Here is a 55,988-nt window from a genome sequence, read left to right as displayed (position 1 = left end):
GATGAAGGTGCGCCCGACGTAGCGGTTTTTTACGAAGCCTTCGCGAAACGGAATGCCTAAAGCATGGGCCAGTTCCATCGCCGATGGACGGCTGGAATCGGGGATGGGAATGACCACATCGATTTCCTCGATCGGAATCGAGCGCTTGACTTTCTCGGCGAGCAATTCCCCCATCGCCAGACGTGCTTCATACACCGGCACACCATCGATCACGGTATCCGGGCGGGCGAGATAGACATACTCGAACAGGCAGGGCGCGTACATCGGCTGTTGCGCGCATTGGCGGCTGTGCAGCTGGTGCTGAAAATCGATGAAAATGGCTTCGCCCGGCTCGATATCACGCACCACCTTGAAACCTAGGGTATCGAGCGCCACCGATTCGGAGGCCACCAGATACTCCATACCCTGCGCCGTTTCGTTCTGACCGTAAATCAGCGGCCGAATGCCGTGCGGATCGCGAAACGCCAGCAATCCATAACCGGCAATCAGCGCGACCACGGCATAGGCTCCCCGACAGCGGCGATGTACCCCCGCTACCGCCTGGAAAATGCTCTCCACATCGAGCTCGTAACCATGCGCTGCCGTTTGCAGTTCATGGGCGAGCACGTTGAGCAGCACTTCGGAATCCGAATTGGTATTGATGTGCCGCCGATCCATGCGGAACATCTCGTCTTTCAACTGCTCGGCATTGGTCAGGTTGCCGTTGTGGCCGAGCACGATGCCAAAAGGCGAATTGACGTAAAAAGGTTGCGCTTCGGCAAAATTAAACGCCGAACCAGCGGTCGGATAACGCACATGGCCGATGCCGCAATTACCCGGCAAAGCACGCATATTGCGGGTGCGGAACACATCGCGCACCAGGCCTGGACCTTTATGCAGGTGGAAATTATTGCCCGCCGCAGTCGCAATCCCTGCCGAATCCTGCCCACGGTGTTGCAACACCATCAAACCATCGTAGAGCAGTTGATTGACTGGGGTCGTTGCCAATACGCCGAGTATCCCGCACATGATTTTTTCCTGAGCTCTGAGTTAACTGAAACGAATTCGTTTGGCCAAATCGGCCGGCAGTAAGGGCTTGATTGCCAGCACTGCGGTTTCCAGGGGAGGCGCAAGCACCGCATCGCGCCACCAGGGCTGGCTGGGGGCCTGCGTCAAACCGCCCAAACCGACCAGCAATAAAACGATCAATGCGCCGCGCGCCAAACCAAAGAGCATCCCCAACAGGCGATCCGAGGTGGTCAATTTAAGCACCCGCACCATTTTCAAAACCAGCAGGCGAATCAAAGCCATGAGGATGAGGATGCCCAAAAACACAAGCAGACCGCCCAAGAGCACGCGCAATACGGGCTCACCCACCATGCCGGCGAACAGTCCGCTGGCTTTCGGGCCGAACAAAAAGGCGGCATAAACGCCCAAACCCCAGGCAACCAGGGCAAGAATTTCGCTGATCATGCCGCGCCACAAGCCAAAACCCAGCGACAGCACCACGATGGTGAGGGCAATGTAATCAAACAGCGTCATAGGGAAGGATCAGGGTTTGGCTGCAACGACGCCGGAGACGCCAATTTTCTGCATTTTTTGCAGCGCTTTTTCTGCCGCATCGCGGCTCGGAAAAGGACCGGCGCGCACGCGGGTTTTTTTGCCCTGCGGCGAATCGAGCGCCTCGGTGTACACCTTGATGCCCTGTTCCGCCAATTTTTTGCGCAAGGTGTTAACGTTGGCTTCATTACTGAAAGCGCCAATCAAAATCACGTGCGCGCCCCCCGCTGCGGCAGCCGGCGTATCGGCTGGCTTGCCAGACAAAATGGCCGCCGCGCGGCTGGCCTCATCGGCGGCCGAGGCGGCGGGTTTATCGAGCGCCGCAGCTTTGCTCACTTCCTTGGTGACTTCTTTTATTTCTTTGGGCGGCGCCGGCAGCGGTTTTTTGTCCGCTTTGACTTCAGCCCTGGGCTCGGGTTTTGCTTCGGGTTTTGCCTCGGGCTTTGCTTCAACACGCGGCGCAGGCTTGGGTTCCAGCTTGGGTTCCGCTTTTTTATCCCGGTTCACGGGCGGCAGGAGGGCTGGTTCAGGTTCCGGCGCGGCGGCTACTTTTTCTGCCGCTTTCGATGCCGGCAACGGCTCTGCCGGCGGGATCAAAGCCGGTGCAAAACTTTTTTCGTCCTGACCCGGAATGCGAATATCGATATCTTGCACCGGCGGGCGCGGTTCGCTGTCCATTAATGTGGGCAAGAGCACGGCCACCAGAGAGACGAAAAAAACCGCCCCCACCAAGCGGCGGCGGGCGCGTTTCTTGAGTTGTTGCTGGAGGTCGTTGTCTTCCATCTTAGGCGGTTCGGCCGAGCACTTCGAGAGCCCCGGCAACAGTGTAAAACGATCCGAAGGCGAGGATTCTATCACTTTCACCCGCCTGCTCCCGGGCCGCCTGCATCGCTTCTTGCGGCGAGGCATGGCAGATCAGCGCAGCGCTGACGCCCTGGGCGCGCAAAATTTCCGCCAGCTGCTCAGCGGAACTACCGCGCGGCCCGGGCAGGCTCGCCAGATGCCAAACATCAATTTTGTCGCGTAACGGCAAGAGCGCGCCGGCGATATCTTTATCCGACAACATCCCGAGCACGGCGTAAGTGCGATTGAAAAAACCCATATTGCCGAGATTATCAGCCAGCACGGCAATCGCCTGCGGATTGTGGCCGACGTCGAGCACGATACTGGGTTTGCCCGGCACCACCTGAAAACGCCCGCTCAATTCGGTTTCGATCAAGCCGGGACGAATCGCCTGCATGGTCACCGGCAAGCGCTCGCCCAAAGCATCCAGCGCCGCCAGGGCCAGGCTGGCATTGAATAACTGGACTGAACCGCGCAAACCCGGATAAGCAAGCGGCCGGCGTACGATCTGCCCATCTGGATGACGGCACCACCAGCGCCATTGCCAGCGGTTTTCCGGAGCGGCGGCGGCCGGTTTTTCAAAACCAAAATCGCGGCCCAGAAGGCGTAAATCGGCACCGATTTTTTCGGCGTGCGCAAGCAAACTTTGCGGCGGCTGCGGATCGGCGCACAGGGCGGGCTTGCCGGCGCGAAAAATACCCGCTTTTTCAAAACCGATGCTTTCCCGATCTTCCCCCAGCCAGGCGGTATGATCGAGCGCAATCGCAGTCACCACGGCAACATCGGGTTCATACACATTGACCGCGTCGAGCCGCCCACCCAGACCCACTTCCAGAATCGCCGCCTCAACGCCGGCCGCCGCAAACACTTCCCAAGCAGCCAGGGTGCCGAATTCAAAGTAAGTCAGCGTCACACCGCAGGCCAAACGCGCCGCCTCGACCTTGGCAAACGCGGCGCACAGCGCAGCATCTTCAACCGGCTGGCCGTTGATGCGCACCCGCTCGTTGTAGCGCAAGAGATGCGGCGAGGTGTAGCAGCCCACCTTGTAGCCGGCGCGCAGCAAAATATTTTGCAGATAGGCGCAGGTCGAACCCTTGCCGTTGGTGCCGCCAACCATCATCAGCGGGCAGTGCTGCGTTTGTTGCAGCGCCACTTTTACCGCGCGCACTCGCGTCAAACCCAGCTCGATACCCGCCTGCCCAAGCGGGTGCAGGCTCTCGAGATGGACCAGCCAATCCGGTAAGGTTTTCACGCGGCGTCGTGGCGATTAAGTAAAAGCGACAGGGTGGCGGCGAGTTTGTCGCGCATTTCGCGGCGATCCACGATCAAATCGATGGCGCCTTTATCGAGCAAAAACTCGGCACGCTGGAAGCCTTCCGGCAATTTTTCGCGCACCGTTTGCTCGATCACGCGCGGCCCAGCAAAACCGATCAGCGCATTGGGTTCGGCCATGACCACGTCACCAACGAAAGCAAAGGAAGCCGACACGCCGCCCATGGTCGGGTCGGTCAGAATCGAGATGAAGGGCTGGCCGACTTCTGTCAGCCGAGTCAATGCCGCCGTCGTTTTCGCCATTTGCATCAGGGAAAACAAACCCTCCTGCATGCGCGCACCACCTGAGGCGGTGACGCAGACAAAGGGGATTTTTTGCTCGATCGCCGCATTGACACCGCGCACGAAGCGCTCGCCCAGCACGGAACCCATCGATCCCCCCATGAAACCGAATTCGAACACGCTGACAACCAGCGGCATAGCTTTGAGCATACCCTGCACGCAGATCAGGGAATCGCTCTCGCCGCTTTCCTGGTGCGCGGCCATCAGGCGCTCCGGGTATTTTTTCGAATCCTTGAATTTCAGGCTATCGACCGGTAACACCTGCGCCCCGATTTCGCTGCGCCCCTCCGGGTCGAGCAAGAGATCGATGCGCGCCCGCGCACTCAAGCGGTTATGGTGATTGCATTTGGGGCAAACCTGTAGATTGCTTTCCAAATCAGTGGCATAGAGCACTGCTTCGCAAGCCGGACATTTACTCCACAAACCTTCTGGCAGGCTTGCGCGGCGCGGTGCCTGGCCATTTTCACGCTTGATTTTGGGGGGAAGGAGTTTGTTCAACCAAGTCATTTGTTCACCTCATCCATGGCCCGGCGCATGTCGGCCAAAACGGCCGCCACGCGGGCGCAGCAATCTTCTTCGGAAGATTGTTCTATCGTTTCGATCAAGCGGCTGCCGACGATCACGGCATCGGCAAAAGCGGCAATACGTGCGGCAGCTGCGGCATCGCGGATGCCGAACCCAACCCCCACCGGCAAGCCGGTAAGCTGGCGAATCTGCGGCAGTTTTTGCGCCACGGATTCGATGTTGAGCGCCGCCGAACCCGTCACCCCGGCCAGCGAGACGTAATACACATAGCCGCTGGCAATCGCCGCCGTGCGGGCGATGCGTTCGCGCGAGGAGGTCGGCGCGATGAGAAAAATCGGATCCATGCCCGCCGCGCGCATCGCCGCCGCAAATTCATCTGCTTCTTCCGGCGGGTAATCGACCACCAGCACACCGTCGACACCGGCCGCTGCCGCTTCTGCCGTAAATTTCGCCACCCCCATGGCTTCAATCGGATTGGCGTAGCCCATCAAAACCACCGGCGTCTGCCCATCTTGCTGACGGAATTCGGCCACCTGCGCCAGCACGGTCAATAAGCGCATACCTTGCGCCAAGGCGGCTTCGGAAGCGCGCTGTATGGCCGGACCATCGGCCATTGGATCGGAAAACGGCACCCCGAGCTCGATCACATCCGCCCCGGCGGCAACCATGGCGTGCATCAGGGGAACGGTTGTCGCTGGTGTCGGAAAACCGGCAGTAACGAAGGGGATGAGCGCGGCTCGCCGATCCTTGGCGAGGCGGCTGAAAGTCGATTGAATACGGGACATGAGCGTGTGCCTGGCAAAAAAATCAAAAAACGATGCCGGATTGTTCGGCCACCGTGTGCATGTCTTTGTCGCCGCGCCCGGAAAGATTGACCAGCAAAATTTTGTCGCTGGCCAGTGTGGGCGCAAGTTTCATGGCATAGGCCAGGGCATGGCTGGATTCCAGCGCCGGAATGATGCCTTCCAAACGGCACAGATCGTGAAACGCCTGGAGCGCTTCGACATCGCTCACCGGCTGATATTCGGCCCGCCCGCTATCTTTCAGCCAGGCATGTTCCGGACCGACGCCGGGATAGTCGAGGCCGGCCGAAATCGAATGGGTATCGATGATCTGCCCATCCTCGTCTTGCAGCAGGTAAGTACGGTTGCCGTGCAAAACGCCCGGCACGCCTGCCGTCAGCGAAGCCGCATGACGGCCGCTGGCGACACCTTCGCCGGCCGCTTCGACACCGATCAAACGCACTGCCGGGTTATCCAGATAAGGATAAAAAATCCCCATCGCATTCGAACCGCCGCCCACTGCAGCAATCACGGCATCGGGCTGACGCCCGGTCATGGCCGGCATTTGTTGCCGACATTCTTCGCCGATGATTTTCTGAAAGTCGCGCACCAGCATAGGATAAGGATGCGGCCCGGCAACCGTGCCGATGATGTAAAAAGTATTGTGGATGTTTGCCACCCAATCGCGCATCGCTTCATTCAGCGCGTCTTTTAGCGTGCGCGAACCGGATTCCACCGGCACCACCGTCGCCCCAAGCAGTTTCATGCGATACACGTTGGCCGCTTGGCGTTTGACGTCTTCCGCGCCCATATAGACTACGCACTCAAAACCGTAGCGCGCCGCCACCGTCGCGCTTGCCACGCCATGCTGGCCGGCTCCGGTTTCAGCAATGACACGAGGTTTGCCCATGCGCTTGGCGAGCAAGGCCTGGCCGATACAGTTATTCACCTTGTGCGCACCGGTGTGGTTCAAATCTTCGCGTTTCAAATAAATTTGCGCCCCGCCCAACTGCTGCGACAAACGCTGCGCGTGGTAAATGGGCGAAGGGCGGCCGACGAAATGTGCCAATTCATAGGCGTATTCCGCCTGAAACGCCGGATCATTTTTGGCGGCGGCGTAGGCGGCACCGAGCTCGTCGAGTGCGCCAAACAAGGTTTCGGCAACGAAAACTCCGCCGTAGGGGCCAAAATGTCCGCGTGCATCGGGATAGTTATAGTGTGCCATCTGCTTTCCGTACTGCAGCCACGAAGGCTGCGATTTTTGCATGATCCTTGATGCCCTTGCCCGCCGGGCCGTCGATTTCGACCCCGGAGGAAACATCGACCGCCGCCGGGCGTAAATTCTCCAGCGCTGCCGCAACGTTTCCGGCATGCAGACCGCCCGACAAAATCCAATGTCCCGACAGATCCGGCGGAATCAGCCGCCAGTCAAAGACATGCCCGCCGCCGCCATAACCTTCGACAAACGCATCGAGCAAAAGCGCACGCGCTTGCCCGAAAGAAGCGGCGAATTCTACCAGATCGAGCCCCGGCCTCACCCGCGCCGCACGAATCCAGGGGCGGGCAAAACGGGCGCATTCTGCCGGCGTTTCGTCACCATGAAACTGCAACAGATTCAAGGGCACCTGCCGGCACACAGCCTCCACCTCAGCCGGCGCGGCATTCACGAACAAGCCGACCAATTCAACGAAAGGCGGCACACGGCGCGCCAGTTCTGCTGCCTTTTCCGGCGCGACATAGCGCGGGCTCTGCGGATAAAACACGAAACCGAGCGCATCCGCTCCGGCAGCCACGGCCGCATCGACATCTTGTGCGCGCGTCAAACCGCAAATTTTTATGCGCGTAGCGGCCATGCACTCTCTCCTGTTTCATCGTCGACAAAGGCGTCCACCGCTTCCGGAAAACCCCAGCTTGGCGCATAGACTGGACCGCGAAAATACAATCCGGCGGCCGAAAACGTGGGCGCGGCCTGCGTTCGGTCGCGCGCCTGCAGCAAATGTTCGATCCAGGCCGGGGGCTGCGCGCCTTTGCCGACATAGACCAAGGCCCCCACCAGGTTACGCACCATATGGTGCAAAAAGGCGGAAGCCATGAAATCAAAGACAAACAACTCGCCCCGACGCACGATCCGCGCCTCGTGCATCAACTTGACCGGCGATTTGGCCTGACATTGCGCGGCACGAAATGCCGAAAAATCATGCTCGCCGAGCAAACGCTGCGCCGCATCCTGCATGTTTTCCAAAGACAGCGGCTGATGGGCCCAACCCACCCGCCCCTGCCACAGTCCCGGACGCTGCGCCCGGTTCAAAAGCAAATAACGGTAACGCCGCGCCTGCGCCGAAAAACGCGCATGAAAATGCGGATCGACCACGCGCGCCCAGCGCACGGCCACCCCCTCCGGAAGATGGCTATTCACCCCGCGCACCCAGGCGTCCAGGGGGCGCTCTACCTCGGTATCAAAATGCACCACCTGCTGAATGGCATGCACACCGGCATCGGTGCGCCCGGCACACAGGGTTGCCGTCGGGCTGCCGGCAATCGCTGCCAGCGCGGTTTCCAGCGCGTCTTGCACCGTCACGCCGCAGCGCTGGCTTTGCCAGCCGCGAAAAGGCAGGCCAAAATATTCAACGCCGAGCGCAATGCGTAGAGACATAAATTGGCATAGTGTTTTTGCAAAAAAGGTCAACAACAAACGGCCCGCTAGGGCCGTTTGCCAAGTCTGAGGCGGGGATTTTACCGCATCCCTGCGATCGAGGCGCTTATCCGCCGATCTGTGCGAGGAGGGTGCGCGCCTCTTCGACCAAATCGATACTGCCTTCAGCAAGCACTTCCTGCAGCAATTCGCGCGCCCCTTCGAGATCACCCATTTCCTGATAGGCCTTGGCCAGATCGAGTTTGGTATTGACCTCTTCCCAGCGGGCATCGCGCGCCGGAGCAGGTGCTTCAAATGAAACCTCCGGCGCTTTGGTCGGTGCCGCTACGGGCTCCGGCATCGCCGCAGGTTCTGCCGCCAGATCGAGATTGATCGAGCCGATATCGAAATCGGAGGCCATGGGCTGGCCAAGGAAAACAGAATCGCTCAGCTTCATATCAAAATCGATATCGTCTGCAGCCTCCTCCAACCCGCTCACCGGATTGACGACGGTATTGGTCAAATCCGGCATATTCACCACGGTATTGGTGAAGCTTGGCGAGGTGACTACCGTTTGCGCGAGCGCTGCCAGATTGCGCTCGGCTTCAGTGTCGACTGCAGCGCTCAGGAAAGCCGAAACGTCTGCGGGGACCTGGGTTGCCACCAGAGCTTCAGGCATCGTCTGCTCTGATTCCGGTGCTGGTGCCGGCGTCACCGGCGCAGCCTGCGGAAAATCAAGGCCGTCCAGACTCAGATCGTCTTCGGCAATTTCTGCGGAAAAATCATTGTTTGGCGTAACGACCAAGGTGCCTTCCGGAGAAAAACGAGGCATTCCATCGCTCGCAGCCCTTGGTGCTGCTTCCTGTACAGCCGGCAGCTCTTCAGCAAAGGAAGGAATTTCCGCTGTTTTTTCTGCCGTATCGTCAAGGTCGAAATCCAGACTGATGTCGCTCGCCACGAAGGGATCATCGGTTTTTTCTTCAAACGCAGGTTGCGATGCGGCCAAAGGCAGGGGTTGCGTTTTCTCGGCGGAAAATTCCAGCACCGTAGCCTCGACCGATGCCGGTGCTGCGGACGGCGCAAGCGCTGCTGCGGGTGCCGCTGCTGGCGTGAAAGCAAAAGAAAAATCGGGTTCAGCTTCGGGTTCTGCGGCGGACTCTGCTTCGGGTTCTGTTTGGGCGGACGCTTGCGATTGTTGCGTAGCACCAGAGGCAGCCTCAGCGCTTGCCGGAAAATCAAAGCTGAGTGCATTCGTCGGCGACTCTGCCGCTGCTTCAGAGGCGAGCGCCACGCCGGCAAATGCTTGTGGGGCGGCCACCGGTAATTCAATCTGCGGCGCAGCAGAGGGTGCCTTTTCAGGCTCGGCAAACTCCGCCGGCAAAACGGGGGCCGCTGCCGGCGCAGCGACCGTGGACGTTGCCGCTTTCTGCGCACCGTACAAGGGATTACTCGGATCGATCTGGCGACCTAATTCGGCCACCTTGTTCCATTCCTGACCATTGCCACCCGATTGCGCATAGAGCTCGCCCGCCAAGGTTTCGAACTGCTTGACGCTGCGGCGATTGGCATAAATCTCCAGCAACTTGGCATGAATCGCCAAACGCGATGGGTCTTTGTGCATGGCTTCGAGCAGAATTTCTTCTGCTTGCGAATCACGCCCGTAAGCCATGTAAACATCGGCTTCCGCCACAGGGTCGACCTCGTCGGTATCGATCGTACCCGGGCCGGCCTGGCTGAATTCACCGGTGTGCGGCGGGGCGGTTCCGGTATCGATGGTCTGCCCACCTTGCGTACCGAATACCGAATTTGGCCCAAGCGAGGCTGGCGGCAGGGTTTCCGTGAGGGCAATTTCGGTGGCCGTATTTTGCTGGCGGCGACGATACAGGAACAAGCCGCCCAGCAAAGCCAAGGCAGCCGCACCGCCAGCCAAGGGCAGCGGGTCTTCGAGCAGGCTATCGAGGAAATTCGGTTCAGGCAAAGGTGCCGGAGTCGGTGGCGGCAGCGGCGTTTTTTCGACGACGGGTGCCGGCTCGGGTGCCGGCGGCGCTGGTGTTTCGGCCGGCGTTTCGACCGGCGTTTCGGTCGGCGCAGCAGTCTGTTCGGCAGCACTTTCCGAAGCCGGAGCTTGCGCTGCGGGAGTTTCCGGGGCAGCGGCAGGCGCTTCCTTGACTGGCGCTGCAACTGGCGCGGGTGCGGGTGCAGCAACTTCAGGCGCAGCTGCCGGCGGCGGGCTTATGGCGGGAGCAGCTGCCGTCGTTTTTTCCAGTTCTGCCAGACGCAGATTTTTCATCTCCAGCAACTTCTGCAACTCGCTCAGATTCTTTTCCAGCAAAGCAACCCGTGCCTGCGATTCTTGCAGGGATTTTTCGGCAGTCAGATGCTCCAGCGCATTCGCCTTGCCATCCTTGCCCCCCCCAGCGGCCTTGTCGGCGCGCCCAACCTTGACCTGATCTTTGCTCGCATCGAGGGCCGGGGTTTTTTCTTCGACGCGGGCGGTAATCTTGCCGCCGGCAGCCTGTTCCGCAGCCACCGTATCCTGGCGACTCTGCGCAGTTTCTGCGGCGGCCGCCAGTTTTTTGCGATACGCCGTAAAGTCGCCGGCCGAGACATAAATCTGCCGCGCTTCCTTGGGGCTGATCGCCGCCACGCTCGCCGCATCGGGAATGGCAAGAATCACCCCCGTCTTCAAGCGGTGGATGTCATTTTCGATGAAGGCTTTACGGTTATTACGATAAATACCCGCCAGCATCTGCTCCAAAGTGACGCCGGCATGCTGGTGCGCAGCGGCAATTTTGCGTAAGTTCTCGCCACGCTCGACGGTATGCTCGCCGGCGGCATCTGTGGCCTTTGGCGTAGTTTCCGGCGCTGCCCCCGGTACAGATTCGGCACGCCCCGGCAGCGCCGGTTTGGCGGTTGCGGGCGCAGCAGGGGCGGCGGACTTGGCCGCTTCATGGCGATTGTCACGCACGGTTTCAACCACGCGCGCATCGACGGTGCTGCGCGTTTTTGCCGCCGGGGCGAATTCCGGCGGATCGAGCAAAAAGGTGTATTCACGCACCAAGCGTCCGGTCGGCCAATTCAGTTCGACGAGAAAATCGAGGAAGGGGTCATTCACCGGCCGTGCTGACGAAATCTTGAGCACCGCCTTGCCGCCTTTACGTTTTTCGACGCTGAAATTCAAGTCGCTCAAACCATTGGCGTATTCGACGCCAGCCTGACTAAAAACGTCCGGCGAGGCCAGACGAGCGGTCATGCCATTTAACTCTTCTGGTGTTGCCGCAAGCGTCACCTCCGCGCGCAAGGGCTGCCCCAAACCAGACAAGACCGTCAATTTACCCAGACCGGCCGCCTGGGCCGAAATGCTGCTCAAAGACAGACTGGAGGCGACGGCAAGCGCCAGAGCGCACTGCTTGAAACTGACGGATTTGGAAATTTTATTTTGATTCACGGCCATATGCCTTGCGCGTGTTACTTGGAATAATCAAATTAACATCATGGGGTTAGCATTGCAAGCTAATCCCGCTTATGAACTCGGGGTTTTTGCATATCGCCAACAATGAAAAACGGGGCTTGCGCCCCGCTTTTCACCGATCTCGATCAATCAGGCATCGAGCAGGATACGCAGCATGCGGCGCAAGGGCTCTGCCGCGCCCCACAAAAGTTGATCGCCACAGGTGAAGGCCGCGAGGTACTCCGGGCCCATCGCCATTTTATGCAAACGGCCCACCGGCACCGTCAGCGTGCCCGTAACGGCTGCCGGGGTGAGTTCGCGCTCGGAGATTTCACGCTCGTTCGGCACCACTTTGGCCCAGGGGTTGGCCTTGGCCAGCATGTCGGAGATTTCATCGAGTGGCACATCTTTTTTCAATTTGATGGTGAGCGCCTGCGAATGGCAGCGCATGGCGCCGATGCGCACGCACAGGCCGTCGATGGGAATCGAACCGGCCGTGCGGAAAGCCGGTTTGCCAAGAATCTTGTTGCACTCGGCACCGCCCTTCCATTCTTCTTTCGATTGCCCGCCGTCGACCGGCACGTCGATCCAGGGAATGAGCGAACCGGCCAGCGGCGTGTTGCGAAAATTCTTCTTCGGCAGCGCATCCGAACGGATGGTTGCGGCCACCTTACGGTCGATATCGAGGATGGCGGATGACGGATCAGCCAAAAGATCTTTGACCGAATCGTGAATCACGCCCATCTGAGAAATCAACTCGCGCATGTTCTGCGCCCCGGCACCGGAGGCCGCCTGATAGGTCATGGAGCTTGCCCATTCGACCAGATCATTCTGAAACAGGCCGCCCAGGCCCATCAGCATGAGCGAGACGGTACAGTTGCCGCCCACCCAGTTTTTGCCGCCCACGCCCAGCGCTTTCTTGATCACGTTCATATTGACCGGATCGAGCACGATCACCGCATCATCGGCCATGCGCAAAGCACTGGCCGCATCGATCCAATGACCGTTCCAGCCGGTGGCGCGCAAGGGGCCGAAGACTTCCTTGGTGTAATCGCCGCCCTGGCAGGTAATGATGATTTCACAGGCTTTCAGCGCCTCGATATTACTGGCGTCCTGCAAGGGCAGGGACGCCTCCTTGCCACCGAACGTCGGGGCCTTGCCGCCCGCGTTGGAGGTAGAAAAATACACCGGCTCGATATGGGCGAAATCGCCTTCTTCGACCATCCGCTGCATGAGCACCGAGCCCACCATGCCGCGCCAACCCACCAGACCTACTTTTTTCATCATCTTTCCTTTGTGTGTGAAACCTGAAACCGGGCAAGGGGAAGCTGGCGCAAAACGACGGCCAAAACCGCTTCCCTCCTGTCTTGTTTCATAAATTCTGCAAAACCGCCTCGCCCATTTCGCGCGTACCGACCTTGGTGGTGCCGCGCTCATAGATGTCGCCGGTGCGATACCCCTGAGACAGCACTTTTTTCACGGCGTTCTCGATACGCTGCGCTTCTTCTTCACGATTAAAGGTGTAACGCAGCATCATCGCAGCGGAAAGAATGGTCGCCAGCGGGTTGGCCAGGTTCTTGCCGGCGATGTCCGGGGCCGAGCCGTGCGAGGGTTCGTACAGGCCCTTGTTTTTCTCATCGAGCGAGGCCGAAGGCAACATACCGATCGAGCCGGTGAGCATGGACGCTTCGTCCGACAAAATATCGCCGAACATATTGCCGGTGACCATCACATCGAACTGCTTGGGCGCACGCACCAGCTGCATGGCGGCGTTGTCGACGAGCATGTGGGAAAGCTCAACCTCCGGGTAGTCGTGGGCGACTTCGATCATCACGTCGCGCCACAGCTGGGTGCATTCGAGCACGTTCATCTTGTCCACCGAGCACAATTTTTTGTTGCGCTTTTGCGCCGCCTGAAAGGCGACATGGCCGATGCGGCGGATTTCCGATTCGCTATACACCATGGTGTTGAAACCGACACGCTCGCCATTTTCTTCGCGCACGCCGCGCGGCTGGCCAAAGTAAATGTCACCGGTCAGTTCGCGCACGATCAGGATATCCAAACCGGACACCACTTCAGCCTTGAGCGTGGAGGCATTGGCCAGCTCCGGGTACAAAATGGCCGGGCGCAAATTGGCGAACAGATTCAAATCCTTACGAATACCGAGCAAGCCGCGCTCCGGACGTTTTTCGCGCGGCAGGCTATCCCACTGCGGGCCGCCGACCGCACCCAAAAGCACGGCATCGGCAGCGCGCGCCAGTTTTTGCGTGGCTTCCGGATAGGGATCCCCCGTGGCATCCACCGCCGCGCCGCCCAAGAGGGCTTCTTCCATTTCAAATTTCAGATCCAGCGCGGAGAGCACGCGCAGCGCTTGTTCCATGATCTCCGGACCAATGCCGTCACCCGGCAAAACGCAGATTTTCATTGGTGATTCCTCAAAATTAATTCAAATAAAACAGGCTCAGGCAAACAGCCAAGGCTGCACAATGCGGCGCCTGTCTTCGAAAGCCTTGATTTTTTCTGCATGACGCAGCGTTAGGCCAATGTCGTCCCAACCGTTCAAGAGACACTCTTTGCGGAAAGCATCGACCGCAAACGAGAGGACATGTCCGTCCGGGCGCGTCACGCTTTGCGCTGCCAGGTCCACCCGCAAGCGATAGCCGGGCGTCGCTGCCATTTGGGCAAGCAAAACATTAATTTCGGCCGCCGGCAAAACGATGGGCAAAATGCCGTTCTTGAAACAGTTGTTAAAGAAAATATCGGCAAACGACTCGGCAATAATGGCCTTGAAACCATAATCGAGCAGCGCCCAGGGGGCATGTTCGCGGGAGCTGCCGCAACCAAAATTGGCCCGCGTCACGAGAATTTCCGCCCCTTGATAACGCTGCTGATTGAGAACGAAATCCGGGTTGATCGGACGCTGCGAGCAATCCTGACCGGGCTCGCCGACATCGAGATAGCGCCACTCATCGAAAGCGTTGGGGCCAAAACCGGAGCGCTTGATCGATTTTAAAAACTGCTTCGGGATGATGGCATCGGTATCGACGTTATTGCGATCGAGCGGTGCCGCCAGCGCATCGAGTTGAACGAATTTTTCCATTTATTCCACCGCTTTCTGGACGGCCTCACCGCCTCTTTTCATGGCATCACCGACGACTTCGCCACCTTTCTTGATGACTTCGCCGGTTTTTTCTGCACCAATCTGAACATCCTTTTTCACCCCTGCCGCCGTATTGCAGGCCGTCAGGCAGATCAACAAGGCAAGACAAACGCTATTTTTCATAGCGCACTCAAGCAAAATCACGCACGTCGGCAAAATGCCCCGCAATCGCCGCTGCCGCCGCCATGGCCGGGCTCAACAAATGGGTGCGGCCGCCAGCACCTTGGCGCCCTTCGAAATTACGGTTCGAAGTCGAGGCACAGCGCTCGCCCGGCTCCAGACGGTCGGCATTCATGGCCAGACACATCGAACAACCCGGCTCGCGCCATTCAAAACCGGCCGCCGTGAAAATCTTGTCCAGCCCTTCGCGCTCGGCCTGGCGTTTGACCAGGCCAGAACCCGGAACGGCCAGCGCCAGCTTGACATTGGCGGCGATGTGTTTGCCGTGCAAAACGGCGGCTGCCTCGCGCAAATCTTCGATACGCGAATTGGTGCAGGAGCCAATGAAGACCTTATCGATGGCAATCGCCGTGATCGGCGTATTCGGCTGCAGATCCATGTATTTCAGGGCACGCGTCATGCCTTCGCGCTTGACCGGATCATTTTCCAGCGCCGGATCGGGCACCCGCCCATCCACCGGCACCACCATTTCCGGCGAAGTACCCCAGGTCACCTGCGGTTTGATGTCGGAAGCCAGCAGGGTAATCGTGCGGTCAAACACCGCGCCGGGGTCGGAATGCAGGGTGCGCCAATAGGCTACGGCCTGCGTCCAGGTTTCGCCTTGCGGCGAGAAAGGACGGCCTTTCAGATAATCGATCGTCACCTCATCGACCGCGACAAACCCCATGCGCGCGCCGCCTTCGATGGCCATGTTGCACAGGGTCATGCGCCCTTCCATCGTCAGGCTGCGAATGGCGCTGCCGCCAAATTCGATGGCATAGCCGGTGCCGCCCGCCGTGCCAATCACTCCGATGATCGCCAAGGCCACATCCTTGGCCGTCACACCGGGGCCGAGCTCGCCTTCCACCGCAATCAACATGGTTTTTGATTTTTTCTGCACCAGACACTGGGTGGCCAGCACGTGCTCTACTTCGGAGGTGCCGATACCGTGCGCCAGGCAGGCAAAGGCACCGTGCGTCGAGGTATGCGAATCACCGCACACCACGGTCATACCCGGCAGGGTCGCGCCATTTTCCGGGCCAACCACGTGCAAAATCCCCATCCGCTCGTCCTTGAACGGAAAATAGGCCAGCGCGCCGACTTCACGGATGTTGGCATCCAGCGTGTCCACCTGCAGACGGGAAACCGGGTCCTTGATGCCTTCTTCCCAATGGTCGGTCGGCGTATTGTGGTCCGGCGTGGCGACGATGGAGGAGATGCGCCAGGGTTTGCGCCCGGCCAGCTTCAGGCCTTCGAACGCCTGCGGGCTGGTGACTTCGTGCACCAGATGGCGATCGATGTACAACAGTGCCGTGCCGTCCGCCTCCTGGTGGACGACATGGTTTTCCCACAATTTATCGTAAAGTGTCTTCGGCATGGCTCAACCTAAAAAATCGGCAAAACGCTGGATTATTGCACAGGCGGGCAGGCTTTTTGGGAAGATTTTCAGCCTTCACGCGGCTGGCACAGCCGGCGCAAACCAGCGCCAGATCAAGAAAAATCCGAGTAGTCCGAAAACGGCAGCGAGCGCAAACACCCAACCCGCTCCCCAGGCATCCCAAAACAAGCCGCTCAGCAAAGCCCCGAACAAGCCGCCAGCCCCGAAAGACAGGCTGGAGTACAAGGCCTGCCCACGGCCGCGCAAAGCCTGTGGAAAATACTGATTCACCGCCGCAATCGCCGCCGCGTGGTAAGCACCAAAGGTCAAACCGTGCAGGCTTTGCACGAAAATCATGGTCGCCAAAGATTCCACCGCCCAGCCCATCAGCAAGAAGCGCGGCACGGTAGCGGCAAAGCTGAGCAACAAGATCCAGCGCAAGGAAAAGCGGCGCAAAAGACGCGGCATCAACAAAAACACAATGATTTCAGCCAAAACGCCCAGAGACCACAGCAGACCGATCAGCGTTTTACCGTAACCGTGCTCGCTCAAATGAATGGAAAAAAACACATAAAACCCGCCATGCGCGCTAGACATTGCCGTGCAAGCGAGCATCAGGGCCAACACCGTGGGCTGGCGCAACACACCCTGCAAAGACAGTGTTTGTGCCGGCAGCGGATGCGCGGGGGCTTCCGGCAGACTGAGCGCCAGCACAAACAAGCTCGCCAGAACGAAGGTGCAGGCCCACAGCACACCGACCGGTGCCATCACGTCGAGTAACGCCCCGGTACCCAGCACAGCGGCAATGAAACCAAACGAACCCCACACCCGCACCGGGCCGTAGCGCCCACCTTCTTCGCGCAGATGATCGAAGGTGAGCATTTCAACGAGCGGCAAGGCCCCGCTCCAGAAAAAAGCCAGCACCGCCATAGCGAAAAGCATGGCTGGCAAGCGCTCGAGCCAGAAAAAGCTGAGAAAACCAAGCAAACCAACCATGCCGGCCAGACGAATGATCGGTAAGCGATAGCCCCAACGATCCACCACCCACCCCCAAACATTAGGGCCAAAAATGCGCATCAACTGCATCTGCGACATCAATAAACCAATATCGAGCGCAGAAAATTTGATCGATTGCAGATACAAGCCGAAATACGGCGAAAACGCACCGATGAAAGCGAAATAAAAAAAGTAATACGCGGCCAGCCGCCCATAGGGAAAGGCCGGATACGTCGTCATGGCGGGGATAGGGGCTGGCGCAAAAACCGCTTGCGCGCAGCTCAATTCAAGACAGGCACGGCGGAATCTGCGGCGTGGCGCAGCGCACGTCAGCACATTGGGCGCGGTGGCGCAGCGCGTGATCGATCAAGACTAGCGCCAGCATGGCCTCGGCGATCGGCGTCGCGCGGATGCCGACACAGGGGTCGTGCCGTCCTTGCGTCGCCACCTCGACCGCCTGCCCCGCCGTATCGACGGAACGGCGCGGCTGGGCAATCGACGAAGTCGGCTTGATCGCCATATTGACGACGATTTCCTGCCCGGTCGACAACCCGCCAAGAATACCGCCGGCGTGGTTGCTGAGAAAGCCCTGCGGCGTCATTTCATCGCCATGTTCGCTGCCTTTTTGCGCCACCGAAGCAAAACCTGCACCGATTTCCACGCCTTTGACAGCATTGATACCCATCATCGCGTAAGCGATTTCTGCATCGAGCCGGTCGAATACCGGCGCACCCCAACCGGGCGGCACGCCGTGCGCTGTCACCGTAATGCGCGCACCGACGGAATCGAGCGATTTACGCAGCGCATCCATATAGCTTTCCAGCTCTGGAACGATGTCCGCATTGGGCGCAAAAAAGGGGTTTTGTTCGATGTGCTGCGCACTGACAAAAGGAATTTCCAGCGGCCCGAGCGCACTCATCCAACCGCGAATGGTCACGCCATAACGCTCGTGCAGCCATTTCCGGGCAATCGCCCCGGCGGCCACGCGCACGGCAGTTTCGCGCGCCGAAGAACGCCCGCCGCCGCGATAATCGCGAAAACCGTATTTTTGCGTATAAACATAGTCGGCATGGCCGGGGCGGAAAGCGCTGGCGATGTTGCCGTAATCCTTGCTGCGCTGGTCTTCGTTACGAATCAGCAAAGCGATCGGCGTGCCGGTGGTTTTGCCCTCGAAAACACCGGACAAAATCTCCACCGTATCCGGCTCGCGGCGCTGAGTGACGTGGCGGGAAGTGCCGGGTTTGCGCCGGTCAAGCTCATGTTGAATATCTGCTGCGCACAAGGCCAAGCCCGGCGGACAACCATCGACGACACAACCGATACCCGGCCCATGCGATTCACCAAAAGACGTGACCGTAAATAACTTGCCGAAGGTATTGCCTGACATTATTTATCACCGCACATGAGGAAGGCCGCGAGTTTAGCACGCCCGCCCCAGGCCGCCGGGCGTTTGGCCCGGCATGCCACACCAGCGAATCAGGCTTGCGCCGTTTCTTCCGGCCAGTTTTTGATGTAATTTTTGAGCAAGGTATTTTCCAGGCTCTGCTCTTCAAGCACGGCTTTGGCCACATCGAGGAATGAAATTACACCTTGCAGATCGCCATTTTCTACCACCGGCAGATAACGCGAGTGTTTCTCGATCATCAAACGCCGTAGGCTATTGGCGTCCATGTCCGGCGGCACGGTCACCGGATCGGCTACCATGACCTCACGCACCGTCGGCGATTTTCCGCTCGCATTGGCCGCTTTCACCGCCTGCAAAACCTCACGAAAAGTCACCATGCCGACCATCTTCCCCGCCGCCATGACTACCAGCGAACCGACATCGAGGTCCGCCATGGTCGCCACCACGGCTTCCAAGGTTTGCTCGGGCGTCGTCGTATACAACACGCCGCCTTTGACGCGCAGAATTTCCTTGACCAACATCTTGATTTTCTCCGTTCATCCCACAACTAGAATGCGCAGGATATTAGTGGATGCGCGCCCGATACGCAAAGCAGCATTTACCCACCACACGCCTTTCTTGAGTGCAGGTTTGATTGCCCCCTCAATTGCCCCCCTCAGCCAACCAAGTCCACACGCCATTTGATACTTTTTCCGTTCCGGGCTAACCTGCCTCCGTTTTTTTACTCCATCTTCCTACCCCACTTTCAGCGGACTTCAAACAATGACCACACCCTACGAAATCAACCGCAGCGGCACACTGGCGGAAACCGGCCAGCAAAACCGCGTACTGAAAAACACCTACATGCTGCTCGGCCTTTCCATGGTGCCGACGGTGCTTGGCGCGCTCCTTGGCATTCAGATGGGTTTTTCCTTCTTTGCCGGCAGCCCGATGATTTCCTTCCTGCTCTTCATGGGCATCGCTTTTGGTTTCATGTGGGCGATCGAAAAAAACAAAAACAGCGGCTTAGGTGTCGCCCTTCTGCTGGGTTTTACCTTTTTCATGGGTTTGATGCTCTCGCGCATCCTGCAATACGCCCTGGGCTTCAGTAATGGCGGCTCGATGATTGCCCTGGCGGCTGGCGGCACGGGTGCCATTTTTCTCACCCTCTCCTCGATTGCGGCGACCACCAAGCGTAATTTCACTGGCATGGGCAACTTTCTGTTTGCCGGCGTGATACTGGTTTTGCTGGCCATCATCGCCAACATTTTCTTCCAGATTCCGGCCTTGTCGCTGGCCATCTCCGCAGCGGTCGTGGGGATTTTTTCGGCCTACATCCTGTATGACATCAGCCGTATCGTGCATGGCGGAGAAACCAGCTACGTCAGTGCCACCCTGGCGGTATATCTCGACGTATACAACATCTTCGTCAGCCTCTTGCAGCTGATCATGGCCTTTACCGGCGAGCGTGACTAAAGCATTTTGCCGTCACACGCGAGCGCAACGGCCGGTGTCAGCACCGGCCGTTTTTCATGCCCGCTCGAACAAAGCGATCGACTCGACGTGCGCCGTGTGCGCAAACATGTTGATAACCCCCGCCGCCTGCAAACGGTAGCCTTTGAGCGCACACAATACGCCAGCATCGCGCGCCAGTGTCGCCGGGTTGCAAGAAACATAGACCAGACGTTGCGCCGCCTGATGCCCCAGTGCCTTGCACAATTCAAGCGCGCCTTCGCGCGGCGGATCGATCAACATTTTGTCGAACGCCCCCAAACCCGCAAGCCAGCTTTCACTGCAGGCAAACAAATTCGCGCCGACAAATTTCACCTGTCCATCCAGCCCATGCTGGCGTGCCGCCTCCCGCGCACGCTCGAGCAATGCGGAACTGCCTTCCACGCCCAAGACCTGCGCCCCACGGCGCGCGATGGGCAAGGTGAAATTACCCAAACCGCAAAACATATCGGCGATCCGCTCACCGGGCTGCGGATCGAGCAACTGCACGGCGCGACGCAGCAGCACCCGATTCATGGCGTGATTGACCTGAGTGAAATCGGTCGGACGAAAAGCGAATTCCAGATCGAATTCTGGCAGCACATAAGTGAGCGGCGGCCCAGGCAAAGGGTAAAAACGCTCGGCCGTCTCAGGGCCCTTGGGCTGCAGATAAAACACCACCTGATGCTGGTCCGCAAAGGCACGCAAAGCCGCCTCGTCTTGCTTGCTCAATTTTTGCAAAATGCGCAAAACCAGTGCCGTACATCTTTCTCCCACGGCAACTTCGATCTGCGGCAGGCGCTCCGCGATACTCAAGCCGCCCAACAAGGCGCGTAAAGGCATCAACAAGGCCGATACCGGCGGCGGCATCACATGGCACTCACGAATGTCTGCGATATAGCTGCTGCGCCATTCGTGAAAACCAATCAGCATGGTGTCTTGCGCAGCCAGTTTGCGCACCCCCAAGCGTGCCCGGTGGCGGTATCCCCAGGAAGGCCCCTGCACCGGCGGCAAAATCTGCGCCGGGCGCACCCGGCCGATGTGCCACAAACTGTCTTCGAGCACGCGTTGTTTTGCCGCCAGTTGCGCCCCAGCCTCCATATGCTGCATCGCACAACCACCACACACACCAAAATGCGGACACTTTGGCGTCACTCGCGCCGGTGACGCACGCAACACCTGCACCAGATGCGCCAATTCGTACCTGGATTTCTGGCGAAAACTGGCGTACTCAACTTCTTCACCGGGCAAAGCCGCATCGACAAAAATAGTTTTGCCATCGCGCCGCGTAATCCCCCGCGCCTCATGATCCAAGGATTCAATAATTCCGGTCGGCACAGCCCGCTCCGAGAAAAAACGCGAATTCTATCAATTCAGTTATAGTCCGCCACATGGCGCGCACCTTAATCAACACTTGGGCTGACTATCTGGATGCGGCAGATGCCTTATTGGCACGCTGCACGCGCAGCCTTTACGTTTTTGACGGCGATCTCGCCAATTTGCGCTGGGAAAATGCACAACGACTTGACGTCCTGAACGCCTTCCTGACCCGCGACAACAGCGCTGCGCTGCATATCGTGTTGCGCGAAGGGCAGCATTTTCTAACGCAAGCGCCGCGCCTTTACCAAATGTTACAAACCTGGTCACAGCGCGTACAGGTGCGGCAAACGCCGCGTGCGCTCTCTGAATTGCGCGATGCCATTTTTATCATCGACGGCGAACATGCCTTGATCCGCTTCGAAAAAATGCTCCCACGCAGCGTATTGATCGAAAACAGCGCAGAGGAAATTTTGCCCTACCAACAGCGTTTCGACGAAATCTGGCAAGAATCAGGAAAAAACCTGTTGCATTCCACCTTGGGTTTATGACAATTTTCGTGACAACAGCGTATCACGCTGCACCGCAACACGATTTTTCGCTATAATCGCGGCCGGATCGGCGCTTGCTGACCGGCCCAACACCGAATCGGATTGTGTAATCTCTTTGTAGTTGTTTCTTGTCGATAAGGAAATCTCATGAACAAGCTGTCTATTCTCTTCGCTGCCCTGTTTGCCGTCGCTCTGAGCGCCTGCGGTAAGAAGGAAGAACCGGTTGCTCCGCCGCCGGCCCCGGTTGAACAAGCTGCTCCGGCTGCTGCTCCGGCCGAACAAGCTGCTCCGGCTGCTGAACAAGCTGCTCCGGCCGCTGAAGGCGAAGCCGCTCCGGCTGCTGAAGGCGAAGCCGCTCCGGCCGCCGAGCAAGCTGCTCCGGCTGCTGAACAAGCCGCTCCGGCCGCTGAAGAGAAGAAGTAATCTTCTTACCTCCAGCGAAGAAAACGGGACTACGGTCCCGTTTTTTTACGCCCGGTTTTTTTACGCCCGGTTTTCTGGGAGTTGCTTTTTACGAGCTTTGCCCAGCAACAAAAAACCGGGAACATGCCCGGTTTTTTCACAACGATCAGAAAAATAGCGCGGCACTTCAGCGGAGTTCTTGCTGCAACAAGCCCAAAATACGCTTCGCCGTATCTGAACGATCGACGCCACCTTCGTTGGTCAGCACCTGCACCGCTGTATTGCTGCCCGCTGTGTCAAGGAAAATCCGATATTGGCCGCGTGTATCGACCGGCTTGTCGGCACTCCAGAAATTGAGCTTGGACAACCAGCCGTCTTTTTTCTTGCTGGCATTATCTTTATCTGGATCGACGTAGCGCACGAAATACAAGCCGCGCGAACGGTCGCGATCTTCAACGGTAAAGCCGATGCGATCGAGCGCCAGGCCGACGCGCTGCCAAGCGCGATCAAAGCGGTCAAACACTTCCAACTTGCCGCTACCGTCTGCCGCGCTGCCTAAACGCGCGCGCTCAGGGGTTTTTTGTGTTGCCAAGGCAGCCTCGGCACGTTTTTCCTCTGCCCCCAAACGCACCATCAGGCGGCGCAGCATTTCTGCTTCCAGCTCCGGATCGGCGGCACGCGGCTGCCAGCGCGTATCTTCTTGCGCCGTCGAGGTATACACCTCTTCCATAGCACGGTGGCTGATGTAAATTTCTGTCGTCCCGGCGACCGCACCCGGCTCCAGGCGAGTGCGGAATTTGTCGCGCTCGCCGGTTGAATACAGGGAATCGATAATGCGGCCCAGCGTATTACGGATAATGTCAGAAGGAATCTTGGCCCGGTCTTCGGCCCAATCAGTTTCCATGACACCGGCTTCAGGGCGCTCCACATTCACAATAAACCCGGTTTCCTGCCAGAACTCCTTGATCGTTTCCCAGAGCGCTTCCGGCGGCATGGCGGCGACCAGCCAGCGCTGATTTCCGGAGCGCTCGACACGAATTTTGTCGACCTGCGGCAACAAGCTCGTTTGCCCCGCTTGCGCACCCGGAGCGCGCTCTGCGGCATAGGCGGAGAAAGTTGCCGAACCGCGCCCAGCATCATCAGGCACCAGATAGCGGTCGTCTTTTTGCAGGCTGGAGAGATCCGGCGGCACTTCCAGAGTGGGAATTTTGCCGGCCGATTTGTATTCTATCTTGCGCCCTTCCGGGATGATGTTGCCGCTACAACCGGCCACGGCTACGGCCAACAGGCAAAGTGTCAGCCCGGGCAGACGACGGTTTTGTACATTCATCAAAGACTAACTCCGGTTGGAAACCTCCCCTTTCGGGGGATAAACATGCCTGAAAAGGGGCTAGGCTTTCCCAGGCTGTTTTGCACGATGGTGTGCGTCGATTGAAACATGCCTGATTTATACCGCAATGCCCGCCTGGCGCATCGCCGCCAGCACGCGCGCTTGATTTCCTTCACTCAAAGGCGTGAGCGGCAGGCGAACGCCTTCTTCCATCAGCCCCATTTGCTGCACGGCCCATTTCACGGGAATCGGATTGGCTTCGCAGAACAAATCGCGGTGCAGCCCCAAGAGGCGGAAATGCAACTCGCGCGCCTTGGCAACTTCGCCGGCGGCAGCGGCAAGACACATCTCGTGCATCAGACGCGGTGCCACGTTGGCGGTAACCGAGATATTGCCGTGGAAGCCAAACAGAATCGACAAAACACAGGTGAGATCATCGCCGCTGTACAGGGCAAAATCCTTGGGGGCACGCTGGATCAGGTCGTAAGCGCGATCCATGTTGCCAGTAGCATCTTTCACCCCGACGATGCCCGGCACCTGCGCCAAACGCAAAATGGTGTCGTTACTCATGTCGGCCACGGTGCGCCCCGGCACGTTGTACAAGAGCACCGGCAAATCGACCGCTTCGGCGATGGTGCGGAAGTGGCGATACAGGCCCTCTTGCGTCGGTTTGTTGTAATAGGGCACCACCGACAGTGCCATATCGGCACCCGCAGTTTTGGCAAACTGGGTCAGCTCGATGGCTTCCGCCGTGGAATTCGCGCCCGTGCCGGCGATCACCGGAATGCGCCCGGCGGCATGTTCCACCGTGGTTTTGATCAGGGTGCAGTGTTCTTCGACATCGACCGTGGGCGATTCGCCCGTGGTACCAACAACAACGAGGGCATCGCTGCCTTCTTGCACATGAAAATCGACCAAACGGCGCAGGGCGGCAAGATCAAGGCTGCCGTCCGCGTGCATGGGGGTAACAATGGCGACAATGGATCCGGTAATCATGAAAATCGGCTCAAAAATAACGGGGGGATTGTAACTGAAAGGATTGATGTAAATGAAACCCAGACGGCCAGGGCACTAAAAACCGCCATAAAAAACCCGCCACACTGCTGCAGCGGGTTTTTATTTCTACAAACCGAGTGCTTACATACGCTCGAAAACGCAGGCGATACCTTGCCCGCCGCCGATGCACATGGTCACCAGAGCGTACTTACCGCCCGTGCGCTGCAGCTCGTACACCGCCTTGGTGGCAATGAAAGCGCCGGAGCAGCCGACCGGATGGCCGAGCGCGATGGCGCCGCCGTTCGGATTGGTCTTGACCGGATCGAGGCCCAGGCCCTTGGACACGGCGATGGCTTGTGCGGCAAAGGCTTCGTTCGATTCAATGACATCCATCTGATCGAGCGTCAGACCGGCTTTTTTCAGCGCCAGCTTGGTTGCTGGAATCGGGCCTTCGCCCATCACGTCGTTCGGCACACCGGCCACGGCGTAGGAGACCAGACGCGCCAAGGGCTTCTGCCCGGCCTTGGCCGCCAGATCGGCGGCGGCAAGCACGAAGAAAGCCGCGCCGTCGTTGATGCCGGAAGCGTTGCCGGCAGTGACCGTACCGTCCTTCTTGAAGGCCGGTTTCATCTTGGCGAGCGACTCCAGGGTGGTCGCAGGCTTCAGATGCTCATCGGCATCGAACACCACCTCGCCCTTGCGGGTTTGCTTGACGATGGGCACGATCTGCGATTTGAAATGCCCGGCAGCTTGCGCAGCAGCGGCGCGACGCTGGGATTCCAGCGCGCAGGCGTCCTGCTCTTCGCGGCTGATGCCCCACTTGGCGGCAAGATTTTCAGCGGTGATGCCCATGTGGCCGACACCAAACGGGTCGGTCAGCACGGCGACCATCATGTCGATGGCTTTGCTGTCGCCCATGCGTGCGCCGGAACGCAAGGCCGGCAGCAGATAACCGCCGCGCGACATGACTTCGACGCCGCCACCGATGCCGTAGTCGCAATCACCCAGCATGATCTGCTGCGCCGTGGTGACGATGCCTTGCAGGCCGGAAGAACACAGGCGATTCACCTGCATGGCCACCGAATCCATCGGCAGGCCGGCCTGAATCGAAGCCACGCGCGGCACATAGGCGTAGCGCGAATCGGTCGGGATGCAGTTGCCAACGGTGACGTAGTTGATTTGCTGCGGATCGACGCCAGAGCGGCTGACCGCTTCCTTCATCACGGTGCCGGCGAGTTCGGCCGGCTCCATCTCCGACAAAGCACCACCAAATGCACCGATCGCGGAACGCACTGCACTCAGAACAACAACTTCTCTAGTCATGAACAACCTCCTCAAAGAAACCAATCAGCCCACCAACGCGGCAAGCCCCAGCAAAAGAAGCAAAATAACCCATAACACCGTCGCCCGCCAAACCAAACCGACGGCGCGCTGCAAAGTATCGGGGTCGGCCGGTTCGCCGACGCCGAACTCAATCGCCGCCGAGGCCTCGCCCTCGGCAAAATAATCGCCTTGCAAACGCACCCCCAATGCCCCTGCCCCGCTGGCCAGAACAATCGCCGAATCGACCCGGATGAACGCACCAGAAGCCTGCTGACGCCAGCAATGCAAGGCATCCTCAAAGTTGCCGACAATGGCAAAGGCAGTGGCGGTTGCCCGTTGCGGCAGCCAGTCGAGACAGGCAAAAGCACGCTGGGAAAAACGGGCAAATTCACCGTCTTCCGGTGCCAAACGCCCCCAACGTTCGCACACGATCTGCGCCAAACGGTAAAGCAAAACGCCGGATGGCCCCGGAAAAATCAATAAGCACAAGAGCACCGCAAACACATGCCGATGCGCCGCCAGCAGTGCAGTTTGTATGGCTTCGGCAGCAATTTCTTCGGCGCTCAGCGCCTGCCGCCCGCGGCCTTGCCACTCGGCCAGCGCCTGGCGCGCCCGTTCGAGGTCACCCAGGCGCAAAGCCAGTTGAATCGCGCTGAAATGGTGGCTGAACTGACGAAAACCCATGCCCAGATAAAGCACGCCGGCCGTCAGCAAAAATCCCAAAAAAACATTCAGCGCATCCAGCGCAAAATAAAGCAAGGCCAGCCCTAGGCTAGGCAAAAACACAGCCACCCACCACGCCGCCATACCGTGGCGGCGCAGCCCGGCGTTAAAACGCTGGGCAATGAAATCCGCCCAGCGCTGCAAAGGGTCGCCAACGATCTGCCAATACGCCAGCGGCCGATATTGCTCCAGCAAAAACACGGCGATCAAGGCAAAAAGTTTCATGCAAAAACAGCGGTGGCAGCGCGCGAGAAATCAGAGCGCATCAAGATACCACAAGCCTTTGCGACAAAGAATGGATCATCCCCGCAGTGGCCCCCCAAATGAAATGCCGACCATAGGGCATGGCGTAATAATGGCGCAGCGCCCCGCGCAAAAAAATGGAATGACGCTGATGATTGGCCGGGTCGAGTAAAAAAGCCAGCGGCACCTCAAAAATTTCCGCCACCTCGAAAGGGTCCGGCCGCACGGTAAAAGGCGGCTTTATCAAACCCACCACCGGCGTCACCACAAAGCCCGTGCCCGTATGGTATTGCGGGAGATAACCACAAATTTCGATATGCTGACGGGCCAGGCCGATCTCTTCCTCGGTTTCGCGCAGCGCCGTCGCCTGCGGCGAAACATCCTCCGCATCCACCCGCCCGCCGGGAAAACTGATTTGCCCGGCGTGGTCGCGCAAATGGTCGGTGCGCTGCGTGAGCAGTACGGTGTACCCCTCTGCCCGCTGCACGATGGGAAAAAGCACCGCCGCCGGGGTCGGCTGGACAATGCCCGCGCCCCCGTCCTCCACCACCTGCTCTGCCGATGACGGCTCCGGCAAGAGGCTGCGCCGCAGTTGTTCGAAGCTTGGAGACACGCGCTTAGAAGCGTTTCTTCAAGGTCATGGTGGCACCGTCACGCTGCATCTCCATGCGATTCAAAAAACTCATACCCAACAGCGCCACCGGCATGTCGGTCGAGTGAATCGCCGCATCCACCTGATGCAGCACAATGCCGCCGACACGCACCTGATCGAGCTTGACGATGCTGATCTGGGTCTGCCCGTTGGCCGTTTGCGAAATCCCTTGCCGCCCCTTGCTCGGATCCAACCCCATGCGCCGCGCGTCACTCGCCCCGAGAGAAATCATGCTCGCCCCGGTATCCACCAAAAACCGCACCGAAGTCCCATTCACCGTACCTGTAGTCACGAAATGCCCCTGCCCGTCGGCCGTCAAAATCACTTTGTTGCCGCCATCAGAAGCCAGCCCCACCGCATGTTGCCCCACCCGCAAAGGCCGTTTACGCCCGGCGATCTCGACCACCACCTGATCCCCCTGCACCGACACCAGCTTGATCCCGTCGATGCTCGTACCCACCGTAACTACCTTGGGCGGCGCACCGTTGATCATCAACAACGCCTTGCTGCCCATGATGCCAGCCAGCCCGACCTCCTGCGCCTGCGCCGCAGCACCCGGCAAAACAAAACCTGCCAGCAACAAAGCCCGCCAACCCCATTTACGGAACACCAAGCGCATAGCCGCCCCCTGAAAAATGCCCGTCGATTGAAGATTAAAATCAGCGGGCATTCTGCCACAAGCCGCTCGCCCTCTGCGCGCTGCGTCTGCCCAAAGCGGCATAGCATCAGGGACGTGGCCTGCAGCAGCGGCCGATCCTGCCTGCCCTCACCTCGCGCAGCTAAGAGGTCGGCGTCGCTCCTCGCTTATTTGTTCACAAGCCAAGCGCCAATTTTCTGCACGACATCTTGTTCTATGCCGTTAAATCCGTGATACGCAGCTGGTTTACAGGCGTCGCCACTGCTGCTGCCCCCGGTGACCGCGAGCAATTCCTTGCGCGGGGCGTTTCTGAGCCCATCCATGACCTGCGGGGCAAGAGCAAACGGGCAGTGCTCACACCCATCCTGCTCATGATGAACGATCAAGGCAGGGATATGGATCTTTCCTAACGGCATCGCCAACACGGAACGACTCTTGTCATCGGCGAGGATGGAAGCGGTAAGGACTATTCCATCCGGGCCTTCCGGGCCTGTCAGTTCGGTCGCGATGTAGGCCACAGATTGCGTTCCGCGACTCGTGCCCACCAGCCAAACGGGAAGCTTGCTCGTCTCGCGCACCCAGGCAATGACGGCCTTGATGTCTGCCACATGTTCCGGCCGCTGCCGAAAGCCTTGCAGAAACGGTGGCGACTGCCTGTCGGATGGAGCGTCAAGAATGATAACGTTGAAGCCTTGGTCTACAAAATTCTGGCGCGTGCGCACGAGAAAGTTGTTGTCGCCCCACTTCATCGATCCGTTGGCATAGAGCTGCAACCCACCGTGGCCGCCGGGGAACAAGATCAGGCTTGCTTTGGCACCCGGGGTGTTCGATACGAGCAGCTTTTGGACGACACCAGGCCGAGTTGGAATCTCCATCGTTTGCGCCCCCGCCGAAGTCGCGATGAAGAAAAAACCGAGTAAACAATAAAAATAGTTCATGCTGCCTCCTATGGCGTTTGTTTCCAGACTGAGCACAAAAAACAGTTTTCAGAAAAACCAAACCCGGCGTGTTCAGCAATGGTTTCAGATCGCAGCGCGCTTCACGGTCGCGGCCCCGAATCAATCATTGGACACTTCCCTCGATCACGATCCGATCACCATCTCGGCTTCAATCGTAGCCCAATTACGCTTTCATCACTGGGTGAGATTCTCTTGTTTTTTTCCGGCGGCAAGCGTTGGCCACCGACAGACACAAAAGACAGTCTTGGCGCACCGTCCTCCAAAGAGCCCGTAATGACAATCCGCGCGCCTCGTCGTAAGATTCAGCCACCTTGCGCGGCGCTCAAAGCCCTGTCACGAGCTCAGCCCGCAAACCTGTAGCAAAACGCCGCGCCATGTCGAGCCGCTCATCTATTGCCTTGGCAAAGATGCCCAAGCCCGTTAAAAAGTTCTGCCACGGCAAGCTGCATCAGCCCCTGAACTCGAACGCCAGCCGCCATAACCACGGAAAAAAGGAAATTCAGTATGAATAGAAAAATCTTTGTTGCAGGCGCGAGTGGGGCGATCGGTCGAAGGCTCTGCCGCTTGCTCGTTGCTGAGGGCTGGTCTGTTACTGGTACGACCCGTTCGCCAGAGAAAGCGGCAATGCTGCGCGAGCTCGGCGTTGAACCAGCCATCGTTGACGTATTCAACGAGCCTCTATTGCTCGAAATAATGCGCAAAGCGCAGCCTGAGATCGTGCTTCATCAACTGACCGACCTGCCTCCGGCTCTTGAGCCTACGCAGATGGCCGCAGCCTTGGTGCGCAATGCGCGGCTCCGCGAAATCGGCACGCGTAACCTGGTCGCCGCTGCCGTCGCCGCAGGTGCGAAGCGCATGGTGGCGCAAAGCCTGGCCTTCGTCTATGCACCTGGCCCGAGGCCCTACCGTGAAGAGGCGCCGTTGTGCCTGGATGACCCTGCCTTTGGTGAGACTGCGCGCGCGGTTGCCAGTCTTGAGCAGCAAGTGCTTAACGCACCACTCACGGGAGTCGTTCTGCGCTACGGGAAGCTCTATGGGCCGGGAACGGGGTTCGATCTAGCCCCCAGCGACGGACCACTGCATGTCGATGATGCCGCAGATGCCGCGCGGCGGGCGCTGACTCGTGGCGTCAGGGGGATATATAACATTGCCGAGGACGATGGCACGGTCTGCATCAATAAAGCGGCCGACGCCCTGGGTTGGGTACCCGGGTTTCGTTTGGGCGAGTAGCAGCGCTCATTTCACTGGCCGGCGCAAAAAACTGCGCCGGCCAGTAAATTCAAACTTTATTTTTTAGATATGTTTTGGGGAAACGCAGTGGAGAAAACCTGGAAATCGGCAATCACACTTTTCCTGGTTCGGGCTGCCAGATGCAACAGATGACGGCGATTTAAGAGAAGTTTCTTTCAGCAATTCGCTGTCAAGCCCCCCTCCATCACGCTCGTTTCGCCCCTTACCCCACCTCAATCCCGGTAATTCCCATCCTTGATCGGGAAGTCGGTGATCTTGCCGCGCACCAGCGTGATGGCTTCGCGTAGTTCGTCGATCTTTTTGCCGGAGACGCGCACGGCGTCACCTTGAATAGCGGCTTGCGCTTTGAGCTTGGCGTCTTTGATGAGTTTGACGATTTTCTTGGCGAGTTCGCTGTCGATGCCGTCCTTGATCTTCAGTTCCTGCTTGGCTTTGTTGCCGGAAACGCTCTGGATTTTTTGCGCATCGAGACGTTTGACACTGTCTTTTTCCTTTTTTTCCAGGGCGGGAAAAAGAATGTCCTTGATCTGGTCGAGCTGGAATTCGGAATCGCCCCACAGGGTGATGAGCTTGTCTTTTTCGTTCAGTTCGACCTTGGCGGAAGTGCCTTTGAAGTCGTAGCGATTGTCGATCTGACGGGCGGCGACGTCGACGGCGTTTTTCAAGGCCACCATGTCGGCTTCGGAAGTGAAATCAAAACTGGGCATGGCGCTTACCCGAAGTGGCAGACGTAGTGATACGGCTCGTCGCAGGCGATGTCGAACGACGAATCACCCGGCACATTGAAAGACTGGCCCGCGCCGTAGCGCGTCCATTCGCTTTCGCCCTTGAGTTTGACGCGGCAGGTGCCGCCCACACCTTCCATGATTTCCGGCGCGCCGGTGTTGAAGGTGAGCGTGGCGGGCAGGATGACGCCGACGGTTTTTTTCGTGCCGTCGGCCAGGATCACGGTATGGCTGACGCACTTGCCGTCGAAATAGACATTGGCGGCCTTGACGACGCTGACTTGATCGAATTGTTGCGACATTTCAGATTCCCCACATTTTCTGGATGATGCCTTTGGCGATGAAGCCCAGCATGCCGAAGGCGAGCACGAAGAACAGGACGAAAGTCCCGGTCTTGCCCGCTTTCGAGCGCCAGGCGATCTCGCCGATGATGAACAGCATGAAAACGATGAACGCGCCCACCCCCCAGGTCGAGAAAAAATCAGCGATTTGTTCCTCGGAGAGGCCAAAAAGCCCGGTCGGTGGTGCGGCGGGTTCCATCCTTGCGTCCTTTCCTTAAGGCTTAGCCCTTGCGCGCCTTGAGATTGGCGGCAATGCGCATGCGCAGGGCGTTCAGCTTGATGAAACCACCGGCGTCTTTCTGGTCGTAGGCACCGGCGTCATCCTCGAAGGTGGCGATGGTCGGGTCGAACAGCGAATCGGTCTTGGAATCGCGGCCAACGACGATGACGTTGCCCTTGTAGAGCTTGAGGCGCACGAAACCGTTGACGCACTGCTGGGTGTGGTCGATCAGGGTTTGCAGGGCGACGCGCTCCGGGCTCCACCAGTAGCCGTTGTACACCAGGCTGGCGTAGCGCGGCATCAGGTCGTCCTTCAAGTGGGCGACTTCGCGGTCGAGCGTGACCGATTCGATGGCGCGGTGCGCCTTGAGCAAAATGGTGCCGCCGGGGGTTTCGTAGCAGCCGCGCGATTTCATGCCGACGTAGCGGTTTTCCACCAGATCGAGGCGGCCGATGCCGTGCTTGCCGCCGAGTTCGTTCAGCTTGGCGAGCAGTTCGTGAGCTTTCATGCGCTGGCCGTTGATCGCCACCAGATCGCCCCGCTCGAAATCGAGATCGAGGTACTCTGCCGCATCCGGCGCGGCTTCCGGCGACACCGTCCAGCGCCACATCGATTCTTCGGCTTCCGCCGCCGGGTCTTCCAGGTGGCGACCTTCGTAGGAAATGTGCAGGAGGTTGGCGTCCATCGAATAGGGCGAACCGCCCTGCTTGTGCTTCATATCGACCGGGATGCCATGCTGTTCGGCGTAGGCCATGAGCTTTTCGCGCGACAGCAGATCCCATTCGCGCCACGGCGCAATGACCTTGACGCCCGGCTTCAGGGCGTAAGCACCCAGCTCGAAGCGCACCTGGTCGTTGCCCTTGCCGGTCGCGCCGTGCGAGATGGCGTCGGCACCGGTCAGGTTGGTGATTTCGATCAGGCGCTTGGCGATCAGCGGGCGGGCGATGGAGGTGCCGAGCAGGTATTCGCCTTCATAGACGGTGTTGGCGCGAAACATCGGAAAAACGAAATCGCGCACGAATTCTTCGCGCAAATCGTCGATGAAGATGTTTTCCGGCTTGATGCCGGCCTTCAGGGCCTTGGCGCGGGCTGGCTCGAGTTCCTCGCCCTGGCCCAGATCGGCGGTGAAGGTGACCACTTCACATTGATAGGTATCTTGCAACCACTTCAGGATGACCGAAGTGTCCAGACCGCCGGAATAGGCCAGCACCACTTTTTTGACGTCGCTCATTTCGCTTTCCTTGCTCTGTGTTACCGCCGCCGGCCCCTGCCGCGCGGCAAAAAAATCAAACCTTGCCCAGCACCAGATATTCCATCAGCGCTTTTTGCACGTGCAGGCGGTTTTCCGCTTCGTCCCACACCACCGACTGCGGGCCATCGATCACCTCGGCGGTGACTTCCTCGCCACGGTGCGCCGGCAAGCAGTGCATAAACAGCGCCTGCGCGTTGGCTGCCGCCATCATTTCGGCGTCCACGCACCAGTCGGCGAATGCCTTCTTCCGCGCTTCGTTTTCCGCTTCGAAACCCATCGAGGTCCACACGTCGGTCGTGACCAGATCGGCCCCCCGGCAGGCGTCCATCGGGTCGGCAAAAATTTCGTAATGCGCCGGGTCGACACCAGAAATCAGCTCCGGGTTCAAGGCATAACCCGGCGGCGTCGACACATGCACCTTGAAATCGAGGCTTTGCGCGGCTTGCAGCCAGGTGTTGCACATATTGTTGGCGTCGCCCACCCAGGCCACCGTCTTGCCCTGGATCGGGCCGCGATGCTCGATGTAGGTGAAAATATCCGCCAGAATCTGGCAGGGGTGGTATTCGTTGGTCAGACCGTTGATGACCGGCACCCGCGAATTGGCGGCAAAACGCTCGATGATGTCCTGCTCGAAGGTGCGGATCATGACGATGTCGCTCATGCGCGAAATCACCTGCGCTGCGTCCTCCACCGGCTCGCCACGCCCGAGTTGCGAGTCGCGGGTGTTGAGATAAATCGCCGTGCCACCCAGTTGCTGCACGCCCGCCTCGAAGGACAAACGGGTACGCGTGCTGGCTTTTTCGAAAATCATGACCAGGGTGCGGTCGGTGAGCGGCCAATATTTCTGGTAATTCTTGAATTGCGCCTTGATCCAGCCGGCGCGCTCGATCACGTGATCGTATTCGGCGCGGCTGAAATCCTTGAATTGCAGGTAATGCTTGAGCGCCATGATTCAGCCCGCCAGAAAATCGCGAATCAGCAGACTCAAGCGGCTGACCAGTTCGCGCGCATCCGTTTCGCTGAAATTGAGCGCCGGCAGCAAACGCACCACGGTATCGCCGGTCACATTGATGAGCAAGCCGCTTTCCAGCCCCTTGCCGACCAGCGCACCACAGGGGCGATCGAGTTCGATACCGATCATCAGGCCGTGGCCACGGATTCCGACCAAGCCACGAACGCCGCGCAGATTTTCCGCCACGCCTTCACGAATCAAACGCCCGATGCGCTCGGCATTGGCGAGCAGATTTTCTTCTTCCATGACGGCTAAAGTCGTCAAGGCCGCCCGGCAGGCCAGCGGGTTGCCGCCGAAGGTCGAACCATGATTACCCGGCCCGAACAAGCCCGCCGCTTTGCCGCCCGCCAAACAGGCACCAATCGGCACTCCGGACGCCAGCCCCTTGGCCAGCGTCGCCACGTCCGGCTGCACACCGGCCAGTTGGTAGCCGAACCACTGCCCGGTACGGCCCATGCCGCACTGCACTTCGTCGCACATCATCAGCCAGTCATTGGCGTTGCACACTGCGCGCACGCCCTGGTAATAGGCGGTATCGGCCAGATGAATGCCGCCTTCGCCCTGGATGACCTCGAACAGAACAGCAACGATATTCTTATTGTGTTCGGCCACCGCCTTCAAGGCCGCCAGATCACCGTAAGGCACACGCACGAAACCAGCCACCAAAGGCTCGAAACCAATCTGCACCTTGCGGTTGCCGGTCGCCGACAAAGTCGCCAGGGTGCGCCCGTGGAAGGCTTTTTCCATGACCACCACGGTCGGCTGTTCGATGCCTTTTTTGTGGCCGTAAAAACGCGCCAGCTTGATCGCCGCTTCGTTGGCCTCGCAGCCGGAATTGCAGAAAAACACTTCCGCCATGCCAGACAGGGCACACAGTTTGTCGGCCAGCTCTTCTTGCAACGTAACGCCATACAGGTTTGAGGTATGGATCAGACGCGCCGCCTGGTCGGCAATCGCCGCCGCCAGTTTCGGGTGGCCATGCCCCAAAGTATTGACGGCTATACCGCCAACGGCATCGAGATATTCACGGCCTTCGCTATCGGTGAGACGACTCCCCTGCCCCTGGCTGAAAGCCACTGGCAAGCGAGCATAGGTATTCATGACATGTGACATGGGCGACCCCCATAAACGAAAAACGGCGGCCATTGCCGCCCAAATGACGCTGCAGGAAAATTCCCGTTTTCCGGGAAAGACTTGCAGGAATGTGGATGTTAAGTGAAAAATAGCGCCCTGTATAGAACGGGCCAGCCATGCGAATTGCCATTTTCAATCAAAAAGGCGGCGTGGGTAAAACCACCACCGCGCTCAATCTGGGGGCTGCCTTGCAGCGCTCGGGACAATCGCCTTTGCTCATCGATCTCGATCCACAAGGCCACTTATCCAGCATCCACGGCAAATCCTCGCCGGCCTCGGAGCACAGCCTGTTCGCCTTTTTTCAGGATCTGCGCACCCTGCGCGAGCTGGAGGTTCCCTGGGAACATATCGGGCAGCTCATCCCGGCGCACCAGCAACTGATCAAGGTGGATTCCATCTTCGGCAAAGGGCCGGCCATACTCAACAAATTGCGCCACGGCTTAGACACCTTGGATGCCACCTACCCCCAGCGCCCCATCCTTATCGACTGTTGCCCCTACATCGGCGTGTTGGCGCTCAACGCCATTTTTGCCTGCGAGCTCTTGATCGTGCCGGTATCGACCGATTATTTGTCGCTGCAAGCTGCCGAGCAAATTTCCCGCACCTTGCAAGTACTCGAACCGGTGCTGAAACGGCGCGTGCCGCGTTACTACCTGCTCACCCGCTTCGACCGTCGCCGGCGCATGAGCGAGGATGTGCGCAACAAACTGCGCGAGCGTTATGGGGACGAAGTGCTCGATACGACGATCACCGAAAACGTTGCTGTCGCCGAAAGTCCGGCGTTCAGCCAGGACGTCTTCCGGCGCAATGCCAGCAGCAACGGGGCCCAGGATTACCGAAATTTATTGCGCGAACTGATTGCACGCGGTCATCTACCGGAGAGCGCGACGGAAAAAGCGTAAGGCTGTGCGCAAAATCACGCACAGCACCGCGCACTGAATCGCCAGCCTGTCAGCGGGCGATGATCAGATCCATCACATCTTCATAATTGACCGTCCCCAGGCGGCCGTTCATCGGCACATCCTGGTACTGGCATTCGAGCACCTGGCAATTATTGTAAATCTGCTCCACTTTACGCCGTGCATCGGCTTCGTCGCGCCCGTGAAATGACAGATGCTCAACGATCACCCCAGTCCGTGTACGGATGCGGAACTGATATTTTCCTATCGTTCCTGCCAACATAAAAAACCCCGTTAGATCAATGTGGTACAACGAGTATATGCAGCAGTTTCTAGGATTTCAATCAATTTTTGGCGCGTCCACCAGAATCACCTGCCGCACCAACTCCCGCCCGGCATAAGCCAGCCAGGGCAAAACGAAGGGAAAGAGCGGCAAGAGCAAGGCGCTGCCTATGCCCAAAACGCCCAAAACGCCCGCCCAGACAAGCGCCGGACCAAAATTACCGAAGATCGAGCGCACGCTGGCCACCACTGCCTGCACCAGCTCGGCGCGCCGTTCTGCCAATAAGGGCACAGAAAACGCCGTCACCGCATAGACCAGGCCGGCAATGAAACAGCCGGATACGCCGGCCCAAAAGGTAAAGCGCGAGGCTTCCTGCGCCCGATCCGGAATGCTGGCAAAGGTGAAGGGCGTGCCGCCCACCATGTAGCTGTACAAAATAGCCGCATCGGTGACAAAAATCAGAAACAGCAGCAAACAAACGAAAGCCAGCACCCACAGGGCCGGCGAAGCGTGCCGAAAGCCGTCGATGATCGCGCCCATGCCCGCTTTTTCACCCGCCTCGGCCGCCCGCGCAATGCCAAAAAATCCGGCCAGCAAAATCGGGCCAAACAGCATGAAACTGCCTGCCGCGGCAAAAGCAAATGGCAACAAACCTTGGTCGTGCAGGGCAAAGAAAATCAAGCCACCGATCAAGGTGAAAGGCAAAGCATACAAAAAAGAAATCCTGCGGGTCGCCCCCGCCAACTGCCAACCGGCACCGAGCGCAGCACGCAGAGTCGCCAGAGAAAACGGTTGCAAGCTCAAGGAATAGCGTTTCATATGGATTCAAAAAGACTCAAAAAACACACAACCGGCAGCGTAACCGAAAGCGCCCGTTTTGACTGTGGCGAAATCGTGGCGCATCCGGTTTGAACAACACCCCGCAGCAAGGCGGCACGGCAATGTATGCGCATTTAGAAGCTCTGCCGCGTCGCCCTTGGCCTGTTGAAAGGCTTCGCCAGCCCGGAGGCCAAGGGCGCGGCAAATGTCATCGCAGCGGCTCAGTAATGGGTAAACGCCCTCGCCCCGCCGCCCTGTTCGACCAAAAGCACCGTGTATACATCTTTGCGCCCACCATAGGCCGGACCATCCATGCCGGGTGAACCGACGGGCATACCCGGCACGGCCAAGCCAACGGCACGCGGCTGTTCGCGCAAGAGACGCTGGATGTCGGCTGCCGGCACATGACCTTCGAGCAAATAAGCGCCCACCTTGGCCGTATGGCAGGAGGCATAACGCTGCGGCATACCGAGACGGCGGCGCTGCGCGTCGAGATCGTCAACGGCATGCACCGTGACCTTGAAACCGTTGGCTTCCAGATGCGCCACCCAGTCCCCGCAGCAGCCGCAGTGCGGGCTTTTCCAAACTTCAACTGCAATTTGCGCGCGGGCCGCCAGCACAAGGCCGGAACACGGCAGCGCGAGCGCTGCCAGCAAGAAACTGCGACGTGTTTTTTGCATTTGCATAGTCGCCCCCTTACTGCACCACGGCGCGCGCTTGCAGGGGTTTTTTACCCGGCCAGCTCACGCTCAACAATACTTTATCGCCAGTGTTGAGACTGCCTTTGCCTTGCAGCAGATCCTCACCGGCAGGCAACAGAACAATTTCCTCTTTATGCGCGCCGGACAAGACGGTCAATTTGCCGTTGGCCCCGGTCGTTGCCAGCGGCGCGCCGTGATTGCTGGCGTACACCGTGATCTGCCCGGCTTTGGCGACGATTTCAAATTGTGCATGACCGGCTTCGGCAACGATGCCGCCGTGCACCGCCTGCCCGTGTCCTTCATGGGCAAAAACCGGCGAAGCCGTCAGCAAAGCGGCGAGCAGCAAGGGAAGGGTGATTTTTTTCATGTTTCTACTCCTTAAAAATTACAGGGTTTCAGTAAAAGATTCGCCCAGCAGGCGTTCCGCCGGTTTGCGGCCAAAACGCCAGAACAAGGCAGGGGTGATCAAGGTGTCGAGCAAAGTTGCGCCCAGCAAACCGGAAAAAATCACCACCGCCACCGGATGCAGGATTTCCGTGCCGGGTTGCCCGGCTTCGAACAGCAAAGGAGCCAGCGCAAAGGCTGCCACCAGCGCCGTCATCAGCACCGGCGTCAAGCGCTCCAGCGCACCGCGCACGATCATTTCCGGGGTGAAGCGCTCGCCTTCGAAACGCATCAGATTGAGCCAGTGGCTGACTTTCAAAATGCCATTGCGCGTGGCAATGCCGGCCAGCGTAATGAAACCGATCAGGGCGGCAATCGACAAAGGCTGCCCCGACAACCATAAACCGAGCACTGCGCCGACCAGGGCGAGCGGCACGTTGGCCATGATCAAGACCGCCAGTACGACCGAGCGATAACGCCCGTACAACACCATGAACACCAGCAAGGCCGAAGCGCAAGCGAGCAGGGCAATGAGGCGGGCGGCCTCCTCCTGAGCTTCGAACTGCCCGCCCAGAGTGATGAAATAACCGCTGGGCAAGGCTGTTGCGGCAACTGCCGCGCGCACGTCGGCGACCACCTCGGACAGCGCTCGCCCTTGTGCGTTCAGGGACAGCACGATGCGCCGCCGGCCGTCATCGCGGGCGATCTGGTTCGGCCCATCGCCCTCCTCGAGGCGTGCCAACTGCGCCAGCGGCACCGCCCCCAGAGGGGTGTTGATCAGCAAATTCTGCAGCGCCTGCGGCCCACGCTCCTCTTCTGACAAACGCAAACGCAGATCGAAACGGCGATTGCCGTCGATGATCTGGCTGATTTTTTCTCCTTCGACGAAAATCTGCAATTCGCGCAGCAGCTGCCCGGGCGACAGGCCATAACGGGCGGCGGCGGCAAAATCGACGGCCACCTTGATCTGCGGTGCCAGTACCTGTTTTTCGATTTCCAGATCCGCCACACCGGGGATTTTTTGCAGCCTTTCCCGCAAAGCATTCGCCTGGCCGCGCAGTACGTCGAGATCGTCACCAAAAATCTTGATCGCCACCTGTGCCCGCACGCCGGAGAGCATGTGGTCGATGCGGTGCGAAATGGGTTGCCCCAAATTCAAGGTCCCGGGCAGATGTTTCAGCCGTTCGCGAATATCGGCATGCACGGCCTCCTTATTCCGCCCCCCCGGCCGCAAGCGCAATTCAAGCTCTGAAACATGCACCCCTTCGGCGTGCTCATCCAATTCCGCCCGCCCCGAACGACGGCCGATTTCGGCAATTTCCGGCACGCCGCGCAACAGCTGCTCCGCCTGACTCGCCACCTGCACCGATTCCGCCAACGTCACCCCGGGATCAAGGCGCAGCATCACGGTCATCGAACCTTCGTTGAACGGCGGCAAAAAAGTGGTTGGAAAAAAAGGCACAGCGGCAACAGCCAGCAACACGGCACCAGCCACCCCCATGAACAAACGGCGCGGTGCCGCCAAAACACGTTCGAGCACAGGCCGGTACAAGGCTTTGAGGCGCGCCACCAAACGGGTTTCTTCATGCTGACGGGCCACCAAGGCGGGCAAAAGGTAATAGGCCATAACGGGCGTTACCGTCACCGACACCAGCAGAGAGGCGAAAATGGAGACGATATAGGCCACCCCAAGCGGCACGAACAAGCGCCCCTCGATGCCAGGCAAGGCGAAAAGCGGCACGAAGACCAGCACGATAATGAAAGTTGCGTAAACAATGGCTGAACGGACTTCCAGCGAGGCGCTCACCACCAAGGCACGCAAGTCGTAAGCCAGGCCCTTGGCCGCCGCAGCGCGCATGCGGCGCAAGATATTTTCGACATCGACCACCGCATCATCGACCAATTCGCCGATGGCAATCGCCAATCCACCCAAGGTCATGGTGTTAATGGACAATTTCATCCAGTCAAAAACCAATACCGCAATCAGAATGGAAAGTGGAATCGCGGTCAGCGAAATGAGCATGGTGCGCAGGTTGCCAAGAAAGAAAAACAGCACACCAGCCACCAGACAGGCGGCAAACAACAATTTCAGCTGCAGGTTATCGATCGAGGATTGAATAAAATCGGCCTGACGAAAAAACACTTGCGGCGCGAGCACACCCGCCGGCAGGCTGTTGTGCATTTCGGCGAGCGCCGTTTCCAGTTGACGGGTGAGCACCACGGTATCGGCATTCGGCTGTTTCTGGATGCTCAACACCACCGCCGGCCCACCGTTGAAACCGGCATCCCCCCGTTTGACGGCAGCGGCAAACTCCACACGGGCCACTTGGTGCAGCAAAATCGGCTGGCCGTTACGCACCCCGAGCGCGAGATTGCGTAAATCTTCCAAACGCGCGCTGCGCCCTAAGTGTCGAATCAAATATTCACGCCCGTTGATTTCCAGAAACCCCCCCGAACTATTGCTGGAATAACCGCGTAACGCCGTTTCCAGCGCCTCCAGCGTCACCCCTAATTCGGTCATGCGCCGACTGTTCGGCTGCACCTGGTACTGGCGCACCGCACCGCCCATGGGAATCACCTGGGCGACACCTGCCACCGCCAGCAAGCGCGGGCGCAAAACCCAATCGGCGTATTCGCGCGCCGCCATGGCGTGTTCCGGCGAACCGTCAAAAGGCAGCGCCAACATCATCACTTCACCCATCACCGAAGAGACCGGCCCCATCGTCGGCGTGATGCCGGGGGGCAATTCACCGATCAAAGCGCCCAGACGCTCGCTGACCATTTGCCGCGCGCGGTAAAGCTCGGTGCGCCAATCAAAAGCCACATAAACAAAGGACAAACCCGCAGCCGATACCGAACGCACGCTACTGACCCCAGGCAGGCCATTGAGCGCCGTTTCCAAAGGAAAACTGATCAACTGCTCCACTTCCTCCGCCGCCATGCCACCGGCTTCGGTCATCAGGGTCACAGTCGGGCGGTTGAGGTCGGGAAAAACATCCACCGGCAAACGCTGCGCTTCAAATGCGCCATAGAGCATCAGAACACAAGCCGCCACCAATACCGGCAAACGCGCACCCAGGCTTTTTTCGAGAATCCACTGAAACATGGCGCGCCCTCAACGAATCTGGCTGATCAAGCCAGCGCCGATCACCACCACCCGATCCCCCGCCGCCAAACCATCGCGCACCAGCACCTGCGCCCCATCGAGCGCTTCGCTACGCACGCTTTTCAGAACGAATTGCTCGGCATGCACCTTGACCCATACCGCCGGCAGATTGGCCGGTGTACGCACCAGGGCCGCGCTGGACACGATGACGCCAGAAGTTTTTTTCGTCAGCTGCACCTGTAGCTTGACCGGCTGCCCGAGCGGCCAATGCCGGCCGACACCAGGAGCGCGCACGCCAAACAAGAGTGGCCGGCTTTGTTCGCGCAAACGCCCGGCTGCACCGAGAAAATCAAGCGCCACCGCGACCGCCGCATCATCGGCAGCACGCGCCGGGCTCAGATAAGCGCGAGCAATGTCTTGCACGGGTAGCGCTTCGTAAGCATGGGCTTCAACGAAAAGACTATCCGGGTCGGCAATTTCGAAGACCAGCGCCCCAGCCTCGACCACCTGCCCCGCAACCCCGTTGACCGCGGCCACCACCCCATCGACCGGGGCGAACAATGCATCACTGCCGGCCAAACCCTGCGTCAGCGCTGCTGCGCGCGCACGCACGCTGACAATTTCACTTTCCAGCGCCTCGATCTCCTTGCCTGGCACGCTATCGGCCAATTCGCGCAAGCGCGCCAGACGCTTTTCTGCCAGTTGCTGCGCCACTTTCAATTCCGCCAGCTGCGCCGCCTGCCCGGAACGTTCCAGCTGTCCAGCGGCAGGCAAAATGCGCGCCAGCAGCTGGCCTTTTTTCACCCGCATCCCCGGCAGTGGCAAACCCTGCGCCCCGGCTTCCAGACGTCCGGCCTGCATCGCCTGCACCCGCCCGCCACGTTGCGGGTCGAGCACCACCTGACCGGACAACTCCAGGGTTTGCGCAGCCTCACTCAGCACCGCCGGCTGCGTGCGCACCCCAAGCTGGCGCTGCGTTGGCTTAGGTAAAAATACACTGCCATCAGCCAGACGCTGCGGACGATCGCCACTATCAGGCACGGGCTGCACCGCTTCATCGTGATCATGACCTTCGTGAGCCATCAAGAGAGGGGCATGCAAACCGCCACCCAAAAGACAGACAATTAACGCGCGTTTAAGAATCTTCATGGCGCAACACCTTGGCGCACGCGCCGCCAGCCTAAAAATCCCAAAGCCACAAAAACGACCAGCCCCAGCCCATAAAAACTCACTGTCGGTCGGGAGAGGGCAGCGTCTGCTTCCGCCTCCGGGCTGACCTGTAAATCACCCGCCAGCAAATCGGATGCATCGCCCGCCAGCAAGGTAAACGCCAAAGGATGCGCCCCCGGTGTTTGCAAAGGCGCAAGCCAGGCCGCATCGCTAATGCGATACACCCCCGCCGCCGCGTCATAACTTGCCTGCATCTCCTTGCCCGCGGCCTCGACCATCAACCGGGCGTTTTCAACCGGCGCATTGCTCTTCGCCCAGTCAACATAAAATTGCAAAACATCGCCATAGCGACGTCCAACAATTTCGAACTGCTCACTTTCTGCGAGCACCATCGGCACTGTCGCGGCGAGCGTTGGTTTCACGGGTGCACAAAGAAAAAGCGCCAACACACCCAGCCAAACAAGGAATTTTTTTTGCCCAAGAGCAAACATGGAAAATCTCCGACTGAACTCGACACAGCCGGCGGCCCAAGTGGGCGGTTCACATCAAGGAACCAGAAAACTTGCGGCAAAGACCGCAAAACCTACCCAGGAAAAATCGCCGGCACTCAGGCGGCGAAAAACTTTGGTGGACGCTCCAAACCTTGCGGCACCCGCGAGCTGAAACGCGCCCCGTATTCCGGGCTTGGCACCTGGGCCAGATTTGCCAGCGGCAAGCGCAAAGCTGCGCTCAGATAGACCGGCAAATGCCCCAGCATATGCCCAGGGCAACAATGATGATGCTGCGCCGCGCACTCCTCCGGCGCGCCACACTCTGCCGCCGAAGCCGCAGCATGGGCGAGATGCTCGTCGAAATTTGCCGCATGATCATGGCCACTGTGCTCTGGCGGAACGGCATCCACGGCATGTAGCGTTTCTGCCCCGGCATAACCCACCACCTCCCAGCCAAAGCCCGGTGCCAGCACGGTCAGTGCGAGAACCAGGGCAAGCAAGCGAGAGAAAAAGGGAAGATGGCGCGACATAGGCCGCTACTATAAACCAGCCCCGCCCACAATGGCGCAGCGGTTACCGTCGGTTACAGGGCAAACGGGTGCAAGCCCCACGCCGGGCTTAGGCCGACAGCGCATTTTGCGGGGTTTTCATTCCCCAAAATGCGCATCACACGCCATAAAGAAGCGCCAAGCCACCAGAAGCGCCGAGCCACCACATCCCGGCGCGGGCAGAGCTGTTTAATTTGTTTTTAACCGCCCACTCATTGCTTGGCGTTGTACGTAGCATTAGCCAAGAGCACATAGACCAGAAAAAATATGGCAGAAACGACGATGTACAAGGTGGCAGAAAAATCCAGCACGGCGGCGGCGAGATTCAAAAGCAATGCAATAACGAAGAACACAGCAGATACCGTGCGCAAATTAACGGCGCGGCGTGCATGTTCATAGCCAGCAAACAGCAGGGGCAACAAGGTGGCCGTCAGAAAAACTGCCGCGCCAACTGCCACGTAGTGACGCAAAGGCCCTTCCAAAGACCACAAACCGTAACTGATCACGGCCGACAAAAGAAGCGCAATCACGACATTGACAGCATTTTTCATACCTGGGCCTCCGGTGGCAAAGGCGGCGGACACAAGGCCACCAATTTCAGGATTTCCGGAATGTTTTCGCAGCGCTCCCAATTCACCATCCCGGCACGCCAGGCGAAAGTTGATTTGGCGAGACTGCCCTGCGCGATCAAGCGGCTCAACTCTTCCTGCGTAAACGGGCCAGCCTGTTTGCCTTCCAGTACGAGATAAAACGCCGGCGCAACAGATGCAGCCTGCCCCAAGGGGGCGACCAAACCATTCATCGGCCCCGGAACATGCACGGTTTTCAGCGCCTGGTTCATCGAATTCACCATTTGCTGCGCAATACCCATACCCAGGCCAAATTCGACCAGGCGGTCGATAGAAAAGAAATTGTCGTCATTCACGAGCGCATCTCCTGAAAAATCAAATACCTGCCGCCGGCGGGGGCGGGGGTGGGGGCGGCGTAAATTGCTGTAGCAGGGCGGCCACTTCAGCCACCTTGGCGGCCGGCTCCCATGCTGCCATACCCGCCGTCCACACATGCACGGCGGCGTGCAGCTGGCCGGCTGCGGCCAGTTGCTGTAATTGCGCCACGTTGAATGGTCCTGCAGTTTGGCCATTGAGCGAAATGTGGTACAGGTTTTGCGGCAGAGGTGGAGGCATGTTGGCCGGATTCACCTGCTGCCCCATGTTCGCCATCATATTGGCCATTTGCCCGCCCATGGCACCCCCCAGCGCCATGCCTGCCATAACACCGGCAGGATTGAAGCCGCCGGCCGCCGTATCGCCTCCGAGATTACCCCCTCCCATATTCCCCATACTGCCTAGGCTGTCGGCAGCGGCCGTAAGCACCGCCGTTTGCTGGTTGATCTGATGCGCACCCAGGTACTGCTGTTGCGTTTGCAAAGCCGCCAGACGCTCAGCCTGCTCGCGTTGAATACGCAAAGTTTCGCTCATGTTTTCAGCGTTGATGGTCTGCGTAGCCTCCAGGTTGCGCATATTCACTTCATTCTGCTTCTGCCGCATGGCAAGCTCCAAATCGCCGGTCACGGCGCGCAGCTGACGGTACTCATCGGTATCTTTATTCGGTTCGATCGAAGCCAGATCGAAGCTTTGCAAATTGACGCCAAATTCTTCCTGAAACACCTTGCCCAAAGCCGGGGTTATCAAAGCATTCATCTCGTCGAGCTTACGCTCTAGCTGCAGCACCGGAATACCATGGTCGCTGGGTGCATTGGTCACCGTCTGCTTGACCCGACGCACCACTGCATCGCGCACCAGATCGGCAAAATTGCCAAGTTCGAAATTCACCAGGCGATGCAGGCGGATGAAAGCACGATACTCCGTGATGTTCATACGAAATGAGCCGCCGGCCGCCATACGCACCGAAAAATCCTGGGCGCGCGGATCAAATACATCAAAAAACGGCACCCGGAAATCGATTTTCAGATTCCCGGAGAGATTGATGAAATACACCTCGGCCTGAAACGGAGACTGCCCGGCGTAAGCCATGCCGATGATGTTGGAAATGACGGGGAAATTGGCTGTCTTAATGACATCATCGAACGGCCCTTCGATGAAATCCTGCACCGGGCCGCTTTCCTGCTTGTACACAAAAACAGCGACTTCGCCATCCTTGACCCGCAGACTACTCCCCCAACGAATGGCATTCTCTTTCTGGCTGCTGTTCGCGGCACCACTCGGACGCCATTTCCAAACCAGATAATTCGCCTCGTCGCAGCGGATGACATCGAGCATGCCACCTTCTGTTTTTTTACCGAAAATCGCCATATGTATTTCCTTCTTTGCGCTTACGCTCTACCGAGATGAATCAACACCCAACCGCAACACCCAACCGCAACACTCAATCGTCCCGCGCCTGCCGCGCTGCCGCACCGCGCCGGGCGCGCAGCGAAAGATCGGCCTCCGCTTCAGCCCGACGGCGCGCCTCTGCCTGCGCGGCAATGTCACGCTTGCGTGCATCTTCTGCTGCCTTTTCCTGGTCGACGACAGCCTGCTGCGCCGCCCGTTCGCGATCCTGCGCTGCCTGTTGTTCGGCGCGCTCGGCCGCTTGCGCTTGCTCGATCGAAGCAAACAAAGCCTGCCGCTTGCCCTCCCAGGTTTGCGTCTCTTCCGCAATCTTTTCCGCCTTGCAGCTTTCCTGCAACTGCCAGCCCATCTGCTTCAATTCAGCCTGCGCACCGGCGTAATCCCTTTCTTTCAGCTTGCCGTTAAAAGCCAGAACAATGGCTTCCAGACGCGCCGTTTCGGCTTGCGCCGCCGGCTGATAGGCCTTATCGCAACGCGCCTGCTGCCAGCTTTCCCACTGCGTGCTGACAAAACCGATGATCGCCAGCACAGCCACACCGGCCAGCGCCAGCACCAAAAGCGGCGAGCGTTTCGCGCGTGCCCCGACGGCTTCGCCGAAACTAAGATTGGCGCTACGCTCCAGAGCTTCAAGCTCGTCGCGTGTTTTTGCGTCACCACGGTAGGCATTTTTTGCCAAGCTCATGATTTCTTTGAATTTTACCTGCCAATCTGCTTCGTTCGGATCGGCCTTGCCGGCGTTTTGCAATTTAGGCAGGACAAAATGAATCAAACTGAGCAAATCATCACGGGCATTGGGCACGGGCAGATCGCGAATAACGCGGGATCGGCGCGATTGCAGCTCTTTTTCCAGCTTGCTGCCCTGCATGCCGGCTTGCGTCAGGGCCGCCTCGATTTCATCAAACTTGCGCACCAGCTCGACTACCGTGCGATTCGCCCCAACGCCGGTCAATTCATGCCCGCACAATTCGCAGCGCGATGCAAACGCCTTCAGCGCCCCGCCACAGCTTGGACACTGATTGATTACCCCTTGTTTTTCACTCATTTTTCCGCCCATTCTCAAACCCAAGGCCTGGCTCTTTCTGCCCGCCTCGACGCTCACAACTCTGTGTTTTTACCTGCTCCGGCATTGGCCGAAGGATATTTCAGCGAAAGATCATGACTTCTTCTTTGCGCTGCTCGCGCTCCATGACCCGCTCGCGCTGCACCGGCTCGTCACCACCGAGTGCGGCAAGCTGCTCTTCCATCTGCCGGATGACGTCTTCGCCCAGGCTCTTCGAAACTTCCGAAACAACCTTGCCGCGATTCAGCACCAAGCGCCCGCCGCGCGAAGACATGAGTTTGACGTCCTTACCTTCACCCATGGCCGAAAAAGCGGCCTTGACTTCATAGGTGCGGGTATTGACCAGACTGAATTCACCGACCAATTCCAGGCTCAAAGTGTGCGAAACCGTGTCGGTATTGTCGATCGGGTTGGCTTCCTGGCGAAACTGGATGTTATTGATCGAGCCGAACAAGACATAGTCCGCCCCCGGATACATCCCTTGCTTGATGCGAGCGATCACGTCATAAAGTTTTTCCGTATCTTTGGCCGTAAAAGGCTTGCCTTGAACAACCTTGAAATAACCGGATTTGACGATTTCTCCTTTGACGTCAGCGGTGAATTTGCGCATCTCGCCGCGCTCGATATAAGAGTAAGTGCCCTCTTCATAAGAAAAAGTAGACTCTGAGCGCGCGCTCATGCGGCCACTGGCGCGGCGCGAGGCGCTGTAATCATCTTCCCGTTCGCTTTCGCGGGCAGAAGCGCGCATCGAGGATTTTTCCGTCGCCCGGATAGAGCGAAAATACTCGCGCACCCGCTCCTCATAGGCCAGGTCGGTCACTGCCACTTTGAGCTGCCCGGCAGCCTGAGCTGAAACTGCCGCAGCCAGCAAGGCTGCGGCGAGAAGTTGTTTACAAATATCACGCATCACGCTTCTCCTGCTCAGCGCTTGGCCGATTTGCGAATATCTTTTTCATCCGACCACTCGACGACGCCGCTCTCAATCTCGATCAAGCGCAGATTCATCTTGTAGTACACATCCTTCACGTTGGAGCCACGTTTGACAATGGAAGAAATACTGCCGTCAAGACGGTATTTCGCCCCTTGCATATTCCCCATCTTGGCTGATTTCGAGTTTTTGTACAGGCCGCTTTGATTTTGTCGGCGCAGCTCATCAACCTGGTTCTGCATATCTTCGCTTTCGATCACATACTTCACGCCATTTTTCTGCAACTGGGTGAGGATGGTGTCCGTAATCAAACGCGTGTCGAAATACTCGCTGGTTTTGTTTTTTACCGGCGAAGCCATCAGCAACTGACGCTTCTTGATGGCCGTCTGGATTTCCGGCGTCTGCAACAAAGATTGCGTCATTTTTTCGGTAATCATCTGGATATCCGTCGAACCCAGATCGGTGGTGACCGTCTCCACTGCCTTGGCATCACCATAGCTGACACTGCCATCACCGACCGTCGGCGAAGTGGTCTGGCAAGCCGAGAGGGAAAGCGCCAGCACAGCCGGCAAAATGAGCAAACGGGGAAGTGCAAATGGGGTCATGTGTATGTCCTTCATTGAAATAGCAAATAAAAAAATTGATCAAGACTCAACGGCCCAGAGTGCCCTCGACCGAGGTCGGTGCGATCTGGCTTGGCGCGCCGGCATTTTTTGGGCTCTGTAGTTCAAGGCGAAAATCCGTGGCTTTGAAAGTGGGCGCAACGACGGCAATCACTTTTTTCTGCATGCCATACACCACTTCAGGTTTCCAGGCTTCTTCGTCCCACACGGTAAAACCATCGGCATCGAGCCAGCGAAAACGATAATAAAGTTGCTGGTTGTCGCTGCTGGTATTTTCCAGCGTGGCCTGGATGCGCAACAAACCATCGCGTTTGACGGCGCGTAAGTCCGCCACCTTGAGGTAGGTCATTTTGCCTAACTCTTCGATTTTACTTGCGATGCTACCGCCTTCTGCCGCCTGCCCTGCGGGAGCAAAAACCGCAGCCAGGGCCAGCAAGGCACTGATACATATGCTTTGTTTCATTCTTTTCCCCTGAAAATCAATCTTCTTCTTTGACCTTGGCCGGGTTTTTAGCGGGGGCTTTAGCGCCCCCCCGAGCCTTGCCCTTGGTGACGGGTGCTGCTTTCACCGGTTCATCGACAAAACTTTCAGCCCAAGCTTCAATGCGCGGCTGGCCGATAAAGACATTGGCTTCGGTCAGACGGATGGGAATCACTGTGACACGATTACCCACTTGCACTTCACCGCGATAAACGCCGCGTCCAGTGTCGAATTCTACAGCGGCCGTGCCGCGCGGCAGCACGGCGCGCGCCACGGCCAGACGGGCCGGTAAGGTGCGCCAAGCACGTTCGTCGGCCTGCTCGGTCACCACCGAAGCAATTCCGGTGATCAAACCAGCCACCGCCCCACCTTTTTTCTGCGCCTGATATTGCAATGCCGATTTAGCAATGGCGCGCACGACCGTACGCCCGATGATGCCCGGCAACTGGTCTTTCAACTGCCGGCGCGCCATGGCTTCGACATCGACCAGTGTCTCTACGGCAAGCGACTGGCCATTCACCCGAAGTTGCTCCGGCATGAAATAACGCCCGGACGATTTCACCACCGGGAAAGACAAGGGCGTTGCCACGAAACGTCCATTGATGGGAATCGGCAAAGGAATCGTCACGGATTTCCAGGCCGGGGCAAAACCGCTTTCAACAACGAACAAAACATCGGTTTCACCAGGGCCGGCGCGCTTGGGCTTGTTTTTTTGCAAACGTTCCTTGATCAGCTTGCTTTGCGGGGCCAGCGCCAAGGCATTGCGATAACCCGGCTCCGCCATCGACGGCTCGCCAGTGACTTCAAAAAAATAGCCGGCAAGGTAGTGGGCGAAGGCATTTTGATAGCCGTTTTTCAAGCCGCGCACTTCCGGGGTATCGATTTCATCGAGCGGATAACCCTTGGCCGCAAGGTCTTGCGTATCCGTTTTAACCCCTTGTTTATCTTGTTCTTCCTTTAGTTTGTCATACTCTTTTTCGCGAAAACTCTCGATCAGCTTTTCACGCTCGACCGTTTTCTTCATTTCGATGCGCGCATGATCGAAATTGCCGACCAGAATGTGATTAAGCGCCAGCTTGGTCGACAGAAAAACCTTCTCATAATCCTGCCCGTCGTAACGACGCACGCGATCGCTCACCAGGAAAGCGCCAATATCGCCGAGCAACTTGGTGGGATTGGTGCGGTATTCGTCTTCCCAGGCACGCACGATTTCATCGGCCACCAGCCAGCTGTTGCTGCTGTCTTCATAGGCGGTTTTCAGACAGAGCAACTCGCCTTTCTCGAAGTAATACAAAATATCGCGCCCGCTGACGGAGTCGAGCACGGTTTTTTCCTTGGCCTGTCCGTCTTTGGTCTGCGGCGCGTCCGAACCAAACAGCGGTTTATTGTTTTTTTCCAGCAAGGCCAAGGCTTGATCAAGTTGACCACTATCCACCATGGCCACGGTGGTGCGCATTTCAGAGTCGTAACTGCGCAAGGGATTCCCCGCACACCCCACAAGCACGACACTTGCCAAGGCAAGCAAAACACCGGTTTTGAATGTACTCAAAATGCCCCCCTTGGCACGAAACGTCATATGACGAAACAGGGCTGCGATTGTTAAGATTTGTAAGTAATTTGTCAATCGCAAGGCAAAAAAATAAAATTTGGCGCGCAAAAATACGGAACTTGCCTAGCCCTTTCAGTGACCAATCCGCAGACGCCTTCCCCCGCCCGCGCGGCGCTTCGGTGCGGCGCATTGTGCGAGGCGTCGGTAAAATCACCCTTTCATTTCATTCAACGAGGATAAACCCATGTCCGATACCTGGCTGCCCAGCCTCATCACCGAAACCCCGCAAGCCGGCTTTGAGCTGGCGATTACCTTGAGCCGAAAAGGAGTGCGCTACACGCAACCCGATCCGGAGGTGCTGCAAAAGCTGCGCTCCGTCTATGCCAACGATGCGGACGCCCTGACCGCCGCCTCGCAAGTCATCGCCATCAATTTCCAGACCGTGGCGGCGGCCAACAACTACTGGCGCAAGTAATTCTGGCGCGCCCGGAGGCCCGCATGACGATTCTCATCAAACGCGTTTATCTCCCAGCTGCTGCCACCGATGGCTGGCGGGTTTTGGTGGATCGTCTGTGGCCCCGGGGTTTGCGCAAGGAAAATGCAGCGCTCGATGCCTGGTTGAAAGACATCGCACCCTCCGGCGCGCTGCGCCAGTGGTTCAATCATGAAGCGGGGAAATGGCCGGAATTCATCACCCGTTACCGGGCAGAGCTCGACGTTTTATACGCGCAACAACCGGATTTGTTTCAGGATTTACGCAGGCATCTGGCAACAGGCAAGGTCAGCTTACTCTATGGTGCGCACGACGAAACGCACAATCAAGCGCTGGTTTTGCGGGATTGGCTGCAGGATTTATTGCCGGATTCGTTGCCGAACTCCTTGCCGGGCAGCCCTGAGACTTTCTGACTGAGACTTTCTGATTATCCCAACTCAAACCAGCAACAAGGTCTGCCGCCCGTACCATTCTTCCCCGGCCGCCACCGTCTGCGCACTATCGACAGCCGCCGCTTCAAGGCAGATGAAATGCCGCCAGCCTGAGGGCGGCAAATCGGGCGTCGCGGCACAGCCGGCCTCCCAGGGATTCCACACCACCGTATCGGGAAAACCTTGCTGGTGCAGCCCCAGGCTGTAATTACCCGCGCGCAGTAATTGCGGCCGACGAATTTGGCGATAACAGCGGTCGGTCGCGCCTTCCAGACACAACTGCGTGCCGCTATCGCGCAATACGACATCGCCGGCCGCGGCATCGCGGTAATGTTGGCCGTACAAGCCTTCCACCGCGACATCCTCCACCTGCGTCACACGCAAATAACTATGCAGAGCGGCGGAAAAAGCAAAAGTTTCGCTACCCGGATTACTCACGCACAACTCAAGATCCAGGCGATCCGCTTCCAGCATGACCGTCAATTCCAGAGCGAAGGCGTGCGGCCAAAGGGCGCGACTTGCCGCATCATCGGCGCACTGCAAGGTGAGCAAAGCGTAATCCTCGCCACTGCGCTGCTCTTGCAGTTGCCAAAACCGCGTGCGCACCAAGCCGTGACGCGGCAAGGGGCCGCGTTCTGCAAATTGCGGAAAACAAACCGGAATGCCGCCGCGTATCGGCGTTTTTCCATCAAAGACAGCCGCCTCCGAAAGATAGAGACGTTCGCGTCCATCTGGCGTTTTCCAGGACAAAACCTGCGCCCCGAACAGGCTGACAAGCGCTTCACTACCGCGCGGGCCGCTGAGGCGCAGCGCGGGCTGGCCGTAAAAATCGATGGGTTCAACACAGGCGTTCATGATTCATCCGAAGAATTAGGGTTGGCCGTGGCCTGATGCGAAGCTTCTGATGGCGTACGCCGCACCGGCGGCACAAGGTAGAGCGGCATGCGCAGATGCAGCCATTCGACTTCCTGACCCAGCAAGGCGAGACTGCCGGCGCGGCGGTTATCGCCGGTATCGCTAAACTCAAAACTGTAGTGGCGGCGGATGCGCAGTTGTCCGTCGGCATCGCGGGCAAAGCCGCGAAAACGCCCGACCACGGTTTCATCGAGCAGTTGTACGCCTTCTTCGCAGCAGGCCGCACGCGCCGCCTGCATGCCGGTTTCGCGGGCTTTCAGAGTGGCCAGCCCGTACCAGATGGCGGCCCCCAGGAAGAGAATGAAAAAGCTTTCGGTCAGCGGCATGGCGGGCAGTATACTCGCCCCATGCTCAGTTACCGCCACGCCTACCACGCCGGCAACCACGCCGACGTACTCAAACACCTGATCCTCGTGCACATCGCACAATATCTGGGCGAAAAACCCGCGCCTTTCTGGATCATCGACACCCACGCTGGTGCCGGCCTCTATGCACTGGAATCGGCGCAAGCAATGAAGCTGGCCGAATGGCAAGACGGCATCGGACGCTTGTGGCAAGCGAGCGGTTTGCCGCCAGCGCTGGCGGAATACCTCGATTTCGTCAAAATCCTCAATCCGGACGCCAGCCTCAAACACTACCCCGGCTCACCCTGGCTTGCACAGCAATGCCTGCGCGCCCATGACCGGCTGCGCCTGTTCGAATTGCACAGCAGCGACGCCCGCATCCTGCGCGAAAACTTCAATCGCTCCGGGCGTCAAATCAACATTAGCGAAAGCGATGGCCTGGCCGGGCTGAAAGCCCTGCTCCCGCCACCGCCGCGCCGCGCCCTGGTGTTGATCGATCCCTCTTACGAAACCGCGAGTGATTACGGCAATGTCGTCAAAACCTTGCAAGACGCCGTAAAACGCTTCGCCACCGGCACCTACGCCCTGTGGTACCCGCTTTTACCCAAGCGGGAAGCGCGCGAACTGCCGCAGCGTTTGCAGCGCCTAGGCTGCCGCAACTGGTTAAACGCCACCTTGGAAGTACGCGCGCCGGCCGGTAACGGTTTTGGCATGTACGGCAGCGGCATGTTCATCATCAACCCACCGTGGACCTTAGAAAAAACCTTGCACACCACTCTCCCCGTCCTCACCCGCCTGCTTGCCCAAGACGAGGGCGCGCGCTATACGCTGGAAAGCCAAGGGGATTGAGTTTTTCGCCGGGCTGACTCAGTAATGCGGCGGAATCTCGTCACGCAGACTGCGCCATTCCGCCCCGGGAGCCGCTTCGGCGCGGCTGCGTAACTGCTGCAATTCACCTGCCAGCCACTCGATCTGACGCTGTTGCTGGTAGATCAGCTTATTCAGGGCGTCGATTTGCTCCTCAGCAAAGCTGATCTTGATTTCCAGGTCGGTCAGACGTTTTTCCATGGGATTCCGATAAAGTGGCGGCCGAAACAGGCGAAATAGACGAAATGGACGAAGCAGACATCTCCGGGCAGTTTTTGGCCTCTCGCGCCGGATGCGTATTTTTCTGCCGCCGTTCGTGCAATAAAGGCAGGGTAGCGCCAATCAAGGTCAGCGCACACAAGCCAAAAACATACCAGCCCATTCGCTTGCACCCAAAATAAAGATTCGCCATTTTACTGCGCAGCAAATTTTTTTGCCGCCAAACCTTGACAGCGCAGCAGATCTCTCTAAAATGCGCGCTTCTTCTGCAGGCGGTTAGCTCAGTTGGTTAGAGCGCCACGTTGACATCGTGGAGGTCGTTGGTTCGATTCCAATACCGCCTACCAAATTCCGAGGAAGTTGCTTTGAAATCGTTCCGAACTTGCAGCACAGTTCAGAAACTCTGATTCGAGTCGGCTTCGTTCATCCAAAAAAAGTGCGGCTCTGACCGCACTTTTTTTTCGCCCCGAGATTTTGCCATGCCCAATATCACGCTCCCCGATGGTTCCATCCGCAGCTTTGCGCAGCCGATCACGATTGCCGAAGTCGCCGCCAGCATCGGCGCAGGGCTCGCCCGCGCCGCGCTGGCCGGAAAAATCGACGGCCAGCTGGTCGATACCTCCCACCGCATCGAGCAAAACAGCGCGCTGGCCATCATCACCGACAAGGACGCCGACGGCCTGGAAATCATCCGCCACTCCACCGCGCACCTGCTGGCCTACGCGGTGAAGGAACTGTTTCCGGAAGCGCAAGTCACCATCGGCCCGGTGATCGACAACGGCTTTTACTACGACTTCGCCTACAAGCGTCCGTTCACCCCGGACGATCTCGCCGCCATCGAAAAACGCATGGCGGAGCTGGCGAAAAAGGATATTCCCGTCACGCGCGAAGTCTGGGAACGCGACGACGCCGTCAAATTCTTCCTCGGCCTGGGCGAAAAATACAAAGCCGAACTGATCGCCGCGATTCCTGCCGACCAGCAAGTCTCGCTCTACCGCGAAGGCGATTTCATCGACCTCTGCCGTGGACCGCACGTCCCCAGCACCAGCAAACTCAAGGTATTCAAGCTGATGAAGGTGGCCGGTGCCTACTGGCGCGGCGACCACCGCAACGAACAACTGCAGCGCATCTACGGCACCGCCTGGGCGAAGAAGGAAGAGCTGGAGGCTTACCTGCACATGCTGGAAGAAGCCGAAAAACGCGACCACCGCCGCCTGGGCAAGCAGTTCGACCTCTTCCACATGCAAGACGAAGCCCCCGGCCTGGTCTTCTGGCACCCGAAAGGCTGGGCGGTGTGGCAGGAAATCGAAAGTTACATGCGCCGCGTCTACCGCGACAACGGCTATCAGGAAATCCGCTGCCCGCAGATCCTCGACAAGACGCTGTGGGAAAAATCCGGCCACTGGGAACACTACAAGGACAACATGTTCACCACGGCCTCGGAAAACCGCGACTACGCGGTGAAGCCGATGAACTGCCCCGGTCACGTCCAGGTGTTCAATTCCGATCTGCGCTCCTACCGCGAACTGCCGCTGCGCTACGGCGAATTCGGCTCCTGCCACCGCAACGAGCCAACCGGCGCACTACACGGCCTGATGCGCGTGCGCGGCTTCGTCCAGGACGACGGCCACATCTTCTGCACCGAGGACCAGATCGAAGCCGAAGTCACCGCCTTCAACGCGCTGGTCAAGAAGGTGTACGCCGATTTTGGTTTTAACGAAGTCGCCGTCAAACTGGCGCTGCGCCCGGAAGGCCGGGTCGGCTCCGACGAAGTCTGGGATAAAGCCGAAGACGCGCTGCGCGCCGGCCTGCGCGCCTCCGGCCTGGCCTGGGATGAACTACCGGGCGAAGGCGCTTTTTACGGCCCGAAAATCGAATTTCACATCAAGGACGCCATCGGCCGCTCCTGGCAATGCGGCACCATGCAGGTCGATTTCTCCATGCCCGGGCGGCTCGGCGCGGAATACGTCGCCGGCAATGACGAGCGCCGCGTGCCGGTGATGCTGCACCGCGCCATTCTCGGCTCGCTGGAACGCTTCATCGGCATCCTCATCGAAAACTTCTCCGGCGCGCTGCCCTTGTGGCTGGCTCCGGTACAGGCCGTGGTGCTCAATATTTCGGAAAAGCAGGCCGACTACGCCGCCGCTGTGGCGCAAAAGCTGCACCAGGCGGGCTTTCGCGCCGAGTCCGATTTGCGCAACGAGAAAATTACCTATAAAATCCGCGAACATAGCTTGAACCGGCTGCCTTATCAGCTCGTTGTGGGCGACAAGGAAAAGGCGGACGGACTGGTAGCCGTGCGTA

General features: G+C 58.6%; 60 protein-coding genes and 1 tRNA gene (1 of these 61 running past the window's edge). 10 read left to right on the top strand and 51 right to left on the bottom strand.

The features are described 5' to 3' along the window. The 18 genes from purF to ACM62Q_RS01370 all read right to left on the bottom strand — a co-directional run. Positions 1-1,008: the 5' portion of an amidophosphoribosyltransferase gene (gene purF / locus ACM62Q_RS01455; RefSeq protein WP_415033201.1), read on the bottom strand. It extends 525 nt beyond the left edge of the window; only the first 1,008 of its 1,533 coding nucleotides appear in the window; its start codon is at positions 1,006-1,008; its stop codon lies beyond the left edge, outside the window. A gap of 21 nt (positions 1,009-1,029) precedes the next feature. After that, entirely contained in the window at positions 1,030-1,521 is a 492-nt protein-coding gene (locus ACM62Q_RS01450) for a CvpA family protein (RefSeq protein WP_415033200.1), read from the bottom strand. A gap of 9 nt (positions 1,522-1,530) precedes the next feature. After that, positions 1,531-2,322, bottom strand: coding sequence for an SPOR domain-containing protein (locus tag ACM62Q_RS01445; RefSeq protein ID WP_415033199.1), 792 nt, complete (start codon positions 2,320-2,322; stop codon positions 1,531-1,533). A gap of 1 nt (position 2,323) precedes the next feature. Then, on the bottom strand, positions 2,324-3,634 hold the full coding sequence (gene folC, locus ACM62Q_RS01440; RefSeq protein ID WP_415033198.1) for a bifunctional tetrahydrofolate synthase/dihydrofolate synthase: 1,311 nt from the start codon (positions 3,632-3,634) through the stop codon (positions 2,324-2,326). Next, complete coding sequence (accD, locus tag ACM62Q_RS01435) at positions 3,631-4,503, bottom strand: acetyl-CoA carboxylase, carboxyltransferase subunit beta (RefSeq protein ID WP_415033197.1); 873 nt, start codon at positions 4,501-4,503, stop codon at positions 3,631-3,633. The genes folC and accD overlap by 4 nt, the downstream gene beginning before the upstream one ends. Further along, complete coding sequence (gene trpA, locus ACM62Q_RS01430; RefSeq protein ID WP_415033196.1) at positions 4,500-5,306, bottom strand: tryptophan synthase subunit alpha; 807 nt, start codon at positions 5,304-5,306, stop codon at positions 4,500-4,502. Before trpA ends, accD begins: the two co-directional genes overlap by 4 nt. Before the next feature lie 22 nt (positions 5,307-5,328). Further along, a complete protein-coding gene (trpB, locus tag ACM62Q_RS01425; protein WP_415033195.1) occupies positions 5,329-6,528 on the bottom strand; it encodes a tryptophan synthase subunit beta in 1,200 nt (399 codons plus the stop codon). After that, positions 6,515-7,156 carry a phosphoribosylanthranilate isomerase gene (locus ACM62Q_RS01420; RefSeq protein ID WP_415033194.1) on the bottom strand — a complete coding sequence of 214 codons (642 nt, stop codon included), beginning with the start codon at positions 7,154-7,156 and terminating at the stop codon, positions 6,515-6,517. Before ACM62Q_RS01420 ends, trpB begins: the two co-directional genes overlap by 14 nt. Continuing rightward, positions 7,138-7,956 carry a tRNA pseudouridine(38-40) synthase TruA gene (gene truA / locus ACM62Q_RS01415; protein ID WP_415033193.1) on the bottom strand — a complete coding sequence of 273 codons (819 nt, stop codon included), beginning with the start codon at positions 7,954-7,956 and terminating at the stop codon, positions 7,138-7,140. The genes ACM62Q_RS01420 and truA overlap by 19 nt, the downstream gene beginning before the upstream one ends. Before the next feature lie 106 nt (positions 7,957-8,062). Beyond that, a complete protein-coding gene (locus tag ACM62Q_RS01410) occupies positions 8,063-11,383 on the bottom strand; it encodes a FimV/HubP family polar landmark protein (protein ID WP_415033192.1) in 3,321 nt (1,106 codons plus the stop codon). Between the two features lie 153 nt (positions 11,384-11,536). Next, positions 11,537-12,670 carry an aspartate-semialdehyde dehydrogenase gene (asd, locus tag ACM62Q_RS01405; RefSeq protein WP_415033191.1) on the bottom strand — a complete coding sequence of 378 codons (1,134 nt, stop codon included), beginning with the start codon at positions 12,668-12,670 and terminating at the stop codon, positions 11,537-11,539. An 88-nt stretch (positions 12,671-12,758) separates the two neighbouring features. Then, positions 12,759-13,811 (bottom strand): 3-isopropylmalate dehydrogenase, encoded by a 1,053-nt coding sequence (gene leuB / locus ACM62Q_RS01400; protein ID WP_415033190.1) that lies wholly within the window; start codon positions 13,809-13,811, stop codon positions 12,759-12,761. A gap of 36 nt (positions 13,812-13,847) precedes the next feature. Further along, positions 13,848-14,486 carry a 3-isopropylmalate dehydratase small subunit gene (gene leuD, locus ACM62Q_RS01395; RefSeq protein WP_415033189.1) on the bottom strand — a complete coding sequence of 213 codons (639 nt, stop codon included), beginning with the start codon at positions 14,484-14,486 and terminating at the stop codon, positions 13,848-13,850. Beyond that, entirely contained in the window at positions 14,487-14,669 is a 183-nt protein-coding gene (locus ACM62Q_RS01390) for an entericidin EcnAB (RefSeq protein ID WP_415033188.1), read from the bottom strand. It abuts the gene before it with no gap. A gap of 7 nt (positions 14,670-14,676) precedes the next feature. Continuing rightward, positions 14,677-16,083, bottom strand: coding sequence for a 3-isopropylmalate dehydratase large subunit (leuC, locus tag ACM62Q_RS01385; RefSeq protein WP_415033187.1), 1,407 nt, complete (start codon positions 16,081-16,083; stop codon positions 14,677-14,679). 75 nt (positions 16,084-16,158) lie between these two features. Further along, complete coding sequence (locus ACM62Q_RS01380) at positions 16,159-17,319, bottom strand: MFS transporter (protein ID WP_415033186.1); 1,161 nt, start codon at positions 17,317-17,319, stop codon at positions 16,159-16,161. 46 nt (positions 17,320-17,365) lie between these two features. Beyond that, entirely contained in the window at positions 17,366-18,466 is a 1,101-nt protein-coding gene (gene aroC / locus ACM62Q_RS01375) for a chorismate synthase (protein ID WP_415033185.1), read from the bottom strand. 89 nt (positions 18,467-18,555) lie between these two features. Beyond that, entirely contained in the window at positions 18,556-19,005 is a 450-nt protein-coding gene (locus ACM62Q_RS01370; protein ID WP_415033184.1) for a CBS domain-containing protein, read from the bottom strand. A gap of 241 nt (positions 19,006-19,246) precedes the next feature. Between ACM62Q_RS01370 and ACM62Q_RS01365 the strand changes: the two genes are divergently transcribed. Beyond that, positions 19,247-19,939, top strand: coding sequence for a Bax inhibitor-1/YccA family protein (locus ACM62Q_RS01365; protein WP_415033183.1), 693 nt, complete (start codon positions 19,247-19,249; stop codon positions 19,937-19,939). A gap of 54 nt (positions 19,940-19,993) precedes the next feature. Here the strand turns inward: ACM62Q_RS01365 and rlmD are convergent, their stop codons facing one another. After that, positions 19,994-21,292, bottom strand: coding sequence for a 23S rRNA (uracil(1939)-C(5))-methyltransferase RlmD (rlmD, locus tag ACM62Q_RS01360; RefSeq protein WP_415033182.1), 1,299 nt, complete (start codon positions 21,290-21,292; stop codon positions 19,994-19,996). Positions 21,293-21,345: 53 nt separating this feature from the next. On the opposite strand from rlmD, the gene ACM62Q_RS01355 reads away from it, so the two are divergent. Both ACM62Q_RS01355 and ACM62Q_RS01350 read left to right on the top strand, forming a co-directional pair. Beyond that, positions 21,346-21,822, top strand: a complete 477-nt coding sequence (locus ACM62Q_RS01355; protein WP_415033181.1) for a hypothetical protein — start codon at positions 21,346-21,348, stop codon at positions 21,820-21,822. 147 nt (positions 21,823-21,969) lie between these two features. Continuing rightward, positions 21,970-22,245, top strand: coding sequence for a hypothetical protein (locus tag ACM62Q_RS01350; protein ID WP_415033180.1), 276 nt, complete (start codon positions 21,970-21,972; stop codon positions 22,243-22,245). A 166-nt stretch (positions 22,246-22,411) separates the two neighbouring features. On the opposite strand, the gene bamC is transcribed toward ACM62Q_RS01350, so the two are convergent. The 7 genes from bamC to ACM62Q_RS01315 form a co-directional block, all read right to left on the bottom strand. Beyond that, positions 22,412-23,554: an outer membrane protein assembly factor BamC gene (gene bamC, locus ACM62Q_RS01345; RefSeq protein WP_415033179.1), complete on the bottom strand. Its 1,143-nt coding sequence runs from the start codon at positions 23,552-23,554 to the stop codon at positions 22,412-22,414. Positions 23,555-23,671: 117 nt separating this feature from the next. Beyond that, positions 23,672-24,550, bottom strand: a complete 879-nt coding sequence (dapA, locus tag ACM62Q_RS01340; RefSeq protein WP_415033178.1) for a 4-hydroxy-tetrahydrodipicolinate synthase — start codon at positions 24,548-24,550, stop codon at positions 23,672-23,674. Positions 24,551-24,691: 141 nt separating this feature from the next. Beyond that, complete coding sequence (locus ACM62Q_RS01335) at positions 24,692-25,873, bottom strand: acetyl-CoA C-acyltransferase family protein (protein WP_415033177.1); 1,182 nt, start codon at positions 25,871-25,873, stop codon at positions 24,692-24,694. 24 nt (positions 25,874-25,897) lie between these two features. Next, positions 25,898-26,821: a CobD/CbiB family protein gene (locus ACM62Q_RS01330; protein ID WP_415033176.1), complete on the bottom strand. Its 924-nt coding sequence runs from the start codon at positions 26,819-26,821 to the stop codon at positions 25,898-25,900. A 40-nt stretch (positions 26,822-26,861) separates the two neighbouring features. Beyond that, entirely contained in the window at positions 26,862-27,452 is a 591-nt protein-coding gene (locus ACM62Q_RS01325) for a CoA pyrophosphatase (protein WP_415033175.1), read from the bottom strand. A gap of 4 nt (positions 27,453-27,456) precedes the next feature. Then, on the bottom strand, positions 27,457-28,110 hold the full coding sequence (locus ACM62Q_RS01320) for a TIGR02281 family clan AA aspartic protease (RefSeq protein ID WP_415033174.1): 654 nt from the start codon (positions 28,108-28,110) through the stop codon (positions 27,457-27,459). 185 nt (positions 28,111-28,295) lie between these two features. After that, positions 28,296-29,066, bottom strand: a complete 771-nt coding sequence (locus ACM62Q_RS01315) for an alpha/beta hydrolase (protein WP_415033173.1) — start codon at positions 29,064-29,066, stop codon at positions 28,296-28,298. Positions 29,067-29,591: 525 nt separating this feature from the next. On the opposite strand from ACM62Q_RS01315, the gene ACM62Q_RS01310 reads away from it, so the two are divergent. Further along, positions 29,592-30,317, top strand: coding sequence for an NAD-dependent epimerase/dehydratase family protein (locus tag ACM62Q_RS01310; protein WP_415033172.1), 726 nt, complete (start codon positions 29,592-29,594; stop codon positions 30,315-30,317). Positions 30,318-30,550: 233 nt separating this feature from the next. Here ACM62Q_RS01310 and ACM62Q_RS01305 read toward each other — a convergent pair whose 3' ends face one another. From ACM62Q_RS01305 to ACM62Q_RS01280, 6 genes are read right to left on the bottom strand one after another with little or no spacing between them, the layout of a single operon-like run. Further along, positions 30,551-31,045: a YajQ family cyclic di-GMP-binding protein gene (locus ACM62Q_RS01305; RefSeq protein ID WP_415033171.1), complete on the bottom strand. Its 495-nt coding sequence runs from the start codon at positions 31,043-31,045 to the stop codon at positions 30,551-30,553. Between the two features lie 5 nt (positions 31,046-31,050). Further along, complete coding sequence (locus ACM62Q_RS01300) at positions 31,051-31,365, bottom strand: pyrimidine/purine nucleoside phosphorylase (protein ID WP_415033170.1); 315 nt, start codon at positions 31,363-31,365, stop codon at positions 31,051-31,053. Between the two features lies 1 nt (position 31,366). Beyond that, entirely contained in the window at positions 31,367-31,603 is a 237-nt protein-coding gene (locus ACM62Q_RS01295) for a DUF2788 domain-containing protein (RefSeq protein WP_415033169.1), read from the bottom strand. 22 nt (positions 31,604-31,625) lie between these two features. Beyond that, positions 31,626-32,855 carry an argininosuccinate synthase gene (locus ACM62Q_RS01290; protein WP_415033168.1) on the bottom strand — a complete coding sequence of 410 codons (1,230 nt, stop codon included), beginning with the start codon at positions 32,853-32,855 and terminating at the stop codon, positions 31,626-31,628. Positions 32,856-32,910: 55 nt separating this feature from the next. Continuing rightward, the gene (argF, locus tag ACM62Q_RS01285) at positions 32,911-33,825 is read right to left on the bottom strand and encodes an ornithine carbamoyltransferase (RefSeq protein ID WP_415033167.1); all 915 of its coding nucleotides are present in this window, start codon (positions 33,823-33,825) and stop codon (positions 32,911-32,913) included. 3 nt (positions 33,826-33,828) lie between these two features. Next, the gene (locus ACM62Q_RS01280; RefSeq protein WP_415033166.1) at positions 33,829-35,001 is read right to left on the bottom strand and encodes an aspartate aminotransferase family protein; all 1,173 of its coding nucleotides are present in this window, start codon (positions 34,999-35,001) and stop codon (positions 33,829-33,831) included. A gap of 137 nt (positions 35,002-35,138) precedes the next feature. Between ACM62Q_RS01280 and ACM62Q_RS01275 the strand changes: the two genes are divergently transcribed. After that, on the top strand, positions 35,139-35,924 hold the full coding sequence (locus tag ACM62Q_RS01275; protein ID WP_415033165.1) for a ParA family protein: 786 nt from the start codon (positions 35,139-35,141) through the stop codon (positions 35,922-35,924). Between the two features lie 49 nt (positions 35,925-35,973). On the opposite strand, the gene ACM62Q_RS01270 is transcribed toward ACM62Q_RS01275, so the two are convergent. From ACM62Q_RS01270 to ACM62Q_RS01195, 16 genes are all read right to left on the bottom strand, one after another. Further along, complete coding sequence (locus tag ACM62Q_RS01270) at positions 35,974-36,204, bottom strand: hypothetical protein (RefSeq protein ID WP_415033164.1); 231 nt, start codon at positions 36,202-36,204, stop codon at positions 35,974-35,976. Between the two features lie 57 nt (positions 36,205-36,261). Further along, the gene (locus ACM62Q_RS01265; RefSeq protein WP_415033163.1) at positions 36,262-37,023 is read right to left on the bottom strand and encodes a DUF2189 domain-containing protein; all 762 of its coding nucleotides are present in this window, start codon (positions 37,021-37,023) and stop codon (positions 36,262-36,264) included. Positions 37,024-37,244: 221 nt separating this feature from the next. Continuing rightward, positions 37,245-37,709, bottom strand: coding sequence for a DUF411 domain-containing protein (locus tag ACM62Q_RS01260; protein ID WP_415033162.1), 465 nt, complete (start codon positions 37,707-37,709; stop codon positions 37,245-37,247). Between the two features lie 10 nt (positions 37,710-37,719). Continuing rightward, positions 37,720-38,091, bottom strand: coding sequence for a hypothetical protein (locus ACM62Q_RS01255; RefSeq protein WP_415033161.1), 372 nt, complete (start codon positions 38,089-38,091; stop codon positions 37,720-37,722). Between the two features lie 18 nt (positions 38,092-38,109). Beyond that, entirely contained in the window at positions 38,110-41,214 is a 3,105-nt protein-coding gene (locus ACM62Q_RS01250) for an efflux RND transporter permease subunit (protein WP_415033160.1), read from the bottom strand. A 9-nt stretch (positions 41,215-41,223) separates the two neighbouring features. Further along, a complete protein-coding gene (locus tag ACM62Q_RS01245; protein WP_415033159.1) occupies positions 41,224-42,363 on the bottom strand; it encodes an efflux RND transporter periplasmic adaptor subunit in 1,140 nt (379 codons plus the stop codon). Continuing rightward, a complete protein-coding gene (locus ACM62Q_RS01240) occupies positions 42,360-42,806 on the bottom strand; it encodes a hypothetical protein (RefSeq protein ID WP_415033158.1) in 447 nt (148 codons plus the stop codon). The genes ACM62Q_RS01245 and ACM62Q_RS01240 overlap by 4 nt, the downstream gene beginning before the upstream one ends. Positions 42,807-42,991: 185 nt before the next feature. Beyond that, on the bottom strand, positions 42,992-43,405 hold the full coding sequence (locus ACM62Q_RS01235) for a hypothetical protein (protein WP_415033157.1): 414 nt from the start codon (positions 43,403-43,405) through the stop codon (positions 42,992-42,994). A gap of 230 nt (positions 43,406-43,635) precedes the next feature. Further along, positions 43,636-43,974 carry a hypothetical protein gene (locus ACM62Q_RS01230; protein ID WP_415033156.1) on the bottom strand — a complete coding sequence of 113 codons (339 nt, stop codon included), beginning with the start codon at positions 43,972-43,974 and terminating at the stop codon, positions 43,636-43,638. Next, complete coding sequence (locus ACM62Q_RS01225) at positions 43,971-44,348, bottom strand: DUF4339 domain-containing protein (protein WP_415033155.1); 378 nt, start codon at positions 44,346-44,348, stop codon at positions 43,971-43,973. Before ACM62Q_RS01225 ends, ACM62Q_RS01230 begins: the two co-directional genes overlap by 4 nt. A gap of 19 nt (positions 44,349-44,367) precedes the next feature. Continuing rightward, the gene (locus ACM62Q_RS01220; RefSeq protein ID WP_415033154.1) at positions 44,368-45,735 is read right to left on the bottom strand and encodes an SPFH domain-containing protein; all 1,368 of its coding nucleotides are present in this window, start codon (positions 45,733-45,735) and stop codon (positions 44,368-44,370) included. 73 nt (positions 45,736-45,808) lie between these two features. Continuing rightward, positions 45,809-46,816 carry a hypothetical protein gene (locus tag ACM62Q_RS01215; RefSeq protein WP_415033153.1) on the bottom strand — a complete coding sequence of 336 codons (1,008 nt, stop codon included), beginning with the start codon at positions 46,814-46,816 and terminating at the stop codon, positions 45,809-45,811. A 100-nt stretch (positions 46,817-46,916) separates the two neighbouring features. Continuing rightward, positions 46,917-47,741 carry a hypothetical protein gene (locus ACM62Q_RS01210; RefSeq protein WP_415033152.1) on the bottom strand — a complete coding sequence of 275 codons (825 nt, stop codon included), beginning with the start codon at positions 47,739-47,741 and terminating at the stop codon, positions 46,917-46,919. A 14-nt stretch (positions 47,742-47,755) separates the two neighbouring features. After that, positions 47,756-48,367, bottom strand: a complete 612-nt coding sequence (lpoB, locus tag ACM62Q_RS01205) for a penicillin-binding protein activator LpoB (RefSeq protein WP_415033151.1) — start codon at positions 48,365-48,367, stop codon at positions 47,756-47,758. Between the two features lie 46 nt (positions 48,368-48,413). After that, positions 48,414-48,848 carry a YcfL family protein gene (locus ACM62Q_RS01200; RefSeq protein WP_415033150.1) on the bottom strand — a complete coding sequence of 145 codons (435 nt, stop codon included), beginning with the start codon at positions 48,846-48,848 and terminating at the stop codon, positions 48,414-48,416. Positions 48,849-48,864: 16 nt separating this feature from the next. Next, positions 48,865-50,415, bottom strand: coding sequence for a COG3014 family protein (locus ACM62Q_RS01195; RefSeq protein WP_415033149.1), 1,551 nt, complete (start codon positions 50,413-50,415; stop codon positions 48,865-48,867). Between the two features lie 244 nt (positions 50,416-50,659). Between ACM62Q_RS01195 and ACM62Q_RS01190 the strand changes: the two genes are divergently transcribed. Both ACM62Q_RS01190 and ACM62Q_RS01185 read left to right on the top strand, forming a co-directional pair. Continuing rightward, complete coding sequence (locus tag ACM62Q_RS01190; RefSeq protein ID WP_415033148.1) at positions 50,660-50,890, top strand: hexameric tyrosine-coordinated heme protein; 231 nt, start codon at positions 50,660-50,662, stop codon at positions 50,888-50,890. Positions 50,891-50,913: 23 nt separating this feature from the next. Continuing rightward, positions 50,914-51,321, top strand: coding sequence for a DUF488 domain-containing protein (locus tag ACM62Q_RS01185; protein WP_415033147.1), 408 nt, complete (start codon positions 50,914-50,916; stop codon positions 51,319-51,321). Positions 51,322-51,345: 24 nt separating this feature from the next. Here ACM62Q_RS01185 and ACM62Q_RS01180 read toward each other — a convergent pair whose 3' ends face one another. Further along, positions 51,346-52,194, bottom strand: coding sequence for a D-hexose-6-phosphate mutarotase (locus ACM62Q_RS01180; RefSeq protein ID WP_415033146.1), 849 nt, complete (start codon positions 52,192-52,194; stop codon positions 51,346-51,348). Next, positions 52,191-52,580, bottom strand: a complete 390-nt coding sequence (locus ACM62Q_RS01175; protein ID WP_415033145.1) for a DUF3301 domain-containing protein — start codon at positions 52,578-52,580, stop codon at positions 52,191-52,193. Before ACM62Q_RS01175 ends, ACM62Q_RS01180 begins: the two co-directional genes overlap by 4 nt. A gap of 21 nt (positions 52,581-52,601) precedes the next feature. On the opposite strand from ACM62Q_RS01175, the gene ACM62Q_RS01170 reads away from it, so the two are divergent. Further along, a complete protein-coding gene (locus ACM62Q_RS01170; RefSeq protein WP_415033144.1) occupies positions 52,602-53,447 on the top strand; it encodes a 23S rRNA (adenine(2030)-N(6))-methyltransferase RlmJ in 846 nt (281 codons plus the stop codon). An 18-nt stretch (positions 53,448-53,465) separates the two neighbouring features. Here ACM62Q_RS01170 and ACM62Q_RS01165 read toward each other — a convergent pair whose 3' ends face one another. After that, complete coding sequence (locus tag ACM62Q_RS01165) at positions 53,466-53,666, bottom strand: SlyX family protein (RefSeq protein ID WP_415033143.1); 201 nt, start codon at positions 53,664-53,666, stop codon at positions 53,466-53,468. Between the two features lie 288 nt (positions 53,667-53,954). Here ACM62Q_RS01165 and ACM62Q_RS01160 point away from each other — a divergent pair. Further along, positions 53,955-54,031: transfer RNA gene (locus tag ACM62Q_RS01160), tRNA-Val, on the top strand. A 132-nt stretch (positions 54,032-54,163) separates the two neighbouring features. Further along, the coding region (thrS, locus tag ACM62Q_RS01155) for a threonine--tRNA ligase (RefSeq protein WP_415033142.1) at positions 54,164-55,988 on the top strand (1,825 nt) is incomplete at its 3' end.

The sequence above is a fragment of the Azonexus sp. genome (assembly GCF_047638095.1).
Classification (GTDB): domain Bacteria; phylum Pseudomonadota; class Gammaproteobacteria; order Burkholderiales; family Rhodocyclaceae; genus Azonexus.
The sequence above is the reverse complement of the archived record's forward strand: the minus strand, read 5'-3'. Positions and strand labels throughout refer to the sequence as shown.

Coding starts and splice junctions, on each gene's coding strand:
- ACM62Q_RS01210 (WP_415033152.1), bottom strand. CDS start 47,741: ATGCGTGATATTTGTAAACAACTTCTCGCCGCAGCCTTGCTGGCTGCG.
- ACM62Q_RS01250 (WP_415033160.1), bottom strand. CDS start 41,214: ATGTTTCAGTGGATTCTCGAAAAAAGCCTGGGTGCGCGTTTGCCGGTA.
- ACM62Q_RS01255 (WP_415033161.1), bottom strand. CDS start 38,091: ATGAAAAAAATCACCCTTCCCTTGCTGCTCGCCGCTTTGCTGACGGCT.
- ACM62Q_RS01300 (WP_415033170.1), bottom strand. CDS start 31,365: ATGTCGCAACAATTCGATCAAGTCAGCGTCGTCAAGGCCGCCAATGTC.
- trpB (WP_415033195.1), bottom strand. CDS start 6,528: ATGGCACACTATAACTATCCCGATGCACGCGGACATTTTGGCCCCTAC.
- ACM62Q_RS01355 (WP_415033181.1), top strand. CDS start 21,346: ATGGCGCGCACCTTAATCAACACTTGGGCTGACTATCTGGATGCGGCA.
- dapA (WP_415033178.1), bottom strand. CDS start 24,550: ATGATTACCGGATCCATTGTCGCCATTGTTACCCCCATGCACGCGGAC.
- ACM62Q_RS01235 (WP_415033157.1), bottom strand. CDS start 43,405: ATGTCGCGCCATCTTCCCTTTTTCTCTCGCTTGCTTGCCCTGGTTCTC.
- ACM62Q_RS01350 (WP_415033180.1), top strand. CDS start 21,970: ATGAACAAGCTGTCTATTCTCTTCGCTGCCCTGTTTGCCGTCGCTCTG.
- ACM62Q_RS01260 (WP_415033162.1), bottom strand. CDS start 37,709: ATGCAAATGCAAAAAACACGTCGCAGTTTCTTGCTGGCAGCGCTCGCG.
- ACM62Q_RS01365 (WP_415033183.1), top strand. CDS start 19,247: ATGACCACACCCTACGAAATCAACCGCAGCGGCACACTGGCGGAAACC.
- truA (WP_415033193.1), bottom strand. CDS start 7,956: ATGTCTCTACGCATTGCGCTCGGCGTTGAATATTTTGGCCTGCCTTTT.
- lpoB (WP_415033151.1), bottom strand. CDS start 48,367: ATGACCCCATTTGCACTTCCCCGTTTGCTCATTTTGCCGGCTGTGCTG.
- ACM62Q_RS01330 (WP_415033176.1), bottom strand. CDS start 26,821: ATGAAACTTTTTGCCTTGATCGCCGTGTTTTTGCTGGAGCAATATCGG.
- ACM62Q_RS01445 (WP_415033199.1), bottom strand. CDS start 2,322: ATGGAAGACAACGACCTCCAGCAACAACTCAAGAAACGCGCCCGCCGC.
- bamC (WP_415033179.1), bottom strand. CDS start 23,554: ATGAATGTACAAAACCGTCGTCTGCCCGGGCTGACACTTTGCCTGTTG.
- ACM62Q_RS01315 (WP_415033173.1), bottom strand. CDS start 29,066: ATGAACTATTTTTATTGTTTACTCGGTTTTTTCTTCATCGCGACTTCG.
- ACM62Q_RS01295 (WP_415033169.1), bottom strand. CDS start 31,603: ATGGAACCCGCCGCACCACCGACCGGGCTTTTTGGCCTCTCCGAGGAA.
- ACM62Q_RS01185 (WP_415033147.1), top strand. CDS start 50,914: ATGACGATTCTCATCAAACGCGTTTATCTCCCAGCTGCTGCCACCGAT.
- ACM62Q_RS01230 (WP_415033156.1), bottom strand. CDS start 43,974: ATGAAAAATGCTGTCAATGTCGTGATTGCGCTTCTTTTGTCGGCCGTG.
- ACM62Q_RS01175 (WP_415033145.1), bottom strand. CDS start 52,580: ATGCCGCTGACCGAAAGCTTTTTCATTCTCTTCCTGGGGGCCGCCATC.
- ACM62Q_RS01320 (WP_415033174.1), bottom strand. CDS start 28,110: ATGCGCTTGGTGTTCCGTAAATGGGGTTGGCGGGCTTTGTTGCTGGCA.
- ACM62Q_RS01245 (WP_415033159.1), bottom strand. CDS start 42,363: ATGAAGATTCTTAAACGCGCGTTAATTGTCTGTCTTTTGGGTGGCGGT.
- ACM62Q_RS01390 (WP_415033188.1), bottom strand. CDS start 14,669: ATGAAAAATAGCGTTTGTCTTGCCTTGTTGATCTGCCTGACGGCCTGC.
- ACM62Q_RS01420 (WP_415033194.1), bottom strand. CDS start 7,156: ATGGCCGCTACGCGCATAAAAATTTGCGGTTTGACGCGCGCACAAGAT.
- ACM62Q_RS01380 (WP_415033186.1), bottom strand. CDS start 17,319: ATGACGACGTATCCGGCCTTTCCCTATGGGCGGCTGGCCGCGTATTAC.
- ACM62Q_RS01450 (WP_415033200.1), bottom strand. CDS start 1,521: ATGACGCTGTTTGATTACATTGCCCTCACCATCGTGGTGCTGTCGCTG.
- ACM62Q_RS01220 (WP_415033154.1), bottom strand. CDS start 45,735: ATGGCGATTTTCGGTAAAAAAACAGAAGGTGGCATGCTCGATGTCATC.
- ACM62Q_RS01275 (WP_415033165.1), top strand. CDS start 35,139: ATGCGAATTGCCATTTTCAATCAAAAAGGCGGCGTGGGTAAAACCACC.
- argF (WP_415033167.1), bottom strand. CDS start 33,825: ATGGCGCTCAAGCATTACCTGCAATTCAAGGATTTCAGCCGCGCCGAA.
- ACM62Q_RS01290 (WP_415033168.1), bottom strand. CDS start 32,855: ATGAGCGACGTCAAAAAAGTGGTGCTGGCCTATTCCGGCGGTCTGGAC.
- accD (WP_415033197.1), bottom strand. CDS start 4,503: ATGACTTGGTTGAACAAACTCCTTCCCCCCAAAATCAAGCGTGAAAAT.
- ACM62Q_RS01335 (WP_415033177.1), bottom strand. CDS start 25,873: ATGACTAGAGAAGTTGTTGTTCTGAGTGCAGTGCGTTCCGCGATCGGT.
- ACM62Q_RS01270 (WP_415033164.1), bottom strand. CDS start 36,204: ATGTTGGCAGGAACGATAGGAAAATATCAGTTCCGCATCCGTACACGG.
- ACM62Q_RS01180 (WP_415033146.1), bottom strand. CDS start 52,194: ATGAACGCCTGTGTTGAACCCATCGATTTTTACGGCCAGCCCGCGCTG.
- leuD (WP_415033189.1), bottom strand. CDS start 14,486: ATGGAAAAATTCGTTCAACTCGATGCGCTGGCGGCACCGCTCGATCGC.
- ACM62Q_RS01215 (WP_415033153.1), bottom strand. CDS start 46,816: ATGAGTGAAAAACAAGGGGTAATCAATCAGTGTCCAAGCTGTGGCGGG.
- leuC (WP_415033187.1), bottom strand. CDS start 16,083: ATGCCGAAGACACTTTACGATAAATTGTGGGAAAACCATGTCGTCCAC.
- ACM62Q_RS01305 (WP_415033171.1), bottom strand. CDS start 31,045: ATGCCCAGTTTTGATTTCACTTCCGAAGCCGACATGGTGGCCTTGAAA.
- asd (WP_415033191.1), bottom strand. CDS start 12,670: ATGAAAAAAGTAGGTCTGGTGGGTTGGCGCGGCATGGTGGGCTCGGTG.
- leuB (WP_415033190.1), bottom strand. CDS start 13,811: ATGAAAATCTGCGTTTTGCCGGGTGACGGCATTGGTCCGGAGATCATG.
- ACM62Q_RS01280 (WP_415033166.1), bottom strand. CDS start 35,001: ATGTCACATGTCATGAATACCTATGCTCGCTTGCCAGTGGCTTTCAGC.
- ACM62Q_RS01170 (WP_415033144.1), top strand. CDS start 52,602: ATGCTCAGTTACCGCCACGCCTACCACGCCGGCAACCACGCCGACGTA.
- ACM62Q_RS01310 (WP_415033172.1), top strand. CDS start 29,592: ATGAATAGAAAAATCTTTGTTGCAGGCGCGAGTGGGGCGATCGGTCGA.
- ACM62Q_RS01265 (WP_415033163.1), bottom strand. CDS start 37,023: ATGAAACGCTATTCCTTGAGCTTGCAACCGTTTTCTCTGGCGACTCTG.
- ACM62Q_RS01370 (WP_415033184.1), bottom strand. CDS start 19,005: ATGTTGGTCAAGGAAATTCTGCGCGTCAAAGGCGGCGTGTTGTATACG.
- trpA (WP_415033196.1), bottom strand. CDS start 5,306: ATGTCCCGTATTCAATCGACTTTCAGCCGCCTCGCCAAGGATCGGCGA.
- ACM62Q_RS01165 (WP_415033143.1), bottom strand. CDS start 53,666: ATGGAAAAACGTCTGACCGACCTGGAAATCAAGATCAGCTTTGCTGAG.
- ACM62Q_RS01190 (WP_415033148.1), top strand. CDS start 50,660: ATGTCCGATACCTGGCTGCCCAGCCTCATCACCGAAACCCCGCAAGCC.
- ACM62Q_RS01200 (WP_415033150.1), bottom strand. CDS start 48,848: ATGAAACAAAGCATATGTATCAGTGCCTTGCTGGCCCTGGCTGCGGTT.
- aroC (WP_415033185.1), bottom strand. CDS start 18,466: ATGTCAGGCAATACCTTCGGCAAGTTATTTACGGTCACGTCTTTTGGT.